Consider the following 53,146-nt stretch of genomic DNA (forward strand, 5'->3'; position numbering starts at 1 on the left):
GAGTTTGAAACGTTCTACACTAAGAACATTCTGCTTAACGAAGGCATTCGTGCTTGGATGGCTCCTACCGACCAACCCCATGAAAACTTCATCTTCCCTGAAGAAGTTCTGCCTCGCGGTAACGCTCTGTAAGCAGCGCGAAGCATCAAAAATTCCAACATTTTAAAAGGGTAAGATAAAGCAATTTAGGCTTTACCCTTAATGTTTAAAAAGCTCCTGCCTGGTGGCGGGAGCTTTTTGTTTCCAGGATTTGATAAACTCACCTACTCGGGACTTATAGCAGAAGAAGGGCAGCGGCGGGATTGGGAAATGCTAGAATTATGGGCCGAACAAGGAGTGATTCGGTTGAAATACTTGGACGAATCCGGTTGCTACTGTCAAAACCCTACCGACTATAGCTATAGTCGTCGTGGCAGTCAAAAACGATTGCGCCAAACACGCCGACGAGGCAGACGCATCAAGATATTGGGGGTGTGGGAACCACAGAGTCACGACGAATTAGCCTGTCGCGTGTTTGAAGACGAGTACGAATTATCCTAAGCCATTATTAAAGGGGTTAATGCTAGAGCCAGATCGGGCAATTACCAAGTCGAACGTTTTATATTTAATTAGGTTGACCTACTTATAAACGTGCAAAACCTCCTCCCTTTTTCAGTTTAGGAACGCAATCGCTCTAATGCTGAGGTGTTACTGCATTGTTGCATAATGCAGCAATGCAGTAACAGTGGGATACTGCTCAATAGTGGAAATCTACTAAATTTAGTACCTCATTTCTTTTCAATTTTTTTGAGCTAGCATTATTCGGGGTTTCCCAAAACCCCAACGCTCTCAACGTTTAAGAATTTTGCGGTTTTATTAACTTGTCTATTGCTAACGGGCACAATAAAGAATAAATGCTTGTACACCAATGTTTAACCGCGTCACAGATATCACCCCATCAGAACTGAAGTTGGCGATCGTCCGCGAGCCCCTGATAGTTAAACCAGATACGACGCTAAAGTCGGCGATCGCCCAGATGAGTGGCGTGCGGACTATCTGTGATACTGCCCAAACTGTGGATGAGCAACTGGATGAACTCCTTCTAGAGGCCCGATCGAGCTGCGTATTGGTGGTGGAAGACGGACGATTGTTAGGTATTTTGACAGAGCGGGACGCGGTGCGCCTGATTGCCCAGCAGCGTTCTCTGGAGGAGCTATCGATTCGCGGGGTGATGGCATATCCAGTCATTACCCTGCACGAGTCTGCTTTTACCGATTTATTTTTTGCCAGTAATCTGCTCCAGCAGTATCACATTCGCCACATACCCATCTTGGACGAGCACGATCGCCTCGTGGGGTTGGTGACTCATGAAAGTCTGCGGCAAACCTCTCGCCCTGTAGATATCTTGCGGTTGCGCCTGGTGTCTGAGGTGATGACGAGTGAGGTCATTTGTGCCGCGCCGGACAGTTCGATGCTGGAGATCGCTCAACGGATGGCAAAGCACCACGTCGGTTCTGTCATAATTGTGCAACCCGGTGGCAGCCAAGCCGCACCGCTACACATTCCGGTGGGGATTCTGACTGAGCGGCATATTGTACAGTCTCAGGCATTGGGCTTGAATCTAGAAACCTGTATGGCTCAAGCGGTGATGAGTACGCCGATTTTTGCCGTTAGACCCGACGATTCGCTCTGGACTGTGCAGCAGATGATGGAGCAGCGATCGATCGGGCGGTTGGCAGTGACGAACCAGCAAGGAGCGCTATTGGGCATCGTCACCCAGACCAGTTTGCTGCAAGCCCTCAACCCACTGGAACTCTACAAGCTGGCCCAGATGTGGGAAGAGAAAGTAGTGCGCCTAGAGACAGAGAAGGCTCAACTGCTGGAAAATCTCTTAGAGCAAGAAGTAGAAACCCGGACGATCGCCCTCAAAGCTAAGGCCGGGCGAGAGAAATTAGTCGCAGATGTGGCCACGCAAATTAGATCGTCCCTGAGCCTGCAAACAATTTTAGATACAACTGTAGAACAGGTAAGGCAAGTGCTGGGCTGCGATCGCGTCAATATTTGGCAGTGTGAAGCCGATTGGCAAACCATTGCCGTAGCAGAGTCCACCGACTCGTCCATGTCTCTGATCGGCGAACGGATTAACGATACCTGCTTTAATCAAGACCAGGCTGAGATTTATCGTCAGGGGCGGATTCGCGTCGTACCGGATATCTACACGACCCGAATGTCAGACTGCCATCGGGATCTGCTGATCCGCCTCCAGACACGAGCCAAAATTGTGGTACCCCTGCTCTGTGGCGATCGGTTGTGGGGCTTGCTCATTGCCAGCGAAAGCCAGCACCCCCGCGAGTGGCTACCAGAAGAAGTAGAACTGCTGCAAGCCTTATCCGTGCATCTGGCGATCGCCATCCAGCAAGCCACCACCCACCAACAGTTGCAGGAGGAACTGAGGGAACGACAGGAGGCCGAAGCCCGCCTGCGAGAGAGCGAACAACGCTATGCTACTCTTGCTGCTGCGGCTCCGGTGGGGATTTTTCGCACCGACGCGGAGGGGCTATTCACATATATCAACGATCGCTTCTTTCAGATCGCCGGAATCGCACCAGAAAACGCCATTGAGAAGGGATGGCAACAAGCGCTGCACCCCGACGATCGCGATTGGGTGATCGCCCACTGGGAGCAATACATTCAAGATGAAAATCCTTTTCAGCTTGAATATCGCTTTCAACGTCCCGACGGTGTGGTGACTTGGGTATATGGGCAATCTCTTGCCGAATGGAATGCAGAGGGGCAAGTAATCGGCTATGTAGGCACGGTGACAGATATTAGCGATCGCAAACAAGCTGAATCCCTCCTGCAAAAGAGCGAAGAACGCTACGCCACCCTAGTAGAAGCCGCTCCAGTAGGGATTTTTCGTACCGATGCTGCCGGCAACTGTCTCTATGTCAACGATCGCTGGTGTCAGCTCAGCGGACTCACGCCCAAAACCGCCGCCAGAGAAGGATGGCGACAAGGGCTACACCCCGACGATCGCGATGCGATTTCTGTCGAGTGGTATCAATCTGCTCAAGACAATCGTCCCTTCCAGCTTGAATATCGCTTTCAACGTCCCGACGGTGTGGTGACGTGGGTATATGGGCAATCTGTTGCCGAACTGGATGCAGAGGGGGAAGTGGTCGGCTATGTAGGTACTGTTACAGATATTAGCGATCGCAAGCAAACTGAACTCGCCCTGTCTCAACTGGCAGCTATTGTCGAGTCGTCTGCGGATGCCATCATCAGTAAGACTTTAGATAGCGCGATCGTTAGCTGGAACGCAGGGGCAGAAAAACTATTTGGTTATAAGGCTCAGGAAGTCATCGGTCAATCGATCCTCCTACTGATTCCCACTGAACTCAGAAATGAGGAATCATCCATTATGGAAAAAATTCAGCAAGGAGAACCGATTCATTATTATGAAACTGTGCGACAAAACAAAGATGGAAAGTTAATGGATATTTCGTTAACGGTTTCTCCTATTAAAGACGCGACTGGAAAGATCGTTGGCGCATCAAAAATTGCTCGGGATATTAGCGATCGCAAACTTGCCGAAGCCGCCCTGATCCAGAGCGAAGCCCAAAGCCGAGCTATATTAGCAGCAATTCCAGACTTCATGTTTCGCATCGGTGCCGATGGTATTTATCGGGGGAACGTGACAGCCAATCGTGAGATCGACGTTCTCGGTATAGATGTCAATACCCTTGGTGTAGCGATGGTGGATGTTATATCAGGAGAAATTGCGACCCGACATCTACATTACCTAGAGCAAGCCTTAAGCACAGGAGAACTGCAAGTTTACGAACAACAGGTTCCGATTGGCGATCGCATCCAATATGAAGAAATCCGCATCATCAAGAGCGGCGAAGATGAAGCCCTGTTTATGATTCGAGACATTAGCGATCGCAAACTTGCTTTATCCGCCCTGATCCAGAGCGAAGCTCATCAGCGAGCCTTAATTAGTGCCATTCCCGACTTGATCATGCGTATCGATCGGGCAGGTATTTACCTAGAATTTGTGACCACCTCTTCTAACTTTCATGTGCTGGGTAATCTGTCTGAGGTAGTAGGAAGCCATGTGTCTACCACCCTGCCTCCTGACCTAACGCAAAAACGCATGGACTTTATCCAACTGGCGCTAGAAATGAATTCTATCCAGATTTACGAACATGAACTCTGCATTGATGGCAGAAAGCAAATCGAGGAGGTACGGGTTGTTCCCTATAGTAAAGACGAAGTCTTGGCACTGGTGCGAGATATTAGCGATCGCAAACTTGCCGAAGCCGCCCTGATCCAGAGCGAAGCCCAAAGCCGAGCTATATTAGCAGCAATTCCAGACTTCATGTTTCGCATCGGTGCCGATGGTATTTATCGGGGGGGCGTGACACCCAATCGTGACATCGACTTTCTCCCCGCAGATTTCGATACTGTTGGTTTGGCGATGGTGGATCTTGTGCCAGCAGAGATTGCAACCCGAGATCTGCACTACCTAGAGCAAGCCTTACGCACAGGAGAACTGCAAGTTTACGAACAACAGGTGCATATAGGCGATCGCATCCAATATGAAGAAATCCGCATCATCAAGAGCGGCGAAGATGAAGCCCTGTTTATAATTCGAGACATTAGCGATCGCAAACAGGCTGAACAAGCTTTGATGCTTTCTCAAGAACAATTAAGCTTAGTTTTAAAAGGCTCCAATGAAGGTTGGTGGGATTGGAATCTGATTGACAACAACATCTACTACTCTCCCCGTTGGTGGGGGATTTTAGGGTATGAGCCTGGAGAACTTGAGGGTGCGCCCGATCTATGGCAGCAACTAATGCACCCTGATGATTTAGATCGGGTCAATCAGTTTCTGCACCAACAAATAACAAATGGTATTGAGTCTTACGAGGTCGAGTTTCGTTTGCTGCACAAACAAGAACATTATGTTCCAGTGATTTCGCGTGGTTTTATTTTGCGGAACGATCGCGGCACTCCCGTTAGGATTTCGGGTACTAATACGGATTTGACAGAACTCAAAAAGGTTGAAGAACAGCTTCGCCAACTCAATCAAGAACTAGAAGCCAAAGTCGCAGAACGCACCCAAGAGCTTTGGCAAGTCAACAGCCTGCAACGCGCTATCCTCGATGGGGGTGATTATTCCATCATTTCTACTGATTTAACTGGCATCATCCAGACCTTTAATACCGCATCTGAAAGGATGTTGGGTTACAGTGCCGCAGAAATGGTAGGCAAAGTCACACCCGCAATCATCCACGATGTAAACGAGGTAATCGATCGGGCCGCATCCCTCTCAGCCGAACTGGGGCAAGATGTGCCTCCGGGCTTTGAGGTTTTTGTTGCCAAAGCACGCCAAGGCATTGTCAGCGAAGAAGAGTGCAGCTATATCCGCAAAGATGGCTCTGGCTTTCCTGTGTCGCTATCCATCACCGTCCTCAAGGATGCCAATCAGCAAATTATCGGCTTTTTAGGCATCGCCAAAGATATTAGCGATCGCAAACGAACCGCAGCAGAACTACAGAAACTATCAGATCGTCTCGCCTTGTCTCTCAAATCTGGAGCGATCGGTTCTTGGGAATGGAATCTTGGACAGAATACCATCCTTGGGGACGATCGGATGTACGAACTGTTTGGCCTCACCAAACAATCGGATTCCTATATGGTCTACGACTTTTGGATGAACACGCTACATCCCCATGACCGCACCTCCACCGAAACATTGCTCCAGCAAGCCATCTTAGGACAGGCAGAATACGATACCGAGTATCGGGTGTTGCATCCTGATGGCAGCATCCACTTTATTAAAGCCAATGGAGTGGTGGTGCCAGATGCCCAAGGCAATCCCCAGAGCATGATCGGGATCAACTTTGATATTACCGATCGCAAACAAGCGGAACTCGAACGGCAGCAGTTAATTCAAGAACTATCCGCTTTCAAACTCGCCCTCGATCGGTCTGCCATTGTCGCCATCACCGATGCTCAAGGGGCGATATCCTACGTCAACGATCGCTTCTGTGCAATCTCTGGCTACTCCCGCGATGAACTCATCGGTCAAACCCATCGCATTGTCAACTCTGGCTATCATCCCCCTGCTTTTTTCCAAGACTTGTGGCGCACCATTACCAGCGGTCAGATTTGGCGCGGTGAAATTTGCAATCGAACCAAGAACGGTAGCCTGTACTGGGTTGCCAGCACCATCGTCCCCTTTCTGGACGAAGGCGGGCGGCCTTTTCAGTATCTAGCCATTCGCTTCGAGATTACCGCCCGCAAGTTGGCTCAAGCAACGCTTCAGCAGGAAAATACTTTCCGTCAACAAATTGTAGAAAACATGGCAGAAGGGCTGTGCGTTTTCCATGAAGTCAAGGAGTTTCCCTTTGTCCGCTTCACAGTCTGGAATCAGCAAATGCAAGCGATTACAGGTTACAGCTTAGAAGAAATCAACCACTTGGGTTGGTATCAAACTGTTTACCCGTATTCAGAGGCTCAAGAACAGGCGATCGCCAACCTCAGACAGATGCAACAAGGGGAACACCTCGCGCAAGATAGGGAAATCCAGCGTCAAGATGGGCAGAAACGCACAATCGCCATTTCTGCCTCAATCCTATCGAGCAACGACGGACTGATTTATACACTGGCATTGATTCAAGACATTACCGATCGCAAACAGATTGAGGCTCAATTAGCAGAGAGTGAAGGTAAATTCCGGCGGCTAGTAGAAGGAGGTAAAGATGTGATTTGGTCATCTGATAAAGATGGCATTATCACTTATCTATCACCGCAATTCAAGAATGTTTTTGGCTGGGAAGAGAGTGAATGGATTGGTAAGCCGTTTAGAGAGCTGGTGCATCCAGACGATATCCTATTCGTGCATAGTGATTACGAGCAGAATGTCAATTTTTCTAAAAACTCAAGTCATTCTGAGTTCCGACATCACCACAACAATGGTAATTATATTTGGGTAAGAACCAGCATCACAGCTATTAGAAATGCTGAAGGAGTAGTGATTAATATCCAGGGAGTTTTATCGGATATCACCGATCGCAAACAAGCCGAACTGAGATTGGAACAACAGGCAAAACAGGAACGCTTGCTGGGATCGATTACTCAAAGGATGCGGTCATCTCTGAACCTGAAGGAGATTCTCAAGGTCACTGTTGAGGAAATCCATCAGGTTTTGCAATCAGATCGAATGCTAGTCTATCGCGTGTTTCCGGGAGGAACGGGGGCTGCCATTGCGGAATCTGTTTTGCCAAAATGGCCGCGTATTCTGGATATCGTCTTTCCTGAAGAAGTTTTCCCACAAAAGAACTACGATCGCTATCTCCAAGGAAGAGTGTATGCCCTCAGCGATCGCGAAGATGAAAACCAGTCAGTCTTACCCTGCTTGATTGAATTCCTCGAATCCATCCAGGTCAGAGCTAAACTTGTAGTTCCAATTATTCTGAATCAAACCCTCTGGGGATTACTGATCGCCCATCACTGCGATCGTCCGCGCCAGTGGGAAGATTGGGAAATTAATTTATTTAAACAAACGGCTAACCAATTAGCGATCGCCATTCAGCAGTCTAATCTTTTTGAGCAATTACAGACAGAATTAGCCGAACGTCAACGGGCAGAAGCCCGACTGACCGAAACGAACGCCCAACTCGCCATCTCTAACGAAGAACTCGCCCGTGCTACCCGCCTCAAAGACGAATTCCTCGCCAACATGAGCCACGAACTCCGCACTCCTCTCAATGCCATTCTGGGTATGAGCGAGGGGCTACAAGATCGAGTCTTTGGCAGCATCAACGAACCACAAATGAAAGCTTTACAAACCATCGAGCGCAGTGGCTTTCACTTACTAGAATTAATCAACGACATTTTGGATGTCGCCAAAATTGAATCGGGTCAAATGGAGCTGGATTGCACCCCAGTTTCTGTCAATCATCTCTGTCAATCCAGTCTGGCATTTATCAAACAACAAGCCATGCAAAAACGCATCCAGCTTGGCATTGAACTGCCACTCAATCTGCCAGACTTATTGATAGATGAACGCCGCATCCGCCAAGTCTTAATTAACCTACTCAACAACGCCGTCAAATTCACCCCAGAAGGAGGACGGATTACCCTAGAAGTCAGCCGTCAACAGCGCCAGGCAGATCCCAATTCTGCCGATTCCCCACCTCATTTTTTTGCCAAAGAGACCCTGCAAATTGCCGTCATCGATACGGGCATCGGTATTGCCCCAGAAGATATCAACAAACTGTTTCAGCCCTTTATCCAAATCGATAGCGCCCTGAACCGCCAATATCAGGGGACAGGCTTGGGGCTTGCCCTGGTGAAACGCATTGTCGAACTCCACGGCGGGCAAGTGTTGCTCACCAGCGAGGTGGGTGTAGGAAGTTGCTTCACAATCGACCTTCCCTGCACTGCTGGTGCGCCCTCCTCTCGTGAGCTAGAATCCCAGACAGAGCCCCGCATCGAACCCAGCGGGCCCGAACAGGAAGGCTCTCCCTTAATCTTGCTGGCCGAAGACAACGAAGCCAATATCAGTACGGTTTCGAGCTACCTGAGAGCTAAAGGCTATCGCATTCTTTTGGCTAAGAATGGAGAGGAGGCGATCGCCCTGGCCAAGTCGGAAAACCCCAATCTAATTCTGATGGACATTCAAATGCCTGGTATGGATGGTCTAGAAGCTATGCAGCAGATCCGCCTCGATCCTAACTTAGTCGATGTGCCGATCGTTGCCCTAACTGCCTTAGCCATGACGGGCGATCGCGATCGTTGTCTTGCCGCCGGAGCCAATGATTACCTCACCAAACCCGTTAAGCTGAAGCAATTGGCAGCCACCATTCAACAGCTTTTAACTTCCCAGAGAAGATAATTCATGAATGTACCATCTGTTTTGGTCATTGACGACGAACCTGATAATTTTGATGTGATTGAAACTCTCTTGAACGATGGAGACTATCAATTGCATTACGCTGCCAGCGGGCAAGAAGCGATCGCATCCCTGAACCTATTTCAGCCAGATGTGATTTTGCTAGACGTGATGATGCCGGGAATAGATGGCATAGAAGTCTGCCAACGGATTAAAGCCATGTCGCAATGGGAGCCAGTTCCCATCATTATGGTGACGGCTCTAACCACCAAGCAAGACCTGGCCCGCTGCTTAGAAGCTGGTGCAGACGACTTCATCACCAAGCCCGTCAATGGTCTTGAACTGCGTGCCAGAGTTAATTCCATGCTGCGAATTAAACAACAATACGATCGGATAAAAACTCTATCCAACCTGCAAGAAAATACGATTAATCTCTTACAAAATAACTTGGACGACTTATGCGGTAATTTAATGTCCACCCTGCCCCATGAAATCAACACCCCTCTCAATGGAATTTTTGGGGTAATTGGGTTACTGATTGATGACTACAAAAACATGAGTATAGAGGAAATTGACGAGTTATTGATAATGGCTCAACAATCAGCACAAAGACTAGAAAATTTGACTAAAAGATTTTTGCAATATGCACAGTTAGAGATGTTCGCTAGTAATCCAATAATTTCTGAAGTAAAAAATACACATCCTACAAAAATCTCAACTCAACTTTTAATTGAAAGTGTCATCAACGCCAAAGCTGAAAGTTTCAATCGTGCAGATGACGTGGTTGTAGAGGTTGAAAATGTAGAAATTTTTATGAGTAAAAAAGATTTTCTGTGCGTTGTCGATGAGTTGTTAGAAAATGCCTTTAAATTCTCTCAAATAGGTACGCCCGTGAAGGTAAGCAGTCAATTAAAAAAGGGGGAGTTTCACCTATCGATCTCCGATCGCGGACGAGGAATGACAGAAGAACAAATTGCCCAAATAGGAGCATTTGCACAATTCGATCGCAAGTATTACCAGCAACAAGGCATCGGATTAGGCTTAAAAATTGTCAAGAAAATTATTGAAAATCATGGAGGTGAGTTCTCAATTTCGAGTGTCTACCATCAAGAGACAACGGCTCACATTAAATTGCCTTCGACAAGATAGTAGTTATGAATAAACCTTCTATTCTAGTCATTGATGACGAACCCGATAACTTTGATGTCATTGAAACACTCTTAAGTGAGCAAGATTATGTGCTGCACTACGCTGCCAACGGTCAAGAGGCGATCGCTTCTCTAGACCTATTTAAGCCAGATGTTATTTTGCTGGATGTAATGATGCCAGGGATAGACGGCATAGAAGTCTGTCAACGCATTAAAGCCATGCCGCAATGGGAGCCAGTTCCCATTATTATGGTGACAGCCCTGACAACCAAAACGGATCTCGCAAGATGTTTGACTGCTGGGGCGGATGACTTTATCAGCAAGCCCGTTAATCGCTTGGAGTTAATAGCAAGGGTGCGATCGATGTTACGCATCCATCAGCAATATCAGCAATTAGCAACCTTCAATGCCACGCTAGAAGAAACGGTGCAACAGCGAACAGCTCAGTTGCAAACTACGATCTTCCAGGATGCTCTCACACAGTTACCCAGTCGGATTTTCTTACTTCAGAAGTTGGCTGAGGTTTTACAAGCTGGGGAATCCTCCTTTGCGGTGGTTTATCTAGACTGCGATCAGTTCAAACTGGTGAACGGTTCCTTTGGTTATGCTGTTGGCAATCAATTGCTGCTGGCGATCGCGGAACGGTTACAGTATCATCTGCGCCCCGGCGACGTGTTGGCGCGTATGGGTGAGGATGAGTTTTGCTTTTTGCTGTATCAATTGGATGGTGCGATCGCCCTTGAGCCATTTATCGAAGCTATTCTTCGGAGCTTTGATACATCGTTTGTGGTTGCCGATTGTGAAATCTTTATGACTGCTTGTATGGGCATTGCTTTAGGCAGTAGTGCTTATCAACAACCGGAAGAACCTTTGCAAGATGCCGATACGGCAATGTATAAAGCTAAACTTCGTGGGAAAGGCTGCTATCAACTCTTCGATCGCCAGATGTCTTTAGCAATACTAAATCGCCTGACGCTGGAAAATGATTTGCAGCGAGCGCTGAAACATCAAGAGTTTGTCACTTACTATCAGCCAATTGTAAATCTAAAAACCGAAAAAATTTGCGGCTTTGAAGCACTGGTGCGCTGGCAACATCCCGATCGGGGCATGGTTTTACCAGGAGAATTTATCCCCTGCATGGAGGAAACCGGGCTGATTGTGCCAGTCGGGATGGTGGTGTTGAAGCAGGCGTGTCAGCAACTTCGCGCATGGCATGAACGGGGCTGGACGGAGTTAACCATGAGCGTGAACTTTTCTGTGCGGCAATTTGCTTGCCTGACCCTCTTGGCGGATATCGATCGGGTGTTGGCAGAAACTGCCGTTAACCCGGCTCATCTAAAACTGGAAATTACCGAAAGCGCGATTATGGAAAATGCTCAGATGGCGATCGGGCTGACTGAACAATTGCGATCGCGGCAAGTTCAAATCAGCATTGATGACTTTGGCACGGGGTATTCTTCCCTAGGTTATCTGCACCATTTTCCGGTAGATACCCTGAAGATCGATCGCACGTTTGTCAATCAGATCCAGACCAGAAATCGCAATTATCAAGTCGTGGACACCATTATTAAGCTGAGCAATCAACTTAAACTTGCCGTCATTGCCGAAGGTATTGAAACGACTCAGCAACTTCAGTGGCTAAAACAAGTTGGCTGTGAATTTGGACAGGGTTATTTATTTTCTAAACCCCTGGCAGCGGCTGAAATTGAAAGAATTTATCTCACAAGAATAGATGAAAATTCTTGCTAACCTGCTTCAGTCAATGTATTTTAACCGAATCACTGCTTGTTGGGCCCATAATTGTAGCATTTCCCAATCCCGCCGCTTAGCTATAGTCCATTCTGGTAACTTGTTCAGTGCTCGACTGTAGCGAACCCGCTTCCAGACCCACCCCTTTTTTTTGAGCCATCGACGCACCTGTTCGGCTCCTATTTCTACAAATCTATCTTCTAAAAGTTTTTGGCTGATTTGACGGACGCTATATCGACAGGGTTCTTCTACCCATTGCTCTACAGCTTGCCCATCCTCCTCACTCCAACCTCGCTTCGGGCCTCGCCCTGGCGTTTCCCATAATCTTCCTAATCCCTTTTGCGGCAAACGTCTGAGCGTGTTTTTGACTGTATGCTCATGCCAGTTCAGATATAGCAACCGCCACCTAAAAGCGCGGACATTCAAGAACTCATCAATAGAGTCTAAAATCCTTGCTTTATAAACGGTTGGATTCGGATACCATAACTGTCAACTGTCAACTGTCAACTGTCAACTGTCAACTGCTATAACTGGCTATCTGCTGTACTTTCGATCCATGTGCATTGAGTCTTAATGCGATCGCTATGAGTTTACAGCGCGTTGGCACTCCATCAGCCCAGCTTAGTTATCGCTCGGGTTCGGTCTTCCTCTTCATTTAGGTTAATTCGTAACGGTGCAGGCATATTTTTGGCTCTGGTTAGCTGTTCCTCTCATTTTATATTTAATTTGGTTGAGCTACTTATCGAATTATCTGACTCCTGACTTCGACTATACGCACCAATACGCTCATCAACCAGGTTGTTCGATCGCAGTAAAGGGCGAAAACGCAGTGTAGTTTTGTCGCAAAAAACCGGTTTTTCATAAAAATCAGGATTTGGCGGCAACTAATCTACACAGAAACCGGGTTTTTCACCCAAAACAATTTGGTAGCAAGCCCCCGATACAGGCGGCAGCGCGCGAAAAAAGCGTAGCGTCGGATACACAATGCCCCGGATTTATTCGCGACAGCAATCTCAAATCCCAAATCTCAAATCGGAGGAGCCCCGCATGGGGAGATTCCTGTTCGTAGGGTCTAAAATCCGATCGCCCGCTGGCTGTAGAGATCGATATAAAACCTTGCTGCGACAGTAATTTGCCCTCATTTTGCAAAAATCTCACTTTGCATCCCCCCACTTCTAATTCCTTGTGTTATTCTAATAATTGTGACTACTGGAACGATACTCAGAACGCAGGTTCTTCCGGTAACGCTGGCAATGGCTAGCGCACAAATCCTCATACTTAATCTCAGATTAAGATGAGGTGCGTTCCAATACAAACCATTTAGTAAAACGTGGAGGTGATGCTCATGATAGAAAGTAGTAAACGCATGGGTCATCAGATTGGAAACTACCGGCTGTGCGCCGGGGCCGCTCACTAGCAGTCAGCCGTCGTTTCCAACTGGAAACGACTTCCACGGGGAACCAGGCTGAGCTAGGGAATCTCCCGGCAGTCAGGTTCTAATCTGAAGACCCGCTAGACCGCTCTCACCCCAAATAGTGTTAAAGTTTGAGTGTTAAAACTTGAGCCTCAACACTATTGGTGAGAGCGGATAGTTTTTGGTCAGATTTTCCACAGGTGGGCAGTTAATCTGCCATTGTTAATCCCAAAGTTAAAAAAAAAATTATGGCTGACCTACTTAAGGATACTGAAATTAAAGAGCGCGCCAGTCAATTGTCAGGCTGGACGGTTGAAGGCAAGCAACTGCGGTGTACCCGTTCATTTAAAGATTTTCTCGAAGCGATCGCATGGGTGAATAAGTTGGTAGCCCCCTCAGAAGCCGCAGGACATCACCCAGACATCGCAATCTCCTATAACAAAGTAACAGTTAACTTGACAAGTCACGATGCCGGAGGCTTAACTGAGAAAGACTTTTCCCTAGCGCAACAGATTTCTACGTTAGATTAAAAGAGTTCCCGTTTTCGTAACAGGAGCCACTGCATCTAGCGACAGTCCCCGAACGCGGAAAGCTCGCAAATAAAAAATCGACTCTGGGTTAGAATCGGGTGTTATACTAGGTAAGATCATCCGTGGATTTTACCGTACATTACCGGACACAAGACCCAAATATTTTTCTACCCAGAAAATATGATTGTTGTTGAAAAACATTACATAGACAGACAGCATCAATTTTTTCAACAGTTTGATGACTTATCCTTGCGGTCAAAAAATCTCTACAACTATGCTAACTATTGGATGAGGCAACACTTTTTCAAGTCGGGGTCGATGGTGGGAGCGGGTTTAAATCTCAAACAGTTATCTGCGATCGTCAAACCCACCTCCGACTACAAATCCTTACCAGCCAAAGTTAGCAATCAAGTTCTCAAACAAGTTATTCACGATTGGTCAGCTTGGCAAAAGTCAATAAGAGCTTATCACCGGGAGAGCCAGCAATTTTCATCCCGCCCCAAAATCCCCAAATACAAACATAAAACCTGCGGACGTAACTTTTTAATTTATGATAACCAATCGATAGGACAAAGGGGGAAAAAGAAAAATAACGGGCGACTTCATTTATCTCAAGCCGACATAATAATTACCACAAAAGCACGAGATGTCATAGAGGTAAGGATAGTTCCCAAAACCGCAACCTACATGGTTGATGTGGTTTATGAAAAGGCTGTTACCCTTGCGAAATTACACCCCAAACTCATAGCCAGCATAGATTTAGGGATTGATAACCCCGCGAGTACGATCGCAAACAAGCCAACATTTCGGCCAACTATTTATGACGGCAAGCATCTCAAATCAATCAATCGAGGTTTCAACAAGCGCCGAGCCTTTTTACAGTCACAACTAGAAACAGGAAAATATACCACGCGCCAAATCCAGCAAATTAGCTTAAAGCGAAACAAACGAGTAGAAAACTACCTTCATCAAACCAGCAATTTGATTGTCAAGCGTTGTTTGGTGGACGAGCAAATAGGGCAGTTAGTAATTGGCAAAAATGAGAACTGGAAACAAAATGTAGAGTTAGGAAAACAAACGAACCAGACGTTTTGTGCACTTCCTGATGCCAAGCTAATAGACACGATCGCCTACAAATCTGAGTTAGTCGGTATCGAGGTAACAGTTACAGAAGAATCTTATACAAGTAAGAGCAGTTTTTGGGATTTAGAGCCTGTCGGTAAGCAAGAGTCTTATCAGGGTAAGAGAGTTTTTCGCGGATTGTTTCGGTCTGTTCGTGGAACGCTGATTAATGCTGATGTGAATGCAGCATTAAATATGATTAGAAAAGTAAGCGGAAACTCACTATTCTGGGAGTGCAGCAACCGTTTAGAGGTGGCAAGCAGTTTCACCTGTACGGGTTTATCCTGTACAAAAAAAACGCAAAAAGTCCGGTAATCTCAAGCATTGCCCGGTTTTTTGTAAACTGTGAGAAAGTCGAGATGCAAAAAGTCCAATGTATAAAAGGCTATTCGCCATCCTCGGACCATGATCCTATTTGAAAAGCCAGAACTCTTGAACGAGTCTGCTGAAAGAACTGAGCTGATAGAAAAGCTTTTGGATATTGGCGCCGCTCTGTCGAGCGCCCAAGATTTGGGCGGCTTGTTAAACTTAATTTTATCCAAAAGCCGGGAAATCACCTACAGCGATGCGGGCAGCGTTTATTTAGTAGATCACAGCGACGAGAAATCTAAGTTGCTGTTCAAAGTAGCCCAAAATGGTTCTAAACCCAGACTGTCGTTTAAGGAGTTTGCTCTGCCGCTGACAGACAAAAGCTTGGCGGGATACGTGGCAATTACAGGTCAAAGTTTGAACCTGTCGGATGCCTACGACTTACCCCCGGGCGTACCCTACCAGCTAGATACCAGTTTTGACAGGGATATTAATTACCGTACTTGCTCGGTAATGGTGCTGCCGATGCAAAACCGACAGGGCGAGACAATAGGCATACTGCAACTGATCAACCGCAAAACAAAGGCAGATGCGGTGCTGACTGCAGAAAATGCCTGGGAATCGACGCAGCAGTATTCGGAGTGGGAAGAAAGGATAATTCGATCGCTCGCTTCTCAAGCAGCAATCTCGATCGAGCGCAATCAACTCCAAGAAAGCATAGAAAATTTGTTCGAGGGCTTCGTCAAAGCCTCAGTGCAAGTCATAGAAGCCAGAGACCCCTGTACCTACGGCCATTCAGAACGAGTAGCAGCCCTCACAGTACGCCTGTCAGAAGAAGTAAACGCCGTCAGCAGCGGATGGCTGCGCTCTGTTTACTTTAACAACCGCCAAATTCAAGAAATTCGCTACGCCGCCCTGCTGCACGATTTTGGCAAAATCGGAGTCCCCGAAGCAGTTTTGACCAAGCAGAAAAAGCTCTACCCCTCACAGCTAGAAATCATCCGCCACCGCTTTGGCTTAGCTCAGCGGACGATGGAAATGGAATGCGTCCAGTCTAAATACAAATACTTGCTAGAGCATTCAGCTTACCGAAAACACCCGGACGAAGGGCCAGAGTGCGCTCAATGCCAGGAAATCGAACAGCTAGACACGGCGCTAGCAGAGGCAAAAACCAGATTGGCAGAATACTGGGAAGTGCTGCTAGAGGCAAACGAGCCTCACATTTTGGCAGAAGAACCCCTAGCTCAACTGCTAGAACTTTCTCGGCAAACTTACAGAGATATAGACGGGGCAATTAAACCGCTGCTAACCCCAGACGAGATCGTGCAATTGATGGTGTCGAGGGGCAACCTGACGCCGGAAGAACGATCGGCAATAGAATCTCACGTAACTCACACTTACGAGTTTCTCAACCAAATTCCTTGGACAAAGGATCTAAAAAATGTTCCCAGCATCGCCTACGGACATCACGAAAAACTGGACGGCACAGGCTATCCGCGAGGTTTAAAAAAGTCAGAAATCCCCATTCAAGCGCAATTGATGACGATCGCCGATATTTACGACGCCCTGACAGCAGGCGATCGCCCCTACAAGCGAGCTCTGCGAACAGAGGCGGCGATGAAAATTTTGCGACAAGAAGCGGCTCACAACAAAATCAACGCCGATTTATTGGAACTTTTCGATCGCCGCCGAGTCTTTAGCGTTTTAGGACACAGCTTGGATGTTAAATTCGAATCAGCCTAGACGAGTCGGGCGTACTGTGCTAAAAACTAAATAGGCGATCGGACTCTATAACAGTGTCAGAAGTCAAATCAATCGACAGCCCAAGTCTGGTAAGGTTTTGAGGCTGTTGACTACAGGTAAAAAATCGGCTCTCAGCAGCCGCCAGTCACATCTATAAACTCAGTCAGCCCGAAAGAATCAAAAGAAAAAGTGAATTTTAGGTCTCTTTTTACAGTATGGTAGTTGAGCAACTACTGACCACATAGAAGGCTCGAAAAGTTTCTCTGTAATCGGTGTGAGGATGAGAGTGAATATGTCGAAATTTTTGTGGAGTTACTTACTAATCAGCCCAGCAGTCTTAGGAGCTACCCTAGTAGTTTCTTCGAGCGCGATGGCAGCAGACGCTCAGCAGGCTGCTGATGCGCTCAAGCCCGCGACAGCCAAAGCTGAAACCGCTGAAACCTCCGAAGCGAAACTCAATGCTTTAGCTGCTGTTTCCGAAACAACCGCAGCCTCCGAGCCAGTCGAAGAAAGTTCCCAAGCTGCGACGGGCAACGAAACCCAAGCAGCGATTGCAGATTCGGACACGGCTGCAACTGAAAGTGCGATCGCCGGAGCCAACACAGCCCCCGCAGTGGCAAATCCAGAAGCGGCATCACAACCTACAAGTGAATCTTTAGCAGCAGTTGAGCCAACAGTCGCTCAACCAGTAGAAAATTCTGCCCCGGCAGTTCAATTAGAAACTCCAGCCCCGGCAGCTACCGCTCTCCCAGAGCAAATCGGTGCAGTTCAATTAGAAACTCCAGCCCCGGCAGTGGCAGAGTCGGCAGAACAAAGTTTGCCCAAACCGGCTGAATCTCTAGCTCAAACTGCCGCACCACAAGAGCAAAACCCAGCCGCCACATTAGAACAGCTAAACCAGTACAGCAGCGAAGGTACTGCCGGCGGCGAAACTCAAGGTCAAGTTACCTCAGTATCTCAACTTTCCGACGTGCGGCCCACAGACTGGGCATTCCAAGCACTGCAATCCCTAGTCGAGCGCTACGGCTGTATTGCCGGGTATCCCGACGGCACATTCCGCGGCAACCGGGCCATGACCCGCTACGAATTTGCCGCCGGTTTAAATGCTTGCTTGGATAAAGTTAGCGAGCTAATTAGAGGAGGCACTGGCAACTTAGCCACCAAAGAAGACTTGGCAGCCCTCCAACGGCTTCAAGAAGAATTTGCAGCGGAACTGGCAACCCTGCGCGGTCGAGTAGATGCTTTGGAAGCTCGGACATCTGAACTCGAAGCCAACCAATTCTCCACCACTACCAAGCTGACTGGGGAAGCTATTTTCGCCCTCAGCGACGACTTTGGCGGCGACATTAGCGTTTTTGGCAGAGACGGCAGAAGAGTCGGCAGCAACAATAACGAAGCTGTCTTCCAACAGCGGGTGCGTCTCAATTTAAATACGAGCTTCACCGGCAGAGACTTGCTGCTGACCAGGCTTCAAGTCGGCAACGGTCGCAACTTTAACCTTGGGGCTACCAGTGAAGGTACTCAAACTTGGAATATAGTCGGCAGAACCGACAACGTTTTTGCCCTCGACACCTTGCTTTACAAGTTCCCCGTCGGTCAGCGACTAAACGTAACCCTTGCAGCCAACGCTGTTGTGTGGGATGACATTATGCCGACTGTCAACCCTTACTTTGAAGACTTTGACGGCGGCAACGGAGCACTGAGCGCCTTTGGACAGCGGAACCCAATTTATCGCTTGGGCGGTGGCGCCGGGCTCGGCTTTGACTATGCCTTCGGCGGCAGGGGCTTGCTGGGCGGCGTGTTCGGCCCGACTTCTCTGTCCTTCGGCTACTTGGCATCAAATGCAGCCAATCCCTCCAAGGGCGCGGGCTTGTTCAACGGCGACTACGCGGCGATGGGGCAGTTGACTTTTACCCCCGGACGCAACTTGCAAGTTGCTTTCAACTACAACCACGGTTACTTTAGCAGAGGTAACTTTGGGTTTGACAATGGTTTAGGGAATGGGCCAGACAGTCTCGGCGGTTTCACTGGTACCGGGGTGGCTAATTCTCTCAACGGTTTGAGCGAAGGCTTTGACGGCTTCCGCGCTCGCAAAGTTGTCAGCAACTCCTACGGTGCTCAGGCTTCGTTCCGGCTGAGTCCGAGGTTTATCATTGGCGGCTGGGCCGGTTTAACCAATGCTCGCATCATCGGCATCGGCGATGCGAGAATTTGGAACTACGCTGTCACCTTGGCTTTGCCGGATTTAGGGAAAGAAGGCAACTTGCTGGGCTTTGTGCTAGGTCGCGAGCCTTACTTGGATAAACTTGAGGCTGCAAGCAATTTGCGGAGCTTCACAAATGACGAGTCGTATCACCTTGAAGGCTTCTACAAGTTCAAGCTCACGGATAACATTTCTGTGACTCCGGGCGTCATTTGGATTACCAACCCCAATCAAAACGATCGCAACGACGACATCATTATTGGTACTCTGAGAACTACTTTCACGTTCTAAGAGCCGGTTAGAAGAGGCAGGGCGGTTCAACCATCTCTGCTGGCAACTGCCAAATTTAGCCCTGTCTCCGGCAGGGCTTTTTTGTGCGACTGACGAATTGGGCGCCGACAATCACTTAAAAAAAAAATTAAAATTATCAGTCGTAGACGCAGAAACCCGGTTTATTGCCGTAAGACCGCATGAATTGAGCAAAGTCGATTAAGTTCAGTGGAAAACCGGGGTATAATAAAAAGTTAGAAGTTAAAATTTTTAACTCAATAGTGAGGAAAATTTTGACATCTGACTTTGGAGTTGAGAATTCTGGTATTTGAAGCAATTATGGTAGAACTCTCCTGTAAAAGCGAATACGCAATCTTGGCTTTGCTAGAGCTGGCCGATTGCTACGATGAAGGCGAGCCTCTGCAAATTCGCCAGATAGCGGCTCAGCAAAATATTCCCGATCGATATTTAGAACAGTTGCTGGCTACAATGAGACGCTGCGGGCTGATCCGCAGCCAGCGAGGAGCTAAGGGAGGTTATATCTTGGCCAGAGAACCCTGGAAAATTACACTCCTCGAAATTGTCAACTGCCTCGAAGGCTCTGAGTTCGATCGCTCTGAAAAAGACTCCCCGGCTCAAACTGTAGAAAGTGCTGTGATTTGGGAAATTTGGCAAGAAGCGCGATCGACTGCCAATTCTGTTTTGCAAAAATACACTTTGCAGGATCTGTGCGAAAAACGCAATGGCAGGCGGCAGCTCAATGTCATGTATTACATTTAGTGAAGGATATTAGACAAGAAAATCTGTAATTATTAGAAATTAAGGATTTACCCTGAACAACAAACTGACAAAGATTATGCGTATTGCTGGCGACATTACAGAATTGGTGGGGCGGACGCCCCTGGTGCAACTCAACCGCATTCCCCAAGCCGAAGGCTGCTTGGCTCGGATTGTGGTAAAACTCGAAGGCATGAATCCGGCTGCATCGGTGAAAGACCGCATCGGTGTCAGTATGGTCAATCAAGCCGAGGCCGAAGGGCTGATTACTCCAGGAAAAACGGTTTTAGTGGAACCGACTTCTGGCAATACGGGAATTGCTTTGGCAATGGTGGCGGCGGCTAAGGGCTACCAGTTGATTTTGACAATGCCGGATACGATGAGCACGGAACGCCGATCGATGTTGCGCGCTTACGGGGCGCAACTGGAACTGACGCCAGGAATTGATGGCATGAGCGGCTGCATCCGCCGCGCTCAAGAGATTGCGGACAAAACGCCGAATGCGTATATGTTGCAGCAGTTCCGCAATCCAGCTAACCCGCAGGTTCACCGTTTGACGACGGCTGAGGAAATTTGGGAAGATACAGACGGCGAGGTGGATTTCCTGATTTCTGGGGTTGGCACTGGCGGTACGATTACGGGTGTTGCAGAGGTGATTAAGTCGCGGAAACCTGAGTTTAAGGCGATCGCCGTTGAGCCGGCCAACAGTCATGTACTGTCGGGCGGAAAGCCCGGGCCTCACAAAATTCAAGGTATTGGTGCTGGTTTTGTGCCGCCTGTGCTGAATGTGAATTCGATCGACGAGGTGATAGCTGTTACCGATGACGAGGCGATCGCCTACGGCCGCCGCTTGGCCAGAGAAGAAGGACTTTTGTCCGGTATTTCCAGCGGTGCGGCACTGTATGCGGCGATTCAAGTCGGCAAGCGTCCCGAAAATGCCGGAAAATTGATCGTGATGATTCAGCCTAGCTTCGGCGAACGCTATCTCAGCACTCCTTTGTTCCAAGATCCCGAACTCAATCTGGCGGTTGCCCTCAACTAGACGAACTGCGCCTAGAATCGCAGAAACTAACAGCAGGGCGTACAATAAACGCCCTGCTCTACTTTTAGACGGTATCAAGTCCGGTTAATTGTCGGCGATCGCAGTTGTTTGCAATCAGGACTCGATCTCGTTTCCGGTTGCATCGGAATGATACCGAGGACACGGCACTGCCGTTTCCCTGCCCCCATTAATTGTAGGGACACGGCAGTGCCGTGTCCTCCGTTTATATCATTCCGATGAAGAGCGGATTTGATATGAATCCCGATCGACTCAAATCCTCAGTACAAACTTGCAAAAAATCAATGTTTTTATAAAATAGATTTATGCTAATTTAAAAACTGAGGTTTTTTACCTACAATTTTTGACATTTATATCAAATAAATACTTAATATATTAGCAAACAATGATATTTTTGTCAAGCACTTTTTCGCATATCATCCAGATTTCAAGGAAATAACAGCGTGTCTTCCGTTACCAATCACTACAAAACCCTAAAAATTAGCCCAACAGCAACACAAGCCGAGATTAAACAAGCATACCGCCGTTTAGTCAAATTATTTCATCCAGACAGCCGCAGCGACACAGCGGGTCACGAAGAGATTGTCCGCCTCAATGCAGCCTATGAAATATTAGGAGACGCCCAGCACAGACAATCTTACGATCTCCAATTTTCCCAGCCAAGCCAACAGCAATCACCGTGCGCACCAAACGTCACCCGCCAGCAAAAACAAACAGCACGGGACGCCGACGAACAAATGGAACAGTGGCTGATTAAAGTATACAAACCAGTCAATAGAATGCTCAACAGCATCTTGAAGCCGCTTAAAAAGGAAATAGACGAATTGTCCGCCGATCCGTTTGATGACGAACTGATAGAAAAGTTTCAACTTTATATCGAAACCAGCCGCGAGTTTCTCAAAAAAGCTCATAAATTTCTTACATCAATGCCCAATCCATCTAATGTAGCCGGAGTTGCGGCCCATCTCTACTACTGCATCAATCAAGTCGGAGACGGGATAGAAGAATTGCATTTATTTACGCTCAATTATGACGATCGCCACTTGCACACCGGTCAAGAACTGTTTAGAATTGCCGCTAGACTGCGGCGGGAAGCACAGGATGAATTAAAAATTAAAAGTTAGCGAATAAATTGTTTGTTGTTTGTTATATCAATTCCGGCTGCACCGGAATGATATAGAGGACACCGCGAGTGCCTAAGTCCCTACAATTGATCGCGGTAGGGAAACGGCACTGCCGTGTCCTCCGTTTATATCATTCCGATGCTAACGGAATTGATATTATTTGTTACATTCCTGAACGCACAGACACTATCTGTAGGGTGCACAGTGTGCACCTTACCGCCACCGCGTCGGGAAGCACGTAGAATTAAGAATTAAATAAAAAAGCCGATTTTTTGCTCTTCCTTCTTCCTTCTTCCTGACATCCGTTACATCTGTTACATCCGTTACATCCGTTACAGAATCCGTTGCCGAACTTCCTTTTTTCAAATTCCAAAAAGAACTTGAATTCGCTTGCGAATTTTAATAAAAGGAGTTTGTTCCAGAGAGTCGTCATCTAACAATCCCAAATCTCTCAAAGCTTGCTGGCGTTCCGACAATTTTTGAGCAATCTGATCTGCTAAATTCGGCTGTTCTATTAAAAGTTTTTGCAAGTCGTGGCGTTCCACCACAAACAAAATTGCATCTTCGCTAGTTTTAACAGTCGCTGTTCTCGGAGTTCCCAACAGCAAAGATATTTCCCCAAAAAACTCGCCCTCGTGAAGCGTAGCAATATACTGATCTGCTTTTTGAGAAAGAACTTCTACAGTACCCGAAAGAATAATATAAAAAGAATCGCCAGGGTCATTTTCTTTACATACAACCTGCCCCGCTGGAAACAGTTGTCGGTAGCCGTATTCAATTAACTGTCGCAGTTCTAAATCCGTACACTGTTCAAAATAAGTTACTCGCCGCAACAAATCTCGCAGCGTCCAATTATTAGGCGATTTAGCCCCGGGCTGTTTACGATCGGGAACCGTGGAATTAGATTTTAGTTCGGCTGAATGCTTGGCATTTTGAGGAAAAACTTGGCCGTTGGAATTGTCGTCTTTGCGATCGTGAAAAAGTTTAGTTATCTCTTGCGGGTTTCGCAGCCACAAATCTCGCTGGGGAAAGGGAATTTCAATATTGCGGTGGCGCAATTCGTAATCTATTAAAAAATTTACCGCGCTTTTAATAGCATCGCTTTCCTGCGGCTGGTCAATCCAAACTAAAAGTTCAAAATTTAAAGCGTTATCTCCAAAACCGCGAAACCAAACTTTAGGAGAAGGATGGGACAAGACATTCGATTCCATCCGCGCCGCAATTAACAGCGCTTCCGTAACTATTACTGGGTCAGAACCGTAAGCAACGCCGATGGGGATGTGGAGGCGGCACCTGGGGTCTCTGTAACTCCAGTTAATAATGTTAGTTTCGACAAACTTAATATTTGGTATAATTACAAACAGTCCGTCAATTGTTTTAATAATTGTGGATCGGATGGAAATAGTTTCTACTGTTCCTAATAAATGGTCAATCTCAATAAAGTCTCCGACCCTAATTTGGTGCTCGAATAGCAGGGTGAGACCGCTAATAAAGTTGCTGGCGAGATTTTGCAAACCGAAGCCGAAACCAATGCCGACCACGCCAGCTAAGACGGCGAGAGAAGTGAGGTTGATTCCGGCACCTTGCATAACTAATATGCAGCCAAGAGTTGCTAAGATATAGCTAATGATGGTGGAAATTGCTTCTCGACTGCCGCGATCCAATCCCATCCGAACTAGCAGGCTGCGCTTGATTCCTTCACTGATAATCTTAGCTATAATCAAGGCAAATATAGCTAAGATTATCAGTTTGACGATCGCGCCGATCGACAGATGAGTGTCCCCGACATAAAATAGCGGGGTTGTCATCGCACCAGACAAATTTTCCCAAAGATGTTCGGCTCGTGTAGTAATCCAATTCATTAATATTTGCTAAATAGGTAATTGGTGATGGATAATGGGTGATGAGTTTTGAGCGCAACTGAACCGCAAACTGCTAACTATTGCAGAGCTTAGGCGAAAAACTCGAACTGTGGAGTGTCCTGTGTTGCAAAAAAGGTCGATTCCCTACCATTGGGGAACGCACGCGCGTTCGGGATAGCTCCACTTCACGCACTTTCTCAAATTCTCGTAAATGATGGGTTAGTAACTGATGGCGAGAAACTGTTTTGTAGCGGTATTTTCTGCCGGATATCTGTGTTGTGGCGCAAAATAGGCCCTGCGGCTCGATCGGCGATGTGTTGCCAATATCTGGAAAATTGGTAGAAATTCATTAACAGCACCCTCAAATTATCGAAAAATTCCAGCAAAAATTAGTTTATCCTTAAGAAGTAAGTCCTTTACAGAACTTAACAAGCTTACCCTACTTGACTTTTATGCAGTGCATCATCAATCGTCGCGCACAGTTTTCGGCGAGTCACCGGTACTGGCTGCCGGAGTTGAGCGAAGCCGAGAACTTTGAGCGGTTTGGCCCAACTGCGCGCGCACCGGGACACGGACACAATTACGTTCTTTACGTTTCCATGATAGGAGAACTCGACGAGTACGGCATGGTGCTCAACCTGTCTGATGTCAAGCACGTCATCAAGCGGGAAATTACCAACCATCTCGATTTTTCCTACCTTAACGAAGCGTGGCCGGAATTTGAGCAGACTCTGCCAACTACCGAAAACATAGCACGGCAAATTTGGTTGCGGCTAGCTCCTCATTTGCCTGTGAGCAAAATTCAATTGTTTGAACACCCCGAACTTTGGGCTGAATATTTAGGAAACGGAATGGAAGCTTATCTAACTCTGTCTACTCATTTTAGCGCCGCCCATCGGTTGGCTCGTCCAGATTTGAGTTTTGAAGAAAACTCGGAAATTTACGGCAAATGTGCTCGTCCTAACGGTCACGGCCACAACTATCATTTAGAGGTGACTGTTAAAGGGGAAATTGATGCGCGGACTGGCATGATTGCTGATTTGGGAGCTTTGCAAAAAGCCGTTGACGATTATGTGGTTGAACCCTTCGATCACACTTTTTTAAATAAGGATATTGCCTATTTTGAAAATGTTGTGCCGACTGCGGAAAATATTGCGGTTCGGATCGGGCAATTGTTGCGATCGCCCGTTCGGGAATTGGGCGCAGAGTTGCACAAGATTAAGCTGGTTGAAAGTCCGAACAATAGCTGCGAAATTTACGGCGCTGATTTAAAGGAAGTGGCGGCGGAACATCAGCAGCCGGAAGCAATTTTAGCTAGGGTTTAGAGCTAAAAATCGGGTCGGTTGGGGCGGGTTCACCCGGATATGGGGCTAATTGTGCAGATTGATAAACCCGCCCCGATGATTCCGAGGGTTATTCAACCCGATTAGGCGCGAGAATATATTCTTTCACAAAAGTTCCGCAGCCAGAATTATTGGCACTTTTCCTGACAAGTCAGACTCCGCGCGTATTTTGGAGATAGCATCGCCAGCATTCCTCATCTCCGTTATTCTAACTGCTGAGGCTATGAGGTCGATCGCCCGATCGCTGACAAGCAAGCACTAATTTCTCCTAGGTGAGTTGACGTTTATGCGGGTCTCAAATGTAACTCTCTTGACTCTGGCCGCCCTCGCATCCCAGAATTTAACTGCTAATACTAGCGCCACTCCTGCTCCACCTCCCCTCTCTCCTGCGACACCTACCGCTAGCAACTTTGTTGATGCCATAAATAATACCGTATCCCGTCCGGCTGATTCAATTAGCGCGCCGGAGACGATCGCCCACGAACAATTTTCCCCGCGAATTGCGGTAAAATCGCCGACAGGTTTGCTGGTAGCGGCCGCTCAACCGGAGTTATCTCCTGCTGCAAAAACCAAGGCGAATACTCCTGCTGCATCCGGCGATGAACTAACAAAATCTTTACAAGAAACATGGCTGGCTAAATTAATAGAAACCGGGGTTGAAAGCAATCCCCAAGTTCGCGACGCTTTCGCTTTTATCTCCCCGCCTACTAACAGTGCTGAATCTGGATACGGTTTTAATAATACCATAGCTCTGCTCAATATTTTGCTAATTCTCGGTACTGTATTTCCACCGGTGACAATTGCCTTTTTTTGGCTGATGCGGCGGCTGGTAGTCAAACAGTTGGTTGCTGATGCCAATCAAAGATTGCAGGGCATTGGTGTATTGGAATCAGAGCTGCTCAATTCTAGCCAACTGACTCAAAAGTTGAGGGATGAATTAGAAGCGCAAATCAGTGCAGCTAAACAATCGATAGAATTTTTAACTAGAGAAACTGAAATTTCCAAATCTTCCGTCGAGCAAATTGAAACTCTCAAATCTCAATTTCTGATGCACCTGCAAGTTTTGCTGACAGAAGTTTACGAGAAAAAATCTCAAATTGTTCAAGAAATCTCCCAAGTTCCCGCAGTTGTTGCCAAAGAAGCTGTCAAACTCGCACCTCAACCGCAGTTAAACAATTCCCAAAACTCGCAAACGGCACCTGCTAGCGACGGGGAAAATTTCATTGCGGACGATTATATCAAGCAAGGCGAAGGGCTTTATTTTCAAGGCAATTATGATGAGGCAGTAGTCTGCTTGGAAAAAGCTATTTTAACGAATAATAATTTGGATGAGGCTTGGTATTGGCGCGGAAATGTGTTAATAAAATTGCAGCGCCACGAAGAAGCTCTCGCCTGTTACGACCAAGCAATATCAATTAAACCGGATCACCACGAAGCGTGGTATAGTAAAGCGATTTTGCTGGGAAAATTGCACAGGTACGAAGAGGCGATCGCCTGTTACGAGCGAGCAAGTTCGAGCGAGTCCCAAAAATACGGTTGTTGGCATAACATAGCGGCTTTGTTGGGTAAATTGCAGCATTACGAAGAAGCGATCGCCAGTTACGATCGCGCCCTCGCTATCAAAGCAACCGACAGCGAAATTTGGCACAACCGAGGCGCGATGCTGGGCAAAATACAGCAGTATGCACAAGCAGTCGATTCTTACGATCGCGCTCTTGCTCTCAATCCCAAGAAATACGAAACTTGGTACAATCGAGGCAATATGCTGTGGAAACTGCTTCGTTACAGCGATGCTATTGATTCTTACGATCGAGCTCTGGGCCTCCGGGCCGACAAATACGAAGTTTGGTACAATAGAGCCGTTGTGCTCGGAAAAATGCAGCGCTATCAAGAGTCGATCGCATCCTACGACAAAGCAATTGCCATTAAACCGCAGGATTTTGAATTGTGGCACAACCGAGGCGCAGCTTTCGACAAACTGTCGCAGCACTCGTCAGCAATTGCATCTTACGAATCAGCAATTACCTTGAATTCCGAGTGTTACGAAGCTTGGTTTGGTAAAGGCGAATCTTTGGCAAAATTGCAGCGCAATGAAGAAGCGATCGCAGCTTATGAGAAAGCGATTGCTATTAAGCCAGACTCCTACGATGCTTGGCACCACTTCGGCACAGCTTTGTCAGAATTAAAGCGCTATGAGGAAGCAATGGCAGCTTACGATAGAGCTATTGCCATCAAACCAGAAAATGCCGAAGCTTGGCGCGATCGAGGCGCAGTTGTATCGGAATTAAAGCAAGATACAGAAGGATTTGCTGCCGGCGAAAAAGAGATTCAGAACCAGCCCAAATCCGATGAATCTTCGGACACTTAGTTAGGCGCAAGGTGCACCTATCCGCGCGCACTATAATTTTATTTTAGTTGTGATTATTCATTAAAATTAGTTCGTCTTGAGGACTTTAGTCATCATAATTTTATGAAAAGTAAAGTCCTCAAGACAAACATTTTTCTTGCGGGTAATTGACCAAGAATTTCTTGATGGTACAAGCCCGGATTTATCCGTGGAATCAATCCAAAATCCTGCATCTCAAATCCTCAAGCCCCCGAATCGATCCGTGGGGTCAATCCAAAATCTAAAATCTAAAATCTAAAATCGAATGACCGTACGTGATATCAGGTGCACCGCTTTGTTCGCACTCGATTTTTTGGCGCAAACTGTGTACGGCTTCGTGCGAACACAAATTTTTGCTGCATTAAATCTCTACATATATTTTCAAATAACGTCCTGAAACTGGTTGATTTAATAGAAACATATAGCTTGACTCTGGGCAGTAATAGCACTCGCTCTATCGCCAGCATTTCCTAAGTTTAATAGGTATTAATTCTGATAATAAAACATTTAAAATTTCGGGAACATTGCTACAGCATTCTTATTCTTCACTATTAACAGGACATCGAAGCGGAAATACAGTTGCAAAAATAGCCCGACAGCATAAAATTGCACTGGGCGATTACTTGGTGGGGGGAAACTCTAGTAAATACTGACATAAATAGCCGGTTTTTCTCCGAGTCATCTGTTAATTTAAACACCGCAATATTACCTGAAGAATCTCTACAGGTGCTTCTACCAAAAGCAAAAACAATTAACCTGTGGAGTTAAAAAAAATGGCAAACATAGCAGGAACTCTCGGCGCGGATCTCATACCGGGCAATCTATCAGACGGTCGCATAATTGGCCTAGGCAGCTTGCTAGGCGACGATACCATCAGCGGACTAGATGGCAATGATGCGATCACTGCAGGGTCAGGAAACGACCTCATATACGGCGGCCCCGGCAACGATATTGTCAACGGCAACGAAGGCGACGATCAAGTATACGGTGGCAAAGACGACGACCAAGTATACGGAGGCAAAGGCAACGACTTAGTTAGAGGCGACATCGGCAATGACAGCGTTTTCGGCAACGACGGGAACGACTCGATGTTCGGCGGCAAAGACAACGACACGATGTTCGGCGGCAAAAACAACGACTTGATGCTGGGCGACCTCGGCGACGACGTACTCTACGGCGACCTCGGTTCTGATACAATGAGCGGCGGCGGTGGAAATGACATTTTTGCGATCGGGCGAGTCGGCGACGGCAAACCCACAGCCACCACCGGCGGCCCCGGAGTCCCCGATGCCGACGTGATTACCGACTTTCGAGTCGCCGGCAACGATGTCATCGAGTTATTTGGCGGCCTGCAATTCAGCGACTTGCAGTTCATCGACGGTACAGGCTCTAACGGCGTGGCGATCGGCAACACCCTAGTTCGCGATACCGGCACAGGCGAGTATTTAGTCAACATCCAAGGTTTGAGCGCAGCCCAACTGAGCGCGAATCCGGCCTGGTTCCAATCGGCTGGATTCCCGACACCGACACCGACGCCGACTCCAACCCCAGCGCCCACACCGACGCCGGGAACGACTCCTGCAAGTGTCTTCAGCTTTAGCACAAATAATTACTCTACTCCCGAAGGCAGCGCCGGTACGGTGACAGTAATTCGCACGGGCAATACTTCGGCTCCCGGAACCATTAATTTCGGTACAGTTGACGGTTCCGCTTCTTCTCCTGCGGACTATAGCCCTACCGCTGGTACGCTGAATTTTGCGGCTGGACAAACTAGCGCGACTTTCACTGTCCCGACTGTGGCTGATGCTATTAGCGAAGGGGCAGAGACGGTGAATGTATTCCTGAGCAATGGCAATGTAGGTAATATAAATCCGGCAACGCTGACGATTTTTGATGGTGGAACTGGCCCGACGCCGACTCCTACTCCAACTCCGACGCCGACTCCTGCGAGTGTTTTCCAGTTCGATCAAGGGAATTACACTGTCAACGAAGGCGGTCAGGCTACGATTACAGTGACTCGCACGGGCGGCACTGGTGCAGCAACGATTAACTACGCTACTGTTGACGGTTCGGCTACTTCTAGCGGGACTGCGCCTGATTACACGGTGGCGGCGGGTTCCCTGAACTTTGCGGCTGGGCAAAATAGCGCAAGTTTCACAGTCCCTGCTTTGACTGATGCGATTACTGAAGGCCCAGAAACTGTCAACTTAGTTCTCAGTGGCGGTACTGTGGGCAGCAATCCGGCAATCTTGACGATTAATGATGTTGCGCCGACTCCGACACCGGCTCCGACTCCGACACCGAGTCCAACTCCAACTCCGACTCCAGCAACATCAACAGCAACCCAGTTTGTTTTTAGTGCGGCTACTTTCAGCACTCAGGAATCATCTGGCTTTGCTACGGTGACGGTCAATCGTGTCGGCCCCAATACGGCTCCCGCAAGCATTAGCTACGGTACTCTTGACGGCACTGCCCTATCAACTGGGAGTGCGGTTGATTATTCCTCTGGTGCTGGTGTACTCAACTTTGGCCCTGGGGAAACTTCCAAGACGTTCAGCATCTTTGTCAATCCTGATACTGTGCCTGAAATGACTGAGACTGTTAACCTATTTCTCAACAACGGCCCCGTCGGCACTCCGTCAACAGCAAGGCTAGACATTATTGACGGTAGCGGCGGTGCGTCTGGCAATGTCTTCCAGTATAGTGCGTCTGATTACGGCACGATCGCCACTCAGGGGGGCGGCACAACGGTTACAGTTACCCGCTCAAGCGGCTTAGGTGCAGCATCGGTTGACTATATTATTCTGGCGGGTACTCCAGGCAGCGGCCCTGCACCTGTATTTGGTACCGACTACCTGCTGAGCCCGGGCGGCCCCACTGGCGGCACCTTGTCCTTCGCCAACGGCCAACTCAGCCAAACCTTTACGGTTCAAGACAACCAATTTAGTACCAATAATGGGACTGTGCGCTTAGGTCTTGCTAACCCCACTGCTGGCTACAGCTTCGGCAGTACAGCGGCAACAAGTATCGCTCTCATCTAAGGCTGTTAGTAGGGTGGGGATTGCCTTCCCAGGGACGATCGCCAAAATCTGCTTTGTTAGTAGTTTACTCCTCTTGTTCTCGCGATCGTCATCTACAAATTTTGTTTATATGCCACCTCGTTTGGGGTGGTTTTTTGTTGTTTGGAACTAATGCTATTTCTCAAAATAAAGTGGTAAGCTGAGACTCTATGCTGAAAAAGGAGAATAGTTATGTCTGTTCAGATGCAAAGACGGCTATTTACAGTGCAAGAATACCACCTGATGAATAAAGCTGGCATTTTGGGTGAAGACGATCGAGTGGAATTGATAGAAGGAGAAATTATCCAAATGGCAGCAATTGGTACTCGTCACGCAAGTTGTGTAAAGCGCCTGCTGCGGCAGTTTAACATTATTCCCGATGAGCAAGCTATTATTGGTGTGCAAGACCCTATTCAGTTGACGGAGCGCACTGAACCTCAACCTGACTTTGTATTGCTGCAACATCGCGCTGACTACTACGACACAGCGCATCCAATGCCGTCTCAAGTTTTGCTGTTGATAGAAGTTTCAGATAGTACAGTTGATTATGACAGACATATTAAAGTCCCTATCTATGCTCGATCGCTCATTCAAGAAGTTTGGCTGGTAGATTTAGTTGAAAATTGTTTGGAAGTCTACCGTCAGCCAGGCGCTAACGGTTATAGTTTAATGCTCAAGTTTTGGCGCGGTCAACAAGTTGCGCCGCTGGCTTTTCCCGATTTAGAAGTGAGCGTTGATTTTATATTGGGTTAGTATGAATAAGTAATGGCAGCTTACGATCGAGCTATTGCCATCCAGCCTGAGAATGCGGAAGCTTGGCGCGATCGCGGCGCAGTTGTATCAGAATTAATACAGGATACAGACAAAATTGACTCCGGGGAATCTGATATTACAAATGCCTCTGATAGCAAGGTGGAGCAACCTAAGTCAGCAGATTCGATGTAAGGACTGATTATTACATAGCACTTTTCAGTAAAATCAGGTACGCCTGGGTATTGGAATGCGATCGGGGCGTGCCTCACTTATTTGAGAAACGCTATAGTGGCTTAGGGGAAAATCTGGTGAGTGCGATCGCGATCGGCACAGGTGACTCTGGCGAGACTAAATTGTGGGTAGGAACGCCCTGCTGCTTGAGTTGTTACAGCTATTCGCCAAAAAAATGAGCAATGAGGAGGCTCAGTCAAGTTTAAAGTCTCATCATCTAGGCATTATGCCAAATAATTTGTTTATCATAGAAAAGACGCTTTGGTTATAGATATAACTTCACTCTTGCATGATTGCCCCTAGTGAGTTTCAGCCCTACTTACAAGAAATCTGCCGGCGCTACGAGCATTGGTGGACTGTGGATCCCTTGACCGAAACGATCGCGGCTCGACAGGCAACCTTCTCATTTGAGCAGATGGTGCAAACTGAGGAGAAGAAACCAGAGGAAGAGAAAAAGGCACCAATCCCACCACTGCCAATATTTCAAGGAATCCAGCATTATGTCGAATCTGAGCATATTTTGCTGGTAGGTTCCCCGGGTGTCGGCAAATCAACCGCGCTTTGGGGTTGTTTGGTCGATTTTGCAAAGAAAGAGCTTGAGAAACCAAAACCTCGAATTCCTGTGCTGATTCCGTTGAAAAGTTATAAAGTCAGTTTTTTTAGCCCTGAAGATCCTTCAGGGATGTTGACTCTGATTAGAAATGCACTTAAGCCACAACTACGACTAACAATTCCAGAAGTTGAAGATCTATTGTTTCAGGAACGGCTGATTCTGCTCTTAGATGGCTTGAACGAGATGCCAGCAGCAGACACAGTTCGTACACAACTGAAAACATTTCGTGAGCAGTGCGAGCAGATTAAGATTCCACTCATCTGCACAACACGAGAGCTAGGAAACGGCGATCTAGGTATTAAAAGACGATTGCAAGTACAGCCTCTTGATTCTAGAGAAATTGATCGCTTTTTGCGAGAATGTATGCCCGGTCAAGCGCAACAAGTGTTGCAATTGTTGAGCCGAGACAACCGAGAGTTAAGCCGCACGCCATTTGTTTTGTGGATGCTGTATCAATTGTTTCAGGAGACGGGTACTGTTGTAGATACTTTGGGACAGGCATTCCGTCAATTTTTTCAGACTTTCAAAAAATATAAGGAAGGCGCACCCGTTACAGATGAGCGTCGTAAAGCTTGGAATCCTTGGCTGGAACATCTGGCGTTTACAATGCTAAAATCTCCAGAGCCAACTGATCCTGGCTTAATCATCTCTGATGAGCGAGCAGAAAATTTGCTGGTTGAAAAGTTTGGCGATCTTCATGGTACTCCATCCCGGATTGAAGAGTTGGTTAAGTATCACGTTTTGGAAAGAGTCTCTGATAGGGAAGTTAGTTTTCAGCATCAACTAATCCAGGAATACTATGCGGCGGAATACTTGCTGCGAACCCTACCTAAGCTTCTGAATGATGAGGAAGGTGAGACAAAACTGAAGTGTCATTATCTTAACTACCGGAAATGGACAGAGCCGATCGCCATCATGCTTGGACTACCGGAGATCACTGAAGAACAGGTAGAAAAATTAATAGCGCTGGCGTTAGATGTAGATTTGACATTAGGTGCAAGGTTGGCGGGGGCAGTGAAACCAGAGCCAGATCTTCAACAAAAAACAGTAAGCATGATTGCTAGCCAAGAGGTTCCAGAATGGTTGAGGATATTCCTCCTTGGAGAAACCAAATCTCCACAAGCGGCTCATGAATTAATGAAGACAATCAAAGACCCAAATCCAGTTACCCGCAGGAACTCTGTTTTCGCATTAAGGCAATTGAATAGTGAAGCCGCTATGCCTCTAATAGATATAGCAATTGAAGATTCAGACCCTGATGTACGTAAAACTGCTATACGAGTAATTGGAGAGTTAGGCATTAAAGATGAAAAAGCAATTCCACTAATAACTAAAATTCTAAATAAAGAGCAAAGTGACGGGGTTCGTGAAGCGGTAGTAGTATTTGTGCTAAGCAAATTAGATTCTGAAGCCGCTATTATGGAATTACTTAAGATAACACAAGATCGCACTCCTAGAGTCAGAAAAATATCTAGGCAGTATCTGGAGAAAAAGAACCGTGAAATAGTAATTAATTTCTTAATTAAATTTTTAAAAAATAGTGACAATTTTATTCGTAAAAGTGCGATCAGTTTATTAGGTGAGTTAGGTAATGAAATAATTATACCTAACTTATTTGAAGCCCAGTTAGATTTGAGTACAGATGTCCATAATGCAGCTTCTGAGGCTATTTTTAATGTAAGAAGGAGAGTACAAGCTAACGAGAGTGGTGTAATAGAACGTCAGCAAATGCAACAACAAGACCAAATTAATATGGAGCGTGGATACCTAGATTCTGAAGAATACATCCGAAGAGGTAATGCAATTCATTCTCTGGCAAGTCTTCTTGCTAAAGAAGAAGTCATCCCTTTAATAGAGAAGGCTTTAGACGATCCACACCCTTATGTGCGGGGACACGCAATTACTCATTTGCTGAGACTTATGGGTAATGAAGCAATTCCTCAAGCAATTAGAGCTTTAGATGATCCAAACTATCAGGTTCGTGATAATGCAGCTCAGGCATTGGCTGGTTTGAGGCAAAATCTACCTGAAAAGTTAGAAATCCCGGAGGAGACAGTTTCTAAGCTGATCGAAATTTTAAATAAAGATGAAGATACATCTGTGCGTAGCGTAACAATAGATACTCTTACAAATCTCTGTTCTGTACAGCCAAGTCTAGTAGGTAAAGATTTGGAAAGTGCTTTTCTAAATGCCTCATACTCTTCAGACCCGTTCCTACGCAGTAAGGCTGCCCAAGGTTTGCAAAATTTTGGCAGTGACCGAGTTTCGATTAGATTATTGGAGATGGTAGAAGACCCACATTTTTTAGTGGTTTTAAATGTAGCTGAAACATTGAAAAATATGCCATATAATATAATTACTGCTAAACATCTTCCTGCTTTGAGAGAGTTAATTTATACTTTAAAAGAAAGCTTTGCGCTTGAGGCGGTCGCGGCTATCCAATCACGCTGCGGCTTCTACAACTATGAAATTGCACAATCTCCCCTACCAGTGATATCATGTCCGCAGGCAGCAAATTTTAATTCACAAACCATAGTGGCTATTATGACTGATAAACAACCAATCATCTTTAATCAACCTAATTCGACTATCGGTAATAGTTACGCTGCTGAAGGCAGCCATGTCAACATTCAACAAAACGTCAAAAATGTAACCGAGCAAGACCGCACTGAACTCGAAGGTCTTCTGATTCAACTAGCACAGACTTACCCCATTACCACTGAAACTCAGAAGCAGACCTTCATTGAAAAATTCTTAGAACGGATCGAATCTACTCCTGGTTCCGTCAAAGTTCTCCTTGCAGGTGGTATCGAATGGCTAAAAATTATTCATCCCGCTGTGGGAATCCCTATTGAAATGTTACGTCGTCTCTACCAAGCCGTGGAAGAACGTCACAATCAACCGTAACCAAAGAGGAATATAGAGGTTGCTGATCGCGTGAGGCATAGCCTTAGAAATGCACCGTTTATTAGGTTGCAACTTTAGGTGTACTTCATCCAATTGCCAACTGCTATAAGGCGATACCATAGCCTGCGATCGCACTCCTTATCTCCATCCTACGATTCCATAAACGATCGCACCCACTGAAAATCACCCTCACTCAACGGCGGAACAGGCTGCACTGAATAATCGATCGCCAAATCTAAAGCTGCCTCCTGATAAACTTCACCCAAAATCTCAGATAAATTCACAACAGGTTCTTCATCTCCTGACATATCTTTAACTTTATCGTCTTGAAAAAGCTTCAAAATAAAAACAACGCACCGATCGCCTAGCAGCCAAATTGCGTGAAATGGGGATTAATCCTGATGAGGTGTGATTGTTTTTAGATTGTTAAATGGGGTACAATCGCACTTTTTAAACAGCAGGAATATCAGAATTCGGGAAAGGTCGATCGCACTCCCGATGTCCTCACCCCATTGTTTATATTAAGATTTCCTTACTTGCTGCGATCGCGTACAGACATCAGTGCTACTATTAACAGCTTAGCTAGGGGTGCCCGAAAATCCGGGCTGAGAAAACACCCTTAGAACCTGAGTCTGGGTAATACCAGCGGAGGGAAGCTGTTTATCAAGGACATAAGATATGCGTACCGAATGGATCGCTAAGCGTAGCGGGCAGAGCAATGTTAGTCAAATGCACTACGCGCGCCAAGGTGTAATTACTGAAGAAATGCACTACGTCGCTAAGCGAGAAAATCTCCCGCCCGAACTCATCCGCGCTGAAGTGGCGCGGGGACGGATGATTATTCCAGCTAACATCAATCACCCGAATTTGGAACCGATGGCGATCGGTATTGCCTCTAAATGCAAAGTCAATGCTAATATCGGTGCATCTCCCAACTCTTCCAATATGGAAGAAGAAGTTGACAAGCTGAAATTAGCAGTGAAATACGGTGCTGATACCGTGATGGACTTGTCCACTGGCGGCGGGAATTTGGATGAAATTCGCACTACGATCATCAAAGCTTCACCGGTGCCGATCGGTACTGTACCGATTTACCAAGCTTTAGAAAGCGTTCACGGTAATATGGAAAGTCTGACACCGAATGACTTTCTGCATATCATCGAAAAACACGCTCAACAAGGTGTTGATTACCAAACAATTCACGCCGGAATTCTGATCGAGCATTTGCCGTTAGTCAAAAATCGGCTGACTGGAATTGTATCTCGCGGCGGCGGCATTTTGGCGCGGTGGATGCTGCACCACCACAAACAAAATCCCCTCTACACTCACTTTAACGACATCATTGAAATCTTCAAAAAATACGATGTTTCGTTTAGTTTAGGAGATTCTCTGCGGCCCGGTTGCACTCACGATGCGTCGGATGAAGCTCAATTAGCTGAACTCAAAACTTTGGGACAATTAACTCGCAAAGCTTGGGAACATGACGTGCAGGTAATGGTGGAAGGCCCCGGCCACGTTCCGATGGATCAAATTGAGTTTAATGTCAAGAAACAAATGGAGGAATGTTCCGAAGCACCCTTCTATGTTTTGGGGCCGTTGGTGACAGATATTGCGCCTGGATACGATCATATTACGTCAGCAATTGGGGCGGCGATGGCTGGTTGGTACGGTACTGCAATGCTTTGCTACGTGACGCCGAAGGAACACTTAGGATTGCCAAATGCTGAGGATGTCCGAAACGGGCTGATTGCTTACAAAATCGCGGCTCACGCTGCGGATATTGCACGCGGCCGTCCGGGTGCGCGCGACAGGGACGATGAACTCTCGAAAGCGCGTTACAATTTCGATTGGAACCGTCAATTTGAGCTGTCATTAGATCCAGAACGGGCAAAGGAATATCACGACGAAACTTTGCCTGCGGATATCTACAAAACTGCTGAATTCTGTTCGATGTGCGGGCCTAAGTTCTGTCCGATGCAGACTAAGGTTGATGCCGATGCTTTGACTGAATTAGAGAAGTTTTTGGCTAAGGAACCTGTGGCGCAAAGCTAATTGGATTAATTCGTAAGGTGCTGATGGCGCGCCTTACTTAATCGTAAAGCTGTTTCGTTTCTTGTGGGGCGGGCATCCTGCCCGCTCAAAAGTAGGGTGGTGATGGCGCACCTTACTGAAGGTTATATTAAAAGGAGTTTCCCAAAAGGAGAATTGCGATGTTCCCTTGCCGGTACTTTTTTGTTACCAAGGAATCCAGACTTTTAGCGAGATTGGGATGAGCAAAAAAAGTAACTATTTCCTCTTTAGTTAATAGCTTGCCATCTGAGTCCGGCCCAAATTTTTTATTTCGCCTTTTCAATATAAAACTCTTCATCAACTCAATTGCGTCTCAACTGCACTCGCATCGCAAACCCAGTTCCCAAGAATGAATCGAATTGCCACCGCAATAGTCAATTAATCGCCTACCCTTTACTGATAAACTAACTGAGCGTCGGGATTGATTTCGCTGCTTAAGAGGCATTCTGTTTCCAGATTCAAGGAACGAGCGGCGGATTCAAACGCTAATCTCATGCCGCCTATTCCTAATAATAAGTCAATAAAACGGATTTTTTTCATGGCCATTAAGTCGGCGGTCAAAAGTCATCTTTTGTACTATTTTTCAATCGAGGCATAGCCTCTAGATATTCATTACCAGGCTCTGCCTGGTAACGATAAATTTTCAATTCGTAGGGTGCGTTACACTGCGTTAACGCACCGCCAGCCTACTGCAGCATTTGAGCTAAGTAAAAGATTTACCTGGATATGTTAGCTTGCGCAGTTTCTTGGCACGTTGAAAGAATGCGCCGATCGTTTGAGCTAATTGTGCGAATAGAATGCAGATTGGTTAGCTGAGTATTGATTTCAACTGTTTGACTCTTTCCGGCTGAGATTGCCTTCCCGTAAAGTGTATTTCCCTGGATTTTACCAGTGAAGCACGCAAAGTCCGATCGCGGCGCGTAGATTGCACCAACGACGCGATCGTTCTGGCGTTGAAACACAATATAGTTTTGAAGAACTTGGTTGGGCTGTGGCGAATCTCCGTACAGGTAAATACCATCTGGCAAAGCAGCAACATTAGTCTTAGATGGATTTTGTTGTGCTTGAAGCGGTTGTTGCTGAATGCCAACACCAATTAGTGTCAGAGGAAAAATCAAGGCTGTTGCCAGTAGTTTCCATTTCCCTTGAATAGATGCAGGTAAAATCATTACTGCTTCTCCTTGCGTCGGGTCATGTAACATATTAAAACAGTCTTCTCTAGTTAATATCTCACTTAGGTTATAATTTCGCTCTGCTAAAATCTGCCGATTGGTAGAGATTGTGACCTGAAAGCTTGCGCTTGTTTAGCACCGAAAACTTTATTTTCCATTGCGATCCAAGTACGTGAGCTGATTTTGATAAAATTAGAGCGGGCATAGTTTCTAATCCCACCCAATAAAACACCGATCTAAGGTTGATGCCGATACTTTGGCGGAATTAGAGAAGTTTTTGGCTAAGGAACCTGTAGCGCAAAGCTAGTTGCTAGGGTGGCCGGAAACACTCCGCCCACCCTTCCCAATTCACCAGGCACTAACTTTTTGTTTGGTAGAGAACAAAACATTCTGGATAACTTCTAGAGCAACAGCTTTAACTACATTAATACTTACACTATTACCCAGTTGATGATAAGCTTTATCATCATTAGGATGCAGAATAAAACTATCGGAAAAACCTTGTAACCGCGCCGCCTCGCGGGGAGTAATCCTGCGGACTCGGTTGTGAGAGTAAACTCCTAATCTATTAGCATCACTGGCAACAATTGTTACCGAAATCTTATGCGGATCTAGAAATTTATAGACTTCAAAGGAAAAGTTACCGGATACAGGTTTGTATTGATTGTTGTTCCGTTGCAGGTACTTTTTTGTTACCAAGGAATCCAGAATTTTATCGAGATTGGGATGAGCAAAAAAACTAGCTATTTGTTCTTTAGTTAATAGCTTGCCATCTTGGTCAGATCCAAATTCTTTATTGCGCCTTTTCAAGATAAAAAGATTCATTAATTCAATTTCGTCTAAACTGCACTCGCCTCGCAAACCCAGTTCCCAAGAATGAATCGAATTGCCACCGCGATAGTCAATTAGCCGCCTACCGTGCAGTCGGCTGAAATCATTGTTAACTATTTGTTTCAAAGCTTTGACAAATTCTGGCGAACAATCATATTTGGGATCTGGATTGTCTTCCAAAATATCTGCAACTGTGACAGGTTTACTTAACGGGGAAAATAACGATAGCTGTTGATGACTAGAGGAATGCGAATCTTTTGGGCCTAAGTCGGAAATTAACCCAAATTGGGGCGAAGCATTTAAAATTCCTACTAGGTAAACTCGGACACGGTTCTGAGGTAAGCTAAAGTTAGAGCTGTTGAGCAAAAAATAATTGAAGCTGTAACCTCGGCTTTTGATTTCGCCCTTAATAGTTTCGAGGGTTCTGCCGCCGTCGTGGGAGACAAGCCCCCGCACGTTCTCGAAAATAAATGCTTGAGGTTTAAAGGTATCAATTAACCTTGCAATCTCAAAAAATAGGGTGCCTCTGGTGTCTCCAAAGCCTTCTTTTTTGCCAGCATAGGAGAAAGACTGACAGGGAAATCCTGCTAGTAAAATTTCATGTTGTGGTAGTTGGTCAATTAGTCGGATGTCGCCTAAAGGTGTGTCGGCAAAGTTTTTCTGGTAAACTAATTGAGCGTCGGAATTGATTTCGCTGCTTAATACGCATTCTGTTTCCAGATTCAAGGAACGAGCGGCGGATTCAAACGCTAATCTCATGCCGCCTATTCCTGAGAATAAGTCGATAAAATGGATTGTTTTCATAGCATTAAACAGGGTGGTTAAGATTGATATCTTGCACCATTTTTAACACGAGGCAGAGCGAAAGCATCTGCGTTACCAGGCAGAGCCTGGTAACGAGGGGAATCGCACAAACTGCTATTTCTTGCTAAGAAGCCACTCCTTAAGATCCTGAATCGTAAAAACGGCTTGAAAATCCAATCCGTTCGATCGATATAATTCCCCTCCACCTTGCTCTCTGTCTATCAGCGACAACACGCGATCGACTTTATAACCAGCACCCCGCAACCGTTCCACCGCCTGCATCGCCGACTTACCCGTCGTCACCACATCCTCCAAAACCGCAACATTCGTCCCCTCTGGCAACAGCGGCCCCTCAATGTACGCCATTGTCCCGTGTCCCTTCGTCTCCTTTCTGACAATTAGCGCCGGAATCGATCGACCTTCCAGAGCCGAAACCACACTCACAGCAGTTACAATCGGGTCAGCACCCAAAGTCAAACCGCCCACAGCTTCCACATCCGACGACAGCATCGACAACAGCAAACGTCCCGTTGCCAAAGCACCTTCAGCGTGCAGCGTCACCGGTTTGCAGTTAATGTAATAAGAACTTTTCTGCCCCGAAGACAGCACAAAATCCCCTTCGCGATAGGCAAACTCGCACAATAAATCTAGAAGTCGATCGCGCAACACCTTTAAATCCTCAGCATTCATAACTTACACCGTGTAGAAAACACAAATAATCCGCCGATAATCAGTTTATATTGGAATCGGAATTAATTAAGGAGGCCCAAATAAATGAGTCAAAAGTTAAAAACCCTGAGCGGCGCGTTGATTCTCGCTATCGCCTCTGTCGCAATGGCATCCGTCAAACCAGCTCAAGCACAAACAGCTCGATTTCACCCGATTGCTGACGACTTCAACCGACAATTCTTTGAAGCTTCAGGAGACTTTTACCACAACGTCAGCTTGCAAGGTTATTTGGGCGACTATTTAGGCATCGGTTCCCCCAGCGGCGTCGTTGCCTTTCCCGAAAAAGAAATCGAGCGGGATGCCAGCCGCGTCAACGGCCTCTACCGACGAATAATGCAGCGGCAAGTTTCCAGCGATCCGATTCTCCGCGTCCCGGATGCCGTCAATCCCTTCGATTCCTCAGTCATGGCGCTGCCGACCGCTTGCCAGCTAGCACCTCAACCGAGCGGCTGTTTCGCCACTCCCGCCGGGCTCCAAGATCAGTTTACACTTCCAACACAGCAGCAAGATTCACAGACCGATCCAGGCCCGGTCAGAGGACTTTATCAAGTATCGCCGGCCCGCAAAAATTAGTCGATCGACAGTTGCGAGTTTTGAGCCGAGGCGGGTTTACTCTCATCTCGGATTTGTATGAGAGAGAAAGTCTGAACCCGCCCCAAAATTTCATGTTTTGGCGATGCTGTCGGTAAACGCGCAACTGGCTTTTTTTAACTATCGCGGTTATTTTACAGGACTAAATATTATCCAATATTTATGAAATAATGCTGCCGTCAGGCATGATTGTTCCTTTCAAAATAGCTTCGCCCAGATTAGCTCCCGCCAAGTTCGCTCCTCTGAGATTGGCCCTGGTCAAATTCGCCCCTCTCAAATCAGCTTTGCCGAGGTTTGCCCACCGGAAATCGGCAGCGCTCAACTCCGCAAAACAGAGATTGGCCTTGAAAAGATATGCTGCAGTGAAGTGAGCTTCCCCGAGGTTAGCCTTAGAGAAATTGGCTGCATAGCAATGTGTTTCAATGAATTCGGCTTGAGTGAGATTGGCTTGACTGAGATTAGCACAGTTGAGGTTCGCGCCCATCGCATTAACTCGAAACATCACCGCACCAATTAAATTCGCCTCTCCTAAATCGGTTTGTTGGAGATTGGCAGCGCTGAAGTCCGCCCCAATTAAATTAGCACCGCTCAAATCAGCTCCTCTGAGGTCAGCCGCTTGGAGGTTTGTTCCCGTTAAATTGGCTTTAATCAAATTAGTTTCTAGCAGTTGCGCTCCGGCAAGATTTGCTAAACTGAGGTTAGATTCGGCGAGGTTTGCCGAAATTAATTTAGCCTTAAACAAGTCTATTTTAAAAAGGTTCGACCGCCAAAGATACGCACCTCTGAGATTTGCTTCGGCGAGGTTAGCTTCGCTGAGATCCGGTTCTAGATTTGGGTTGAGATTTCTCCATTCAATCCAAGTAACTGCACCTTTTTTCAGGAGCGCTAAATGCTGTGTGTTTGCCATAATTGCATCTCCTTTAACGGCTATTCCTTGCGACCAAAAATTGCTGGATTTTCCCGACCAGCCACGCTTTCCACCGCCGCAATTGCTGCCTGGGAACCTGCTATAATATCTCGTTCTGCTCCGCCGAGGTAAAGCCGTCCGAAACTGCCGACAGCTTGAACTTCTAATATGTTAATAGATGCGCCTTTTTCTGCTTCATTGGCCGCCAGCGCTGCATAGGCCGCCGGTTCTACTTCTAAGACATAAAGAGTTTGTCCCGCCAGCAGCAACTGTCCGCGCCTGCTGCGGTTGATTAATTGCGTTTGGTGGGGGTCGATGTTGCGAATAATTTGGCTGGAAATCACGCGCGGTTTGATACATTCTTCTCTGCGGACTCCGATGAATTCTAGAATTGCTTTGCCTGCAGCCCGGGTTTCTCCCTGCTGGCCCGAGTGTACTTCCAGAAGGCCGTACAAGCGTTCGACTATCTGGACTCCCGGGCGCACGGAGGCAGATTTGAGGGCGACATCGGTAATTCGGTTAATTTCGATACCGGGCGAGATTTCTATCCACAGCGACGCATCCCCAGGCAGCGGCAAGAATCCGGCGGCGATTGTACCGATATATGCTGCGTGCTGCGGCTGCAAGTTGTCTAGAAATACGTAGCTGCGTAGCTCTATTCCCAAAAGTTTTTATCTCCGTCGATCGAATTCCAACTGTTGTCTGTGCAATATCTGAGTTTACCTTTTTTTGTCAACAGTACATTGTTTTTATGATTGTTGACTGTTGACTGTTGACTGTTGACTGTTGACTGTTGACTGTTGACTGTTTGAACAATACCGATGCCACCGCAAACGATAGGAGACACGCCCCGCGAAGTGCCCTTGGGGCATGAGCCAGCTATGTTTAATTTCGTGCGGCTGCTAAAAATTTGATATCAATCTGTAGTAATAGGTGGAACTTAGCAATGTTTACTGCTAGAGGTGGATTTAACTTTAATAGCCGATCGATATAGTGGTGATAGTAAAAGATTGTTGCCAACAGAGAGCATTTGAATTATGAAACGTTCTGACTTATCCAAAGCAATCGGTGCAGGAATCATAGCTGCTGGTTTAGCAATTGTACCAGCTCATCTGCCAGCTTCCGCTCAGACAAATACATCTCCCGGTACTACTTCCGGTACTGACAGCACTACCACCACCACCACTCCTCGCTCCGATGTCTACAATGCTGAGACAGATCGCGATTTTGATTGGGGATGGTTGGGTTTGCTCGGCTTATCGGGTTTGTTCGGTTTGATGCCCAAAAAACACGAAGAAACAGTCCGCCATACCACTACAACAGGCGATCGCGACCCGGCAGTTCGCACCGACTACCGTTAATCCTCCAGTCTTAGGGCTGTGGGTACTATGCAGGGACAGGATGTTTTAACCTGTCCGACGATCGCCAATAATCATCAAAAAACCTCCACCTGTGAGGTTTTTTTGTTTGAGATGATGCGCGATCGAACAAGCATCGCACCCTCAAAATCATTCATATCAATTCCGGCTGCACCGGAATGATATAGAGGACACGGCAGTGCCGTTTCCCTACCACGATCAATTGTAGGGAAACGGCAGTGCCGTGTCCTCCGTTTATATCATTCCGATGAAGAGCGGAATTGATATCAGATCGAACCAGACTTGATATGATTTATTTCGGCCTTTCTTCTTCCCTTCTTCCTTCGCGTCATAAGCGTCTTCGCAGTTCGTTAAATAAAGATTTTTCAGACAGAAAAAAAGCCCTTAAAAAATCTTTTCACCAGAACGATCGAGCAAATCCAACATCGCCTGCACCAACTTGTTGGGGTCTAAAGGCTTAGAAATGTGCCGCTGGAACCCCGCAGCCAGCGCCTGCTGATAGTTAATTTCTCCAGCATAAGCGGTGAGGGCGATCGCCGGCACCAGTCCCCCTTGCTCTGGCGGCAGAGCCCGAACCTGCCGCAGCAACATATAACCGTCGGTATCGGGCATTCCAATATCGCTCAACAGCAAATCAGGCACGGACTGGGTTAAAACCGCCAAAGCATCGGCGGCGTTAGCAACTGCTGTAACGCTTGCCCCACAATCCTCAAGCAGAAAAACCACCAAATCTCGCGCATCGGCATCATCATCCACGGCTAACACGCGGATACCGCTCAAATTGAAAGATTGCTCCGGCGCCGGCGCCGCAGGACTTGTCTGAGGTTGCACGGGCATCAGAGGTATCCTGACGGTAAAAGTGGCGCCCTGTCCTTCGCCGGGACTGTCGGATTTCACCGTGCCGCCGTGGAGTTCGACAAGATGGCGCACGATCGCCAATCCTAAACCCAATCCGCCAAACTTGCGCGTGAACGTGCTGTCAGCTTGGCGGAAGTAGTCGAATACGTAGGGCAGAAAATCCGGGTCGATACCTTTTCCGGTATCAGTTACAGTAATTTGGGCGTCGGTGTCAACCCGATCGAGAACGATTTCGATTTTGCCTCCCGGCGAGGTGAACTTGATGGCATTTGACAGCAAATTCCACACTACCTGCTGAAGTCTGCCCGCATCGCCCAACACCGGGCCCAGATGCGGTGCAAATTGAGTGCTGATTTGAATCGACTTGACTTGGGCCGACAGACGCACCGTTTCAATGGCCGGCCCGATCGCCCCGGCTAAATCCACAGGTACAATATTCAAGCTGACCTTGCCTTGCAGAATCCCCGACACGTCGAGCAAATCTTCGATAAGCTGGGTTTGCAGTTTGGCGTTGCGCTCGATCGTCTCTAAGGCGTAACGCTGCTTTTCCGGTGTCAGAATGTTCGATTGAAGCAGCTTCGCCCAGCCCACAATCGGGTTTAAGGGAGTCCGCAATTCGTGGGACAAAACAGCCAAAAATTCGTCTTTGACGCGGTTAGCGCGTTCTGCTTCTTCCCTCGCTGCCTTTTCCCGGGCTAGAAGGCGTTCCCGTTCCGCTGCGGCAAGTTTGCGATCGGTAATGTCAGTGTTGGTGCCGCACCAGCGCAGCACCTTGCCTCCATCGTCGCGAATCGGCACGGCGCGGGAGAGAAACCAGCGGTAAGATCCGTCTTTGCCGCGCAAAGGGAAAGTATCTTCCCAGAGTTCGCCTGTTTCAATGCAGCGCCTAAATTTTTCGACAACGCGATCGACGTGTTCCGGGTGGTGCACCTGCTGCCAGCCCCAGCCTTGCATTTCCTCTAGGGCGGTGCCCGTGTAGTCAAACCAGCGCTGGTTGTACCAGAAAATCCCGCCGGTGGCATCTGTCATCCAGGCCAACTGAGCGATGTTGTCAGCTAGAGCGCGGAACCGAGCTTCGCTTTCGTGCAGCTCATGCAGGGCTCGCGCGTGCAGGATCGCAGGCCAGAGGCGAGCCACCACTTCTTGCATCAGCGAAACTTCATCCGGCCGCCAGTGCCGCACCGCCTTGGATGTCACCACTAAAAGAGCCACCCAGCGCCCTTCCTGAAGGCAGGGAACATCGACCAAAGCGCGAGTGGACACGGCACCGTAGTTATCGACAAAAGGCGCTGTCTGCGGGTCATTAGCAATATCTGAGATGACAAGTGTTTGACCTGCCATAGAGAGAACTTTCAGTTCTGGCGTCTTAAAGTCTGAGATTTGATAGGTGCCGGCGGCGCCAGCCAGGTCGGACTGATGCCAGTCTTGCCGGACAATTGCCCGATCGGCTTCTACATCGATCTCGTGCCACACGCAGCGATCGACCTGTAAATATTCTCCCAGACTGTTCATGGCTTCCCACAACATTTCTGCGGGGTTAGAGCGCTGCCGCAAGCGGACTTCGAGCTCGGAGAGAAACTGCTCGTTCAGTTGGGCTTGTTTGCGATCGTGAATATCGGTATACGTGCCGATCCACTCGACAATCTGGCCCCCCGCGCTGCGAATTGGCACGGCCCGGGATAAATGCCAGCGTTCCATGCGGTCTGCTGCCCGCCGCAGGCGCAGCTCAACTTGATAAACTTCTCCAGTGATTTGACATTCTTGCCAGCGGGCAAAAGCTTGTGCCAAATCGGACGGCGGCACCAGGGACTCCCAATTGTTGCCAACGGCTTCCTCGTAAGACATTCCCAGATATTCCAACCATTTTTGTTGATTCGTAAAACGAATTTCTCCGGCGGAGTCTACGTTCCAAATCAGGTGGGGCAGCGACTCAGCCAGAAAGCGGAAGCGGCGGTCGCTTTCTGCTAAGCTTTCTTCGGCTCGTTTGCGATCGTCAATATCAATGCCGATCCCGGCCCATTGCACCACCTGTCCCTTCGCGTCTTTGATGGGTACAAGTCGCGCTAAATGCCAGCGGTAGGTGCTGTCAAACCGCAGCACCCGACACTCGAATTCGTACGCTTCTCCTGCTTCAATCGCCTTGCTGCGCGTGGGGACAACTGTTGGCAGATCCTCATGATGAAATAAGTGCAGCACCGGCGCAGCCAGCGGCAATTCTGCTGGCATTATGCCCGTGTAGCTTTTCCAGTGTTGGTTGCAAAACTCTAACCTGCCGTCGGCGGTGTTGATCCACATTAATTCCGGGACGCCATCGGCGAGGGTGCGGTAGCGATTTTCGCTTTGCCGCAGTGCTTCTTCTATTTGCCGGCGCTCGGTTTTGTCCTGCATGATTTTCAGGAAACCTTGCACCTCGCCGGCTGCGTCGCGCAGGGGCATCACCAGCCCGCTGCCCCACAAGCGGCTGCCATCTTTGCGGAGGCGCCAGCCCTCGTTTTCTCCTTTTCCCTGAGTCAGGGCGGTGTGCCTTTCTAGTTCCGGCTTCCCGGCTGCTGAGTCTTCTGGCGTGAAGATGATTCTTCCGTGCTGGCCGACGATTTCAGCTTCGGTATAGCCCAGCAATCTCTCGGCGCCTGCGTTCCAAGTGGTAACGTGTCCGCCGGTGTCGAGGGTGAAGATGGCGTAGTCTTTGGCGCTGTCGAGAATTAACTGGAGGTGGGTTTCGCGATCGCGCAGTGCTGCTTCTGCTTGTTTGTGCTTGGTAATGTCGGTTGTGAAGCCGACAACTTTGGTCACTTCACCTTGCTGGTTGCGGATCGAACAGCCGCGTTCCCAAACATCGATCCAGCGCCCGTCTTGGTGCCGCACTCGGTACTCGATTTCGTAGCGATCGGCAGTTAAGATTGATTCCGCCCCGGCTTGGATGCACGGCAAATCGACGGGATGGATGCGTTCTCTCCACCACTCTGGTGTTGCGGGTACATCCTCTGGGCGGACACCGACGAGCGAGTGCAGTCCCTCGGAACGGTAAACCGTGTTCGATGCAAAATCCCACTCAAACAGGATGCCGTCGATCGCCCTTGTCGCTAACTGAAAGCGGTTGTGGCTTTCTTGCAGGGCGAGTTCGGCCATTTTGCGATCGCTGATATCTGTCAGGGAACCCACGGCGCGCACGGGATTGCCTGACTCGTCCCAAATTGCTTGCCCTCTGGCTAAAACCCATTTTTCGCGCCCGTCGGGACAGCGGATGCGGTACTCGCAGCAGTAATGTGAGGTTTTTCGATGCAAGTGCTGCTGCCAATTGCTTTGCATTATCTCCACATCATCGGGATGAATGTAGCTCAAAAATTGGCTGTAGTCCTTGACTTCTTCCGGCCCGCGTTCCAAAATCTCTAAACAGCGATCGCTCAGAAAATGGCAATTGGTTTGCAGGTTGAGATCCCAAATGCCGTCGCTGTTGCCGGCACAGGCTAGCTGCCAGCGTTCTTCGCGATCGAACAAAGCTTGTTTGGTTCGATCGGCGCGATCGATTTGTACGGCGGCAACGGCAAAGTCTGCCAGGGCGATCGCGATCCGCAAGTCTTCGGCATCGAACTGGCGATCGTCCTCGTGAGATACAATCCATATTGCCCCCAGCGGTTGATTTGCTGCTAGCAGCGGCACGACTAACGCTTCGGCGATCGGCAATTCTAGCTGCTGCAAGTCGGTAAAGTATTTTTCTGGAGCGAAGTAAAGCTGGGGAGTTTGGCGATCGCTCCCGGCTCCCGACAAACGCAATGTGCGGGGTGTGTTTGTGTGTTCTGCGGCTTCCCACGCGCCCGCCAAGGCTTCCCAGCGAAAGAGTTGTTCGGAACTGGCATTTTCTTCTAGCAAGCAGACTCCGACGCTGCCTGCACCGCACAAATCTTGAGCGAGGGCAACCAGTGTTTTGAGGAGAGTGCGGGGCGAGGTTGCCAGTTGTCGGGCCAGAATTTGCAGCGCCCGGTTTTCTGCTTTGAGATCGTGCGATCGAGGGATGCGGCGCGACAGTTCCTCGGCGAGCGGAATGTCGGTTAAATTAGTTTGTGGGGTTTGCCAAGCTTCCATCAATTAGTCGGTCGTTTGTATGTCTTTCGGTCTGAGCTGTCGAGCGTCCGTCTATCAGCGCGCTGTTAAAGCATCTGCTATATTTCTATATTATCTACCTACAGACAGAATATGCGATCGATCTTGGGAATTACTTTTTAGTTCTCAGGCTCGTTGATTGCCTTGTTTGCCTGTGCTCTTGCCGCCACAATATGCACAATTTTATTCCAGAATCGCGCTTTTTTCCATATCTGACTTGGACAGAAATTCAGTCTATGCCGGACAAGGAAAATACTGTTATAATTCAGTCGCTAGGTGCGATCGAACAGCACGGCCCCCATTTGCCTTTAATTGTAGATGCGGCAATTAGCGCGGCGGTGACTGGCAAAGCGCTGGCCAAGTTAGATGCAAATATTCCCGCTTACGGTTTGCCGCCTTTATACTACGGCAAATCGAACGAACACTGGCATTTTCCCGGTACAATTATGCTCAGTGCTCAGACACTTTTAGCCGTAATCGGTGAAATTGCGGACAGTATTTACCGGGCAGGATTTCGGAAATTAGTGTTGATGAACGCTCACGGCGGACAGCCGCAGGTGATGGAAATTGCGGCGCGGGATATTCATCAAAAATATCAGGATTTTTCGGTTTTTCCGCTGTTTGCTTGGCGGGTTCCGAATGTTGCTGCTGAATTATTGACTGCGAAGGAGTTGGAATTGGGGATTCATGCGGGTGATGCAGAAACGAGTTTGATGTTGTCAATTTTGCCCGAACAGGTGAAAATGGAACTCGCAGTTTGCGAGTACCCGCAGGGTTTACCAACAGACAGTTTGCTGAGTATGGAAGGGAATTTGCCTTTTGCTTGGCTGACGCGAGAGTTGACTGAAAGCGGAGTTTTGGGCGATGCGACTGTGGCGACGAAAGAAAAGGGCGATCGTATTCTCGAATCTCTCTCTGACGGCTGGACACAAGTTATCAAAGATGTTTACAAATTTCGACAGCCGGGAAGTAATTAAAAATTAAGAATTAAAAATCAGAAATTGTTCTAATCCGTGTCAAAATGAGTCTAAGAAATTTTTTGAGTTGGAAAACTAACGATGAGTGTAAATCCTAAATTGCAGCGGGCATTTGAGCAAGGCCGCGCCCTGAAAATTATCAGCGGTTTAAATAATTTTGATGCCGCGAACGTTGCGGCTGTCGTCAAAGCAGCGGATCTCGGCGGTGCTTCCTTTGTCGATATTGCTGCCGATCGAGATTTGGTGTTGATGGCAAAACAGTTGACAAATTTGCCAATTTGTGTATCGGCTGTGGAACCAGAAAAGTTTGTGGCTGCGGTAGAAGCTGGCGCTGATTTGATTGAAATTGGCAACTTTGATGCTTTCTACGCAGTAGGCCGCCGCTTTGAAGCTGAGGAAGTTTTGGAGTTGACTCGCCAAACTCGATCGCTATTTCCGAACATCACTCTTTCTGTGACAGTTCCCCACATTTTGACACTCGACAAACAAGTACAGTTAGCAACAGAATTAGTCAAAGCTGGGGCTAACATCATCCAAACCGAAGGCGGCACCAGCGCCCAACCAATTCACGCCGGCACCTTGGGATTAATTGAAAAAGCAGCGCCTACTTTGGCCTCCGCCTTTGAAATTTCCCGCGCCGTACAAGTACCCGTACTCTGCGCTTCCGGCATCTCCAGCGTCACCGCACCGCTCGCTATTGGAGCCGGCGCTGCGGGTGTTGGTGTCGGTTCTGCTGTGAGCCAACTTAATAGCCAAGTGGCGATGATTGCGGCTGTTCGCAGTTTGGTTGAAGCTTTGGCTTTGGTTTCGCGATCGCACTTTGCGGCTTCAATTTAATTAAGAAGGAAGAAGGAAGTTCGGCAACGGATTCTGTAACAGATGTAACGGATGTCAGGAAGAAGGAAGTTCGGCAACGGATTCTGTAACGGATTCTGTAAGGGATGTCAGGAAGAAGGGAGAAGGAAGATTTTTCCCATCCCGACTCTTCCCCTCTTCCCCTCTTCCCCTCTTCTCCTCCCCCACTCTTCCACTTTTCCACTTTTCCACTCTTCCTTAATAATTGATAAACCACACAGCATAATCATCTAATAACTGATTGTTTGGGGAACTTGCATCAACTGATTCTAACTCGAATAAAGGCAACATAAACTTTTGGCGATCGGCGTCGCGCTGCACTTCCACAAATATGCCTTTTTCCTGAAGTACAAAATCCTGTAACCGATTAATTATGAAGCTATCAGTATAAGAAGGTTGAGTTTTTTTGAGTCTTGCATATTCTTTTTTGCTGCCCGAACCCATTGTATATTCTTCTTCCCATTCAAACTCTTCTATGCCGGTAACGTGGCACGGGAGTTGAATATTTTCCTTGATGTACTCTAGATATTGGACTGAGTTTTTTTGGGTGCAATCAATATTTTTAGACCCCAAAATTTTGCTCATTTTAGTTTCAAATTGCTTGGTATTAAATGGGAGATTTTCCTCGATATGCGCTAGCATTTCTGGATCGAACCCCGATCTCAATTCGGATAATTCCTCCAGCAGGCGCTGGAAGTCGTTTAGCGGTTTCGGTCTTCTGCCTGCTACAATGGTTTCATCAAGCTGAACGGCCGGAAGTTCGACTTCAGAAGGAAAGGATTTGCTGGGATTTGGGCTACCGTCAAATTTAGACTTATTAAGTTGAGACTTGTTAAGTTGAGACTTGTTAAGTTGAGGCTTGTCAAATTTAGGCATCGCTCGGTTCCCTTGTACTGGTTTATGAATAAAGTATATCTTGGCCTAAGTACATTCGTGTCTGATAGATAGGAGGAAACTGTGATGCAACTACTGAAATCGCCTGATGAATCGGCAGTCTATCAAGGACAATTCGGCGAGTTTACGATTACTCAAAGCGATCGCGCGGGAGTGTTGATTTACCGCGCTGGATTGGGGGTGGCGGCACTGTGTTTTGCGATCGGCACTACTCTGGTGCTGCAGAGCGGCGACAACCCGATTGCAATCCAAGCTGTAACGCCTGTTTTTGCTTGTTTCTGGATAGCTTTAGGCGTCAGCTTGGCAACTATTCACATTTACATGATTGCGCTGCACCGAACACTACAGGCGTTTTGGGCGATCGGCGGCGCAGCAGCATTGTTTGTCGCCCTACAAAGCAGCGAACCCTTAGCTTTAGCAGTGTACGAACATCCAGCCACGTTGTGGGGAATTGGCTTTACTTTTGCCGCCTTAAATGGCATTTATTTTAAAGAAGCTTTCTGCTTCAACCGCCTAGAAACTAAGTTTTTGACTCCCGGAGTTCCGCTCTTAATTTTAGGACATATTTTCGGCTTTCTGTCAGCCGAAAACGAACAATTTTTGCTCGCATTTTGGGCGGCTTTGTTTATCATCTTTGCCGTGCGGAAGTTTTTTCAACCGATGCCGCAGGATATCGGCGACAAGAGCGTTTTTGAGTATTTGAAACACCAATAGTATAGAAGAAGGAAGAAGAGCTGACTTCCTTCTTCCTTCAACATCTGCTATATGAATTTTGCAATCCTGCGAAAACTCAAAATCAAAATGAGTCTAATCCGACGAGAAATGTGGGCAATTACCAGGAAAATTTTGGTAGTTGCTCTGATGGGATTAATAATTGCAATGATCTTAATTATCACAAATATCCATCCATTTTTGGCGGTAAATTCGCCGATTAAAGCAGATATATTGGTTGTTGAAGGCTGGTTGCCGGATTATGCGATCGAAAGTGCGATCGCCGAATTCAAAAAAGGCGAATACCGCCAATTAATTACCACAGGACTTCCTTTAAGTAAAGGCTACTATCTCGCTGAATATAAAAATTATGCCGAACTGACTGCCGCGACTTGTATTGCGCTAGGATTTGATAAGGACAAAGTAGTAGCAGTACCTGCCGCAAGTGTTGTGAAACACCGCACTGCTGCTTCTGCGATCGCACTTCGAGATTGGCTTTCTACTTCAGCTTTAAAAGTTAACTCAGTTAATCTTTATTCTTTGGGCACTCACGCCCGCCGAAGTTGGATTGTTTTCAAAGAAGTGCTGAATCCTGACATTAAAGTCGGGATTATAGCTGCGGAATCGCAAGATTACAACCCACAAGAATGGTGGAAATCGAGCGAAGGTTTTCGGACTGTGACAGGAGAAATTATTGCTTATATTGTAAGGATTCAGGTCTGAAGAATGGGAATGAGCTCAGGCATAGCCAAGTCACAAGAATGGGCAGAAATAGCCTCA

Annotated in this window: 40 protein-coding genes, 2 pseudogenes and 1 riboswitch; of the genes and pseudogenes, 28 read left to right on the forward strand and 14 right to left on the reverse strand. The window is 47.4% G+C overall.

Annotation, left to right across the window (positions count from 1 at the left end; genetic code table 11):
• The 6 genes and pseudogenes from QUA02_RS21755 to QUA02_RS21775 form a co-directional block, all read left to right on the forward strand.
• A pseudogene (locus QUA02_RS21755) lies at positions 1-132 on the forward strand (photosystem II D2 protein (photosystem q(a) protein)); the annotation flags it as partial.
• A gap of 69 nt (positions 133-201) precedes the next feature.
• Positions 202-540: a hypothetical protein gene (locus QUA02_RS21760; protein WP_333030564.1), complete on the forward strand. Its 339-nt coding sequence runs from the start codon at positions 202-204 to the stop codon at positions 538-540.
• 367 nt (positions 541-907) lie between these two features.
• On the forward strand, positions 908-8,887 hold the full coding sequence (locus tag QUA02_RS21765; protein ID WP_333030566.1) for a PAS domain S-box protein: 7,980 nt from the start codon (positions 908-910) through the stop codon (positions 8,885-8,887).
• Between the two features lie 3 nt (positions 8,888-8,890).
• The gene (locus QUA02_RS21770) at positions 8,891-10,033 is read left to right on the forward strand and encodes a hybrid sensor histidine kinase/response regulator (protein ID WP_333030567.1); all 1,143 of its coding nucleotides are present in this window, start codon (positions 8,891-8,893) and stop codon (positions 10,031-10,033) included.
• 5 nt (positions 10,034-10,038) lie between these two features.
• Positions 10,039-10,461: pseudogene (locus QUA02_RS33695) on the forward strand (response regulator transcription factor); the annotation flags it as partial.
• Entirely contained in the window at positions 10,459-11,781 is a 1,323-nt protein-coding gene (locus tag QUA02_RS21775; protein ID WP_445305195.1) for a putative bifunctional diguanylate cyclase/phosphodiesterase, read from the forward strand. The pseudogene QUA02_RS33695 and the gene QUA02_RS21775, both read left to right, overlap by 3 nt.
• A gap of 6 nt (positions 11,782-11,787) precedes the next feature.
• Here QUA02_RS21775 and QUA02_RS21780 read toward each other — a convergent pair whose 3' ends face one another.
• A complete protein-coding gene (locus QUA02_RS21780; RefSeq protein ID WP_333030570.1) occupies positions 11,788-12,207 on the reverse strand; it encodes a helix-turn-helix domain-containing protein in 420 nt (139 codons plus the stop codon).
• 1,236 nt (positions 12,208-13,443) lie between these two features.
• On the opposite strand from QUA02_RS21780, the gene QUA02_RS21785 reads away from it, so the two are divergent.
• The 7 genes from QUA02_RS21785 (at position 13,444) to QUA02_RS21815 (ending at position 22,333) form a co-directional block, all read left to right on the forward strand.
• A complete protein-coding gene (locus tag QUA02_RS21785) occupies positions 13,444-13,725 on the forward strand; it encodes a 4a-hydroxytetrahydrobiopterin dehydratase (RefSeq protein WP_333030572.1) in 282 nt (93 codons plus the stop codon).
• 180 nt (positions 13,726-13,905) lie between these two features.
• Complete coding sequence (locus QUA02_RS21790; RefSeq protein WP_333030574.1) at positions 13,906-15,162, forward strand: RNA-guided endonuclease InsQ/TnpB family protein; 1,257 nt, start codon at positions 13,906-13,908, stop codon at positions 15,160-15,162.
• A gap of 90 nt (positions 15,163-15,252) precedes the next feature.
• Positions 15,253-16,899 (forward strand): HD domain-containing phosphohydrolase, encoded by a 1,647-nt coding sequence (locus tag QUA02_RS21795; protein WP_333030576.1) that lies wholly within the window; start codon positions 15,253-15,255, stop codon positions 16,897-16,899.
• A 292-nt stretch (positions 16,900-17,191) separates the two neighbouring features.
• A complete protein-coding gene (locus QUA02_RS21800; protein WP_333030577.1) occupies positions 17,192-19,393 on the forward strand; it encodes an iron uptake porin in 2,202 nt (733 codons plus the stop codon).
• A 318-nt stretch (positions 19,394-19,711) separates the two neighbouring features.
• Positions 19,712-20,152 carry an RrF2 family transcriptional regulator gene (locus tag QUA02_RS21805; protein ID WP_333030579.1) on the forward strand — a complete coding sequence of 147 codons (441 nt, stop codon included), beginning with the start codon at positions 19,712-19,714 and terminating at the stop codon, positions 20,150-20,152.
• Positions 20,153-20,228: 76 nt separating this feature from the next.
• Positions 20,229-21,191, forward strand: coding sequence for a cysteine synthase A (gene cysK / locus QUA02_RS21810; protein ID WP_333030581.1), 963 nt, complete (start codon positions 20,229-20,231; stop codon positions 21,189-21,191).
• A gap of 461 nt (positions 21,192-21,652) precedes the next feature.
• Positions 21,653-22,333, forward strand: a complete 681-nt coding sequence (locus QUA02_RS21815; RefSeq protein WP_333030582.1) for a J domain-containing protein — start codon at positions 21,653-21,655, stop codon at positions 22,331-22,333.
• Positions 22,334-22,695: 362 nt separating this feature from the next.
• Here QUA02_RS21815 and QUA02_RS21820 read toward each other — a convergent pair whose 3' ends face one another.
• Entirely contained in the window at positions 22,696-24,195 is a 1,500-nt protein-coding gene (locus QUA02_RS21820; RefSeq protein ID WP_333030583.1) for a cyclic nucleotide-binding domain-containing protein, read from the reverse strand.
• Between the two features lie 197 nt (positions 24,196-24,392).
• The gene (locus QUA02_RS21825; RefSeq protein ID WP_333030585.1) at positions 24,393-24,545 is read right to left on the reverse strand and encodes a hypothetical protein; all 153 of its coding nucleotides are present in this window, start codon (positions 24,543-24,545) and stop codon (positions 24,393-24,395) included.
• 102 nt (positions 24,546-24,647) lie between these two features.
• On the opposite strand from QUA02_RS21825, the gene QUA02_RS21830 reads away from it, so the two are divergent.
• A complete protein-coding gene (locus QUA02_RS21830; protein ID WP_333030588.1) occupies positions 24,648-25,520 on the forward strand; it encodes a 6-carboxytetrahydropterin synthase in 873 nt (290 codons plus the stop codon).
• A 123-nt stretch (positions 25,521-25,643) separates the two neighbouring features.
• On the opposite strand, the gene QUA02_RS21835 is transcribed toward QUA02_RS21830, so the two are convergent.
• Positions 25,644-25,793 (reverse strand): hypothetical protein, encoded by a 150-nt coding sequence (locus QUA02_RS21835; protein ID WP_333030590.1) that lies wholly within the window; start codon positions 25,791-25,793, stop codon positions 25,644-25,646.
• A 31-nt stretch (positions 25,794-25,824) separates the two neighbouring features.
• Here QUA02_RS21835 and QUA02_RS21840 point away from each other — a divergent pair, with 31 nt between their 5' ends.
• The 6 genes from QUA02_RS21840 (at position 25,825) to QUA02_RS21865 (ending at position 35,487) form a co-directional block, all read left to right on the forward strand.
• The gene (locus tag QUA02_RS21840; protein WP_333030593.1) at positions 25,825-27,906 is read left to right on the forward strand and encodes a tetratricopeptide repeat protein; all 2,082 of its coding nucleotides are present in this window, start codon (positions 25,825-25,827) and stop codon (positions 27,904-27,906) included.
• A gap of 791 nt (positions 27,907-28,697) precedes the next feature.
• Entirely contained in the window at positions 28,698-30,965 is a 2,268-nt protein-coding gene (locus QUA02_RS21845) for a Calx-beta domain-containing protein (RefSeq protein ID WP_333030595.1), read from the forward strand.
• A gap of 210 nt (positions 30,966-31,175) precedes the next feature.
• The gene (locus tag QUA02_RS21850; RefSeq protein WP_333030596.1) at positions 31,176-31,736 is read left to right on the forward strand and encodes a Uma2 family endonuclease; all 561 of its coding nucleotides are present in this window, start codon (positions 31,176-31,178) and stop codon (positions 31,734-31,736) included.
• A 12-nt stretch (positions 31,737-31,748) separates the two neighbouring features.
• On the forward strand, positions 31,749-31,928 hold the full coding sequence (locus QUA02_RS21855; protein WP_333030597.1) for a tetratricopeptide repeat protein: 180 nt from the start codon (positions 31,749-31,751) through the stop codon (positions 31,926-31,928).
• 68 nt (positions 31,929-31,996) lie between these two features.
• Positions 31,997-32,146, forward strand: coding sequence for a hypothetical protein (locus QUA02_RS21860; protein WP_333030598.1), 150 nt, complete (start codon positions 31,997-31,999; stop codon positions 32,144-32,146).
• A 179-nt stretch (positions 32,147-32,325) separates the two neighbouring features.
• Positions 32,326-35,487, forward strand: coding sequence for a HEAT repeat domain-containing protein (locus QUA02_RS21865; protein ID WP_445305194.1), 3,162 nt, complete (start codon positions 32,326-32,328; stop codon positions 35,485-35,487).
• 149 nt (positions 35,488-35,636) lie between these two features.
• Here the strand turns inward: QUA02_RS21865 and QUA02_RS21870 are convergent, their stop codons facing one another.
• Complete coding sequence (locus QUA02_RS21870; protein ID WP_333030601.1) at positions 35,637-35,828, reverse strand: DUF4058 family protein; 192 nt, start codon at positions 35,826-35,828, stop codon at positions 35,637-35,639.
• Between the two features lie 233 nt (positions 35,829-36,061).
• Positions 36,062-36,158, forward strand: a riboswitch (TPP riboswitch).
• Between the two features lie 7 nt (positions 36,159-36,165).
• Here QUA02_RS21870 and thiC point away from each other — a divergent pair.
• The gene (thiC, locus tag QUA02_RS21875; RefSeq protein WP_333030602.1) at positions 36,166-37,539 is read left to right on the forward strand and encodes a phosphomethylpyrimidine synthase ThiC; all 1,374 of its coding nucleotides are present in this window, start codon (positions 36,166-36,168) and stop codon (positions 37,537-37,539) included.
• A gap of 411 nt (positions 37,540-37,950) precedes the next feature.
• Here thiC and QUA02_RS21880 read toward each other — a convergent pair whose 3' ends face one another.
• The 4 genes from QUA02_RS21880 to pyrE all read right to left on the reverse strand — a co-directional run bounded on the left by QUA02_RS21880 (position 37,951) and on the right by pyrE (position 41,054).
• Positions 37,951-38,097: a DNA cytosine methyltransferase gene (locus QUA02_RS21880; RefSeq protein WP_333030604.1), complete on the reverse strand. Its 147-nt coding sequence runs from the start codon at positions 38,095-38,097 to the stop codon at positions 37,951-37,953.
• A gap of 176 nt (positions 38,098-38,273) precedes the next feature.
• On the reverse strand, positions 38,274-38,726 hold the full coding sequence (locus QUA02_RS21885) for a hypothetical protein (protein ID WP_333030605.1): 453 nt from the start codon (positions 38,724-38,726) through the stop codon (positions 38,274-38,276).
• A gap of 351 nt (positions 38,727-39,077) precedes the next feature.
• Positions 39,078-40,364, reverse strand: coding sequence for a DNA (cytosine-5-)-methyltransferase (gene dcm / locus QUA02_RS21890; RefSeq protein WP_333030607.1), 1,287 nt, complete (start codon positions 40,362-40,364; stop codon positions 39,078-39,080).
• Between the two features lie 114 nt (positions 40,365-40,478).
• Positions 40,479-41,054, reverse strand: a complete 576-nt coding sequence (pyrE, locus tag QUA02_RS21895; RefSeq protein WP_333030609.1) for an orotate phosphoribosyltransferase — start codon at positions 41,052-41,054, stop codon at positions 40,479-40,481.
• A gap of 84 nt (positions 41,055-41,138) precedes the next feature.
• Here pyrE and QUA02_RS21900 point away from each other — a divergent pair, with 84 nt between their 5' ends.
• Positions 41,139-41,666, forward strand: coding sequence for a hypothetical protein (locus QUA02_RS21900; protein ID WP_333030612.1), 528 nt, complete (start codon positions 41,139-41,141; stop codon positions 41,664-41,666).
• Positions 41,667-41,844: 178 nt separating this feature from the next.
• Here the strand turns inward: QUA02_RS21900 and QUA02_RS21905 are convergent, their stop codons facing one another.
• From QUA02_RS21905 to QUA02_RS21915, 3 genes are read right to left on the reverse strand one after another with little or no spacing between them, the layout of a single operon-like run.
• Complete coding sequence (locus QUA02_RS21905) at positions 41,845-42,591, reverse strand: pentapeptide repeat-containing protein (protein WP_333030613.1); 747 nt, start codon at positions 42,589-42,591, stop codon at positions 41,845-41,847.
• Positions 42,592-42,611: 20 nt separating this feature from the next.
• Positions 42,612-43,256 carry a beta-carboxysome protein CcmP gene (ccmP, locus tag QUA02_RS21910; RefSeq protein WP_332984224.1) on the reverse strand — a complete coding sequence of 215 codons (645 nt, stop codon included), beginning with the start codon at positions 43,254-43,256 and terminating at the stop codon, positions 42,612-42,614.
• On the reverse strand, positions 43,247-43,438 hold the full coding sequence (locus QUA02_RS21915; protein WP_333030617.1) for a hypothetical protein: 192 nt from the start codon (positions 43,436-43,438) through the stop codon (positions 43,247-43,249). Before QUA02_RS21915 ends, ccmP begins: the two co-directional genes overlap by 10 nt.
• A 190-nt stretch (positions 43,439-43,628) precedes the next feature.
• Here QUA02_RS21915 and QUA02_RS21920 point away from each other — a divergent pair, with 190 nt between their 5' ends.
• Positions 43,629-43,952 carry a WGxxGxxG family protein gene (locus QUA02_RS21920; protein WP_333030619.1) on the forward strand — a complete coding sequence of 108 codons (324 nt, stop codon included), beginning with the start codon at positions 43,629-43,631 and terminating at the stop codon, positions 43,950-43,952.
• Positions 43,953-43,979: 27 nt separating this feature from the next.
• On the forward strand, positions 43,980-44,132 hold the full coding sequence (locus QUA02_RS21925; RefSeq protein WP_333030622.1) for a hypothetical protein: 153 nt from the start codon (positions 43,980-43,982) through the stop codon (positions 44,130-44,132).
• A 222-nt stretch (positions 44,133-44,354) separates the two neighbouring features.
• Here QUA02_RS21925 and QUA02_RS21930 read toward each other — a convergent pair whose 3' ends face one another.
• Positions 44,355-48,911: a PAS domain S-box protein gene (locus tag QUA02_RS21930; RefSeq protein WP_333030623.1), complete on the reverse strand. Its 4,557-nt coding sequence runs from the start codon at positions 48,909-48,911 to the stop codon at positions 44,355-44,357.
• Between the two features lie 191 nt (positions 48,912-49,102).
• On the opposite strand from QUA02_RS21930, the gene QUA02_RS21935 reads away from it, so the two are divergent.
• The gene (locus QUA02_RS21935) at positions 49,103-49,906 is read left to right on the forward strand and encodes a creatininase family protein (RefSeq protein WP_333030624.1); all 804 of its coding nucleotides are present in this window, start codon (positions 49,103-49,105) and stop codon (positions 49,904-49,906) included.
• An 81-nt stretch (positions 49,907-49,987) separates the two neighbouring features.
• Entirely contained in the window at positions 49,988-50,743 is a 756-nt protein-coding gene (locus QUA02_RS21940; RefSeq protein WP_333030626.1) for a DUF561 domain-containing protein, read from the forward strand.
• A 216-nt stretch (positions 50,744-50,959) separates the two neighbouring features.
• Here QUA02_RS21940 and QUA02_RS21945 read toward each other — a convergent pair whose 3' ends face one another.
• Complete coding sequence (locus QUA02_RS21945; protein WP_333030628.1) at positions 50,960-51,637, reverse strand: calcium-binding protein; 678 nt, start codon at positions 51,635-51,637, stop codon at positions 50,960-50,962.
• Positions 51,638-51,721: 84 nt separating this feature from the next.
• Between QUA02_RS21945 and QUA02_RS21950 the strand changes: the two genes are divergently transcribed.
• Positions 51,722-52,369, forward strand: coding sequence for a DUF2301 domain-containing membrane protein (locus tag QUA02_RS21950; RefSeq protein WP_333030630.1), 648 nt, complete (start codon positions 51,722-51,724; stop codon positions 52,367-52,369).
• An 87-nt stretch (positions 52,370-52,456) separates the two neighbouring features.
• Positions 52,457-53,089, forward strand: coding sequence for a YdcF family protein (locus QUA02_RS21955; RefSeq protein ID WP_333030632.1), 633 nt, complete (start codon positions 52,457-52,459; stop codon positions 53,087-53,089).
• The last annotated feature ends 57 nt before the right edge of the window (positions 53,090-53,146 follow it).

It is taken from the genome of Microcoleus pseudofavosus SVA1_A4 (genome assembly GCF_036700565.1).
Lineage (GTDB): Bacteria > Cyanobacteriota > Cyanobacteriia > Cyanobacteriales > Microcoleaceae > Microcoleus.

Bases quoted from the DNA above. Each gene is read 5' to 3' on its own strand.
- QUA02_RS21760 (WP_333030564.1), top strand. From the start codon at position 202: ATGTTTAAAAAGCTCCTGCCTGGTGGCGGGAGCTTTTTGTTTCCAGGA.
- QUA02_RS21765 (WP_333030566.1), top strand. From the start codon at position 908: ATGTTTAACCGCGTCACAGATATCACCCCATCAGAACTGAAGTTGGCG.
- QUA02_RS21770 (WP_333030567.1), top strand. From the start codon at position 8,891: ATGAATGTACCATCTGTTTTGGTCATTGACGACGAACCTGATAATTTT.
- QUA02_RS21785 (WP_333030572.1), top strand. From the start codon at position 13,444: ATGGCTGACCTACTTAAGGATACTGAAATTAAAGAGCGCGCCAGTCAA.
- QUA02_RS21790 (WP_333030574.1), top strand. From the start codon at position 13,906: ATGATTGTTGTTGAAAAACATTACATAGACAGACAGCATCAATTTTTT.
- QUA02_RS21795 (WP_333030576.1), top strand. From the start codon at position 15,253: ATGATCCTATTTGAAAAGCCAGAACTCTTGAACGAGTCTGCTGAAAGA.
- QUA02_RS21800 (WP_333030577.1), top strand. From the start codon at position 17,192: ATGTCGAAATTTTTGTGGAGTTACTTACTAATCAGCCCAGCAGTCTTA.
- QUA02_RS21805 (WP_333030579.1), top strand. From the start codon at position 19,712: ATGGTAGAACTCTCCTGTAAAAGCGAATACGCAATCTTGGCTTTGCTA.
- cysK (WP_333030581.1), top strand. From the start codon at position 20,229: ATGCGTATTGCTGGCGACATTACAGAATTGGTGGGGCGGACGCCCCTG.
- QUA02_RS21820 (WP_333030583.1), bottom strand. From the start codon at position 24,195: ATGAATTGGATTACTACACGAGCCGAACATCTTTGGGAAAATTTGTCT.
- QUA02_RS21825 (WP_333030585.1), bottom strand. From the start codon at position 24,545: ATGAATTTCTACCAATTTTCCAGATATTGGCAACACATCGCCGATCGA.
- QUA02_RS21830 (WP_333030588.1), top strand. From the start codon at position 24,648: ATGCAGTGCATCATCAATCGTCGCGCACAGTTTTCGGCGAGTCACCGG.
- QUA02_RS21840 (WP_333030593.1), top strand. From the start codon at position 25,825: ATGCGGGTCTCAAATGTAACTCTCTTGACTCTGGCCGCCCTCGCATCC.
- QUA02_RS21845 (WP_333030595.1), top strand. From the start codon at position 28,698: ATGGCAAACATAGCAGGAACTCTCGGCGCGGATCTCATACCGGGCAAT.
- QUA02_RS21850 (WP_333030596.1), top strand. From the start codon at position 31,176: ATGTCTGTTCAGATGCAAAGACGGCTATTTACAGTGCAAGAATACCAC.
- QUA02_RS21855 (WP_333030597.1), top strand. From the start codon at position 31,749: ATGGCAGCTTACGATCGAGCTATTGCCATCCAGCCTGAGAATGCGGAA.
- thiC (WP_333030602.1), top strand. From the start codon at position 36,166: ATGCGTACCGAATGGATCGCTAAGCGTAGCGGGCAGAGCAATGTTAGT.
- QUA02_RS21880 (WP_333030604.1), bottom strand. From the start codon at position 38,097: ATGAAAAAAATCCGTTTTATTGACTTATTATTAGGAATAGGCGGCATG.
- QUA02_RS21885 (WP_333030605.1), bottom strand. From the start codon at position 38,726: ATGATTTTACCTGCATCTATTCAAGGGAAATGGAAACTACTGGCAACA.
- dcm (WP_333030607.1), bottom strand. From the start codon at position 40,364: ATGAAAACAATCCATTTTATCGACTTATTCTCAGGAATAGGCGGCATG.
- pyrE (WP_333030609.1), bottom strand. From the start codon at position 41,054: ATGAATGCTGAGGATTTAAAGGTGTTGCGCGATCGACTTCTAGATTTA.
- QUA02_RS21900 (WP_333030612.1), top strand. From the start codon at position 41,139: ATGAGTCAAAAGTTAAAAACCCTGAGCGGCGCGTTGATTCTCGCTATC.
- QUA02_RS21905 (WP_333030613.1), bottom strand. From the start codon at position 42,591: ATGGCAAACACACAGCATTTAGCGCTCCTGAAAAAAGGTGCAGTTACT.
- QUA02_RS21920 (WP_333030619.1), top strand. From the start codon at position 43,629: ATGAAACGTTCTGACTTATCCAAAGCAATCGGTGCAGGAATCATAGCT.
- QUA02_RS21925 (WP_333030622.1), top strand. From the start codon at position 43,980: ATGCAGGGACAGGATGTTTTAACCTGTCCGACGATCGCCAATAATCAT.
- QUA02_RS21930 (WP_333030623.1), bottom strand. From the start codon at position 48,911: ATGGAAGCTTGGCAAACCCCACAAACTAATTTAACCGACATTCCGCTC.
- QUA02_RS21935 (WP_333030624.1), top strand. From the start codon at position 49,103: ATGCACAATTTTATTCCAGAATCGCGCTTTTTTCCATATCTGACTTGG.
- QUA02_RS21940 (WP_333030626.1), top strand. From the start codon at position 49,988: ATGAGTGTAAATCCTAAATTGCAGCGGGCATTTGAGCAAGGCCGCGCC.
- QUA02_RS21945 (WP_333030628.1), bottom strand. From the start codon at position 51,637: ATGCCTAAATTTGACAAGCCTCAACTTAACAAGTCTCAACTTAACAAG.
- QUA02_RS21950 (WP_333030630.1), top strand. From the start codon at position 51,722: ATGCAACTACTGAAATCGCCTGATGAATCGGCAGTCTATCAAGGACAA.
- QUA02_RS21955 (WP_333030632.1), top strand. From the start codon at position 52,457: ATGAGTCTAATCCGACGAGAAATGTGGGCAATTACCAGGAAAATTTTG.